Annotated in this window: 33 protein-coding genes and 1 pseudogene; 18 read left to right on the top strand and 16 right to left on the bottom strand. The window is 46.5% G+C overall.

Features of this window, described 5'->3' with window-relative positions; genetic code table 11:
• Positions 1–417 precede the first annotated feature (417 nt).
• The 3 genes from QME03_RS10550 to QME03_RS10560 all read left to right on the top strand — a co-directional run bounded on the left by QME03_RS10550 (position 418) and on the right by QME03_RS10560 (position 6,138).
• Positions 418–2,046 carry a beta-N-acetylhexosaminidase gene (locus QME03_RS10550; protein ID WP_025815820.1) on the top strand — a complete coding sequence of 543 codons (1,629 nt, stop codon included), beginning with the start codon at positions 418–420 and terminating at the stop codon, positions 2,044–2,046.
• Between the two features lie 135 nt (positions 2,047–2,181).
• A complete protein-coding gene (locus QME03_RS10555; protein ID WP_281724324.1) occupies positions 2,182–4,242 on the top strand; it encodes a glycoside hydrolase family 20 protein in 2,061 nt (686 codons plus the stop codon).
• A 276-nt stretch (positions 4,243–4,518) separates the two neighbouring features.
• The gene (locus tag QME03_RS10560; RefSeq protein ID WP_281724325.1) at positions 4,519–6,138 is read left to right on the top strand and encodes a sialidase family protein; all 1,620 of its coding nucleotides are present in this window, start codon (positions 4,519–4,521) and stop codon (positions 6,136–6,138) included.
• A 167-nt stretch (positions 6,139–6,305) separates the two neighbouring features.
• Here the strand turns inward: QME03_RS10560 and QME03_RS10565 are convergent, their stop codons facing one another.
• The 5 genes from QME03_RS10565 to QME03_RS10585 form a co-directional block, all read right to left on the bottom strand.
• Complete coding sequence (locus QME03_RS10565; protein WP_281724326.1) at positions 6,306–7,397, bottom strand: ABC transporter permease; 1,092 nt, start codon at positions 7,395–7,397, stop codon at positions 6,306–6,308.
• Between the two features lie 218 nt (positions 7,398–7,615).
• A complete protein-coding gene (locus QME03_RS10570) occupies positions 7,616–8,719 on the bottom strand; it encodes an ABC transporter permease (protein ID WP_084614361.1) in 1,104 nt (367 codons plus the stop codon).
• On the bottom strand, positions 8,716–10,197 hold the full coding sequence (locus QME03_RS10575) for an ATP-binding cassette domain-containing protein (RefSeq protein ID WP_281724327.1): 1,482 nt from the start codon (positions 10,195–10,197) through the stop codon (positions 8,716–8,718). The genes QME03_RS10570 and QME03_RS10575 overlap by 4 nt, the downstream gene beginning before the upstream one ends.
• Complete coding sequence (locus tag QME03_RS10580) at positions 10,194–11,087, bottom strand: HlyD family secretion protein (RefSeq protein ID WP_281724328.1); 894 nt, start codon at positions 11,085–11,087, stop codon at positions 10,194–10,196. Before QME03_RS10580 ends, QME03_RS10575 begins: the two co-directional genes overlap by 4 nt.
• Positions 11,088–11,323: 236 nt before the next feature.
• Complete coding sequence (locus QME03_RS10585; protein WP_281724329.1) at positions 11,324–12,628, bottom strand: TolC family protein; 1,305 nt, start codon at positions 12,626–12,628, stop codon at positions 11,324–11,326.
• Between the two features lie 164 nt (positions 12,629–12,792).
• Here QME03_RS10585 and QME03_RS10590 point away from each other — a divergent pair, with 164 nt between their 5' ends.
• The 5 genes and pseudogenes from QME03_RS10590 to QME03_RS10610 all read left to right on the top strand — a co-directional run bounded on the left by QME03_RS10590 (position 12,793) and on the right by QME03_RS10610 (position 17,147).
• Positions 12,793–13,692, top strand: a complete 900-nt coding sequence (locus QME03_RS10590; protein ID WP_281724330.1) for a helix-turn-helix domain-containing protein — start codon at positions 12,793–12,795, stop codon at positions 13,690–13,692.
• 141 nt (positions 13,693–13,833) lie between these two features.
• Positions 13,834–14,151, top strand: a pseudogene (locus QME03_RS10595) (type II toxin-antitoxin system RelE/ParE family toxin).
• 6 nt (positions 14,152–14,157) lie between these two features.
• Positions 14,158–14,469 (top strand): HigA family addiction module antitoxin, encoded by a 312-nt coding sequence (locus QME03_RS10600; RefSeq protein ID WP_110370222.1) that lies wholly within the window; start codon positions 14,158–14,160, stop codon positions 14,467–14,469.
• A 261-nt stretch (positions 14,470–14,730) separates the two neighbouring features.
• Entirely contained in the window at positions 14,731–16,044 is a 1,314-nt protein-coding gene (eno, locus tag QME03_RS10605; protein ID WP_281724331.1) for a phosphopyruvate hydratase, read from the top strand.
• A 476-nt stretch (positions 16,045–16,520) separates the two neighbouring features.
• Positions 16,521–17,147 (top strand): glutathione peroxidase, encoded by a 627-nt coding sequence (locus QME03_RS10610; protein ID WP_281724332.1) that lies wholly within the window; start codon positions 16,521–16,523, stop codon positions 17,145–17,147.
• A gap of 176 nt (positions 17,148–17,323) precedes the next feature.
• On the opposite strand, the gene hcp is transcribed toward QME03_RS10610, so the two are convergent.
• Entirely contained in the window at positions 17,324–18,976 is a 1,653-nt protein-coding gene (gene hcp, locus QME03_RS10615; RefSeq protein ID WP_281724333.1) for a hydroxylamine reductase, read from the bottom strand.
• 548 nt (positions 18,977–19,524) lie between these two features.
• On the opposite strand from hcp, the gene QME03_RS10620 reads away from it, so the two are divergent.
• Entirely contained in the window at positions 19,525–20,298 is a 774-nt protein-coding gene (locus QME03_RS10620) for a copper homeostasis protein CutC (RefSeq protein WP_281724334.1), read from the top strand.
• Positions 20,299–20,567: 269 nt separating this feature from the next.
• Positions 20,568–23,186 (top strand): transglutaminase-like domain-containing protein, encoded by a 2,619-nt coding sequence (locus QME03_RS10625; protein WP_281724335.1) that lies wholly within the window; start codon positions 20,568–20,570, stop codon positions 23,184–23,186.
• An 801-nt stretch (positions 23,187–23,987) separates the two neighbouring features.
• Here QME03_RS10625 and QME03_RS10630 read toward each other — a convergent pair.
• Positions 23,988–24,191 (bottom strand): hypothetical protein, encoded by a 204-nt coding sequence (locus tag QME03_RS10630; protein ID WP_281724336.1) that lies wholly within the window; start codon positions 24,189–24,191, stop codon positions 23,988–23,990.
• A 331-nt stretch (positions 24,192–24,522) separates the two neighbouring features.
• Between QME03_RS10630 and QME03_RS10635 the strand changes: the two genes are divergently transcribed.
• The 7 genes from QME03_RS10635 (at position 24,523) to QME03_RS10665 (ending at position 33,617) form a co-directional block, all read left to right on the top strand.
• Complete coding sequence (locus QME03_RS10635) at positions 24,523–26,544, top strand: hybrid sensor histidine kinase/response regulator transcription factor (protein ID WP_281724337.1); 2,022 nt, start codon at positions 24,523–24,525, stop codon at positions 26,542–26,544.
• Positions 26,545–27,042: 498 nt separating this feature from the next.
• Positions 27,043–27,747: a nucleoside-specific channel-forming Tsx family protein gene (locus QME03_RS10640; RefSeq protein WP_273147417.1), complete on the top strand. Its 705-nt coding sequence runs from the start codon at positions 27,043–27,045 to the stop codon at positions 27,745–27,747.
• A 235-nt stretch (positions 27,748–27,982) separates the two neighbouring features.
• Positions 27,983–29,281, top strand: coding sequence for an NCS2 family permease (locus tag QME03_RS10645; protein WP_281724338.1), 1,299 nt, complete (start codon positions 27,983–27,985; stop codon positions 29,279–29,281).
• Positions 29,268–30,197 (top strand): endonuclease/exonuclease/phosphatase family protein, encoded by a 930-nt coding sequence (locus QME03_RS10650; protein ID WP_281724339.1) that lies wholly within the window; start codon positions 29,268–29,270, stop codon positions 30,195–30,197. Before QME03_RS10645 ends, QME03_RS10650 begins: the two co-directional genes overlap by 14 nt.
• Before the next feature lie 431 nt (positions 30,198–30,628).
• Positions 30,629–31,966, top strand: a complete 1,338-nt coding sequence (gdhA, locus tag QME03_RS10655) for an NADP-specific glutamate dehydrogenase (RefSeq protein WP_281724340.1) — start codon at positions 30,629–30,631, stop codon at positions 31,964–31,966.
• Positions 31,967–32,112: 146 nt separating this feature from the next.
• Complete coding sequence (locus QME03_RS10660; protein ID WP_281724370.1) at positions 32,113–32,766, top strand: septal ring lytic transglycosylase RlpA family protein; 654 nt, start codon at positions 32,113–32,115, stop codon at positions 32,764–32,766.
• A gap of 263 nt (positions 32,767–33,029) precedes the next feature.
• Complete coding sequence (locus QME03_RS10665; protein WP_281724341.1) at positions 33,030–33,617, top strand: DUF4240 domain-containing protein; 588 nt, start codon at positions 33,030–33,032, stop codon at positions 33,615–33,617.
• A 626-nt stretch (positions 33,618–34,243) separates the two neighbouring features.
• Here the strand turns inward: QME03_RS10665 and QME03_RS10670 are convergent.
• From QME03_RS10670 to QME03_RS10680, 3 genes are read right to left on the bottom strand one after another with little or no spacing between them, the layout of a single operon-like run.
• Entirely contained in the window at positions 34,244–35,413 is a 1,170-nt protein-coding gene (locus QME03_RS10670) for a TlpA family protein disulfide reductase (RefSeq protein WP_281724342.1), read from the bottom strand.
• A gap of 4 nt (positions 35,414–35,417) precedes the next feature.
• Positions 35,418–36,818 carry a RagB/SusD family nutrient uptake outer membrane protein gene (locus QME03_RS10675; RefSeq protein WP_281724343.1) on the bottom strand — a complete coding sequence of 467 codons (1,401 nt, stop codon included), beginning with the start codon at positions 36,816–36,818 and terminating at the stop codon, positions 35,418–35,420.
• A 57-nt stretch (positions 36,819–36,875) separates the two neighbouring features.
• The gene (locus QME03_RS10680; protein ID WP_281724344.1) at positions 36,876–40,184 is read right to left on the bottom strand and encodes a SusC/RagA family TonB-linked outer membrane protein; all 3,309 of its coding nucleotides are present in this window, start codon (positions 40,182–40,184) and stop codon (positions 36,876–36,878) included.
• 1,664 nt (positions 40,185–41,848) lie between these two features.
• Between QME03_RS10680 and QME03_RS10685 the strand changes: the two genes are divergently transcribed.
• On the top strand, positions 41,849–43,180 hold the full coding sequence (locus QME03_RS10685) for a DUF6630 family protein (protein ID WP_281724345.1): 1,332 nt from the start codon (positions 41,849–41,851) through the stop codon (positions 43,178–43,180).
• A 20-nt stretch (positions 43,181–43,200) separates the two neighbouring features.
• On the opposite strand, the gene QME03_RS10690 is transcribed toward QME03_RS10685, so the two are convergent.
• The 6 genes from QME03_RS10690 to QME03_RS10715 all read right to left on the bottom strand — a co-directional run bounded on the left by QME03_RS10690 (position 43,201) and on the right by QME03_RS10715 (position 57,042).
• The gene (locus tag QME03_RS10690; protein ID WP_281724346.1) at positions 43,201–44,553 is read right to left on the bottom strand and encodes an MATE family efflux transporter; all 1,353 of its coding nucleotides are present in this window, start codon (positions 44,551–44,553) and stop codon (positions 43,201–43,203) included.
• Between the two features lie 635 nt (positions 44,554–45,188).
• On the bottom strand, positions 45,189–46,022 hold the full coding sequence (locus QME03_RS10695; RefSeq protein WP_281724347.1) for a glycine zipper domain-containing protein: 834 nt from the start codon (positions 46,020–46,022) through the stop codon (positions 45,189–45,191).
• Positions 46,023–46,409: 387 nt separating this feature from the next.
• Complete coding sequence (locus QME03_RS10700) at positions 46,410–48,236, bottom strand: RagB/SusD family nutrient uptake outer membrane protein (protein WP_273147439.1); 1,827 nt, start codon at positions 48,234–48,236, stop codon at positions 46,410–46,412.
• A gap of 20 nt (positions 48,237–48,256) precedes the next feature.
• Positions 48,257–51,541: a SusC/RagA family TonB-linked outer membrane protein gene (locus tag QME03_RS10705; protein ID WP_281724348.1), complete on the bottom strand. Its 3,285-nt coding sequence runs from the start codon at positions 51,539–51,541 to the stop codon at positions 48,257–48,259.
• Between the two features lie 435 nt (positions 51,542–51,976).
• Positions 51,977–53,668: a RagB/SusD family nutrient uptake outer membrane protein gene (locus QME03_RS10710; RefSeq protein ID WP_281724349.1), complete on the bottom strand. Its 1,692-nt coding sequence runs from the start codon at positions 53,666–53,668 to the stop codon at positions 51,977–51,979.
• A 29-nt stretch (positions 53,669–53,697) separates the two neighbouring features.
• Positions 53,698–57,042 carry a SusC/RagA family TonB-linked outer membrane protein gene (locus QME03_RS10715; RefSeq protein ID WP_281724350.1) on the bottom strand — a complete coding sequence of 1,115 codons (3,345 nt, stop codon included), beginning with the start codon at positions 57,040–57,042 and terminating at the stop codon, positions 53,698–53,700.
• Positions 57,043–57,671: the final 629 nt, after the last annotated feature.

Raw genomic sequence — 57,671 nt, forward strand, 5'->3', positions numbered from 1 at the left:
AGTAAGTAGTAAAGTAGTAAGGAGTAAAGTAGTAAGTAGTAAAGTAGTAAGGAGTAAAGTAGTAAGTAGTAAAGTAGTAAGGAGTTGTTTTTAAGGAGTTAAGAAGTTATGGAGTTATGGAGTTAAGCCTTATGCGTTGTTGCAGAGGGGCGAACTTTCTCGTAAACTCACTAACTCTTCAACTCATCAACTTATAAACTGAGAAACTTATCAACTCATAAACTCAATAACTCTCCACTTCATAAACTCAATAACTTACCAACTCATCAACTTATAAGCTCAATAACTTACCAACTTACCAACTCATAAACTCATAAACTCATCAACTCAATAACTTACCAACTCATAAACTCATAAACTCAATAACTTACCAACTCATCAACTTATAAACTCAATAACTCATAAACTAAAATAGGAATGAAACATCTTCTATTAGCTGCGGCCTTAAGCTTTTCGATGCTAAGCGCCCATGCAGCAGATGCCAACTACAATGTAGTGCCACTGCCCAAGAGTGTTGTGATGGTCAAAGGTCAGCCTTTTAACCTCACAAGTGCAACAACCATCGTGTACGAAGGTACTAACCCCGAGATGAAACGCAACGCACGCTTCCTCTCTGAGTACATCCAGCAGTCAACTGGTATTAAAACCACCCTGCTAGATAAACGCGACAAGAAGGCTGCAGCCATTGTTTTGGTTATCAATCCCAAAGTGCAGGGCGACGAAGCTTATCGCCTTACTGTTAACAACAAGCAGGTAACCATCGCCGCTAGCACTCCTGCTGGCGTGTTCTATGGCATTCAAACCCTGCGTAAGTCGTTGCCCGTGCAAACCAATGGCGCCGACATCACTCTGCCTGCAGTAGATATTGCCGATGCTCCACGCTTTGGCTATCGTGGTATGATGCTCGATTGCGGTCGCCATTTCTTCCCCGTTAGCTTCGTTAAGAAGTTCATCGACATCTTGGCTATGCACAATATGAACGTGTTCCACTGGCATCTAACCGAAGACCAAGGATGGCGTTTGGAGATTAAGAGCCATCCCGAACTCACAGCTAAATCGTCAATGCGCTCGGGAACGGTAATTGGTCATAACGCTACTGTGGATGATAGCATCCCTCATGGTGGCTTCTACACCCAACAAGAGGCTCGCGACATCGTGGAATATGCTCGTCAACGCCATATCACCGTTATCCCCGAAATAGATATGCCCGGTCACACGCTGGCTGCTTTGGCTGCTTATCCCGAACTGGGTTGTACGGGTGGTCCCTACGAAGTGGGCCATCGCTGGGGCGTTTATAAGGATGTTTTGTGCCTTGGTAAAGAGAGCACATACAAGTTTGTGCAAGATGTTATCGACGAAGTGGTTGACATCTTCCCCGCTAAATACTTCCATATCGGTGGCGACGAGTCGCCAACGGTGATGTGGGAAAAATGTCCTAATTGCTTGCAAAAGGCTAAAGACGAAAACACCGACATCAAACACCTGCAACAATACTTCACCAACAGAATTGAGAAGTATCTTAACAGCAAGGGTAAGAGCATTATTGGATGGGACGAAATTCTCGAAGGCAAAATCAATCAAAGCGCCACAATCATGAGCTGGCGTGGTGTTGAACCTGGTCTTAAGGCCGCTAAGCAGGGACACGATGTGATTATGACTCCTAGCTCGCATGTTTATTTCGACCATTATCAAGCTAAAGAAACTAAGCACGAACCCGATGCAATCGGCGGATGTTCGCCTGTTGAGAAGGTTTACTCTTACGAACCATTGCCCGAAACACTCGATGCTGAGGCTAAAAACCGCATCAAGGGTGTGCAAGCTAACCTCTGGACTGAGTACATTCCTTTCACCACACAAGCCGAATACATGGTGCTGCCACGTATGGCCGCATTGGCTGAGGTGCAATGGACGCCTGCCGGACAGAAAAATTTCGACAACTTTAGCAAGCGCGCACTGCGCCTGAGCGACCTATACGACCGCTATGGCTATGTGTATGCTCGCCACTTGTGGAAAGAAAAGGCCATTCCCACATCGGCCCTTTGGTAAAATACATCGCAACGGCAGTTGTCTCTCTGCTCTCCTAACCTGGGAGCAGTGAGATAACTGCCGCTTTTCTTTATCTTATTTATTTAGCCTTGCATGTTAAGGCCCATCCCGTATCTTCTTAATAGTATCCCACACATGCACAAAACATTCTTCGCCTTGCTGCTCATGATGGCATCGCTCTGTTTCACACAGGCACAGGCGCAAACCGTTATCCCGCAACCCAAGGAGATAACCATGGGTAAAGGCTTCTTCACCATTAAGCCCAACACGCCTGTTGAACTGAACTTCGAGGGCGAAGAGGCACGCCAAATGAAGGCCTACATACGCCAAACCTTGGGCTTGAAGGTGTTTAAAGGAAAGTTCATCAGTAAAGTTCCGGCCATAAGCCTTAACTTGTTGCGGATAAAAGAGCCGTCTTGCTACGGTAGAACGTTCCCCGAATATTATACCCTAGACGTAACGCCCGAACGAATAACCATCATGTCGCATACCACAACAGGTCTGTTTTATGCCTTGCAAACCCTTCGGCAGCTTATGGTAGACGGCAACAAGGTGGCTTGCGCCAAGGTAAGCGACGAACCAAGATTTGCTTATCGCGGCATGATGCTCGACTGCTCGCGCCATTTTTTCACACCACAGTTTATCAAAAAGCAAATTGATGCCTTGGCCTACTTCAAGCTTAACCGCTTTCATTGGCACTTAACCGATGGCGGTGGATGGCGTCTGGAGGTGAAGAAATACCCCAAACTGATTGAAGAAACGGCTTATCGAACACAAAACGACTGGACTAAATGGTGGCGCGAACACGACCGGCGTTACTGCCATGCCAGCGATTCGGGCGCGTATGGTGGATATTACACACAAGACGAAGTGCGCGACATCGTGGCTTATGCAGCTAAACAGCACATCACCGTTATTCCTGAGATTGAAATGCCTGGCCATAGCAACGAGGTGTTCGCGGCTTATCCCAACCTCACTTGTGAGGGAAAGGCCTATACCAGTCCCGACTTCTGCCCTGGTAACGATAGCGTTTTCACCTTTCTCGAAGGGGTTCTCACCGAGGTGATGCAGCTCTTCCCCTCTAAATATATCCATATTGGGGGCGATGAGGCATGGCAAGAGAAATGGAAATCGTGCCCCAAATGCCAAAAACGAATGAAGGATGAGGGACTGAAAGATACGCATGAACTACAAGCTTACTTCATCATGCGCATCGAAAAGTTTCTTAATGCACACGGTAGAAAGTTGCTTGGATGGGACGAAATAATGCAAGGACAACTGGCTCCTAATGCTGCTGTGATGTCGTGGACGGGCGAAGAGGCTGGCTTGAAGGCCGCAAAGGCGGGGCATCATGTTGTGATGACACCTGGCGCTTATTGCTATCTCGACATGTATCAGGATGTTCCTTTCACCCAACCGAAGGCAATGGGCGGATATGTTCCACTCGAAAAGGTGTATTCTTACGAACCTATCGCCAACAAAGAGGCGGCTACCATGCTCGAAAAATATGTTGATGGCGTGCAAGGTAACCTCTGGACCGAGGAAGTACCCACTCCCGAACATGCCGAATACATGCTTTATCCACGTATGCTGGCTATTGCCGAGGTGGGATGGACACGCAATCGACCAACTTACGATAACTTCCGAAACCGCACTATTCATGCTCTAGAACGCATGAAGACGATGGGTTATAACTTCTTTGACCTGCGTAACGAACGCGGACGACGAAAAGAATCGCTTTCGCCAGTTAAACATCTGGCTCTTGGCAAGCCTGTTACCTATCGCGCTAAATACACGGAGAAGTATCGCGCAACTGGTGATGGCGCTCTAACCGACGGACAACGTGGCGACTGGGTGTTTAAAGGAGACCGCTGGCAAGGCTTTATTGGTGGCGAATGTATGGATGTGGTGATTGACCTTGGGGCTGAAACTGAACTCCACGAGGTGTCGGCCGACTTCCTGCAATCTATGGGTGTGGACATTGCTTTCCCTGATAGCGTTGAACTATTAGTGTCTAACGATGCTCAAAACTTCACTTCATTGAGTCGCCGAGATGTTCCTCAACACGATAAACGCGAATATTTCATCGAACCCTTCACTTGGAAAGGCAACGTAAAGGCTCGCTATGTACGCCTTAAAGCCAAACAAGGAGCCGAAGGCGGATGGGTGTTCTGCGATGAAGTGAAAGTATGGTAAGAGCTTTTAAAGGTGAAAAGGCTTTTAAAGGTGAGAAGGTGGAAAGGTGAAAGAGTGAAAATGGCTTTTAAAAGTGAAATGATGGAAAGGTGAAAGGCTGATAGAATGAAAAGGGGAAAGAGTGACAATGGCTTACTTAAACGATGCATTTGGCTTAACTCCTTACTCCATATCTCCTTACTCCATAACTTCTTACTCCATATCTCCTTACTCCTTACTCCTTACTCCATATCTCCTTACTCCACAACTCTTCAAAATAAATTCAAACAACATATTATGCGACTATTTTTCATTGCCGTATTATCGGCCATTTCGCTTGCGATGCAAGCTCGTGACACGCTTTTTGTGCAACAGCCGCAGTATCCCATACTCATCGAACGCCACGACAATATACTGATGTTAATGCGTATCGACGCCAAAGAGACGGGAACACTCAATGCCCTAACATTGGATTTGGGCAGCGCACCACGCGAACAAATTAAATCTTTGAAGCTATATTACGGAGGCACCGATGCTCGCCAAGACTATGGCAAACGGCGTATGATGCCCGTGGAATATATCACCAACTTCACACCAGGCCGTACAATGGAGGCCATCCCTTCGTATTCGGTGAAGCAAGACGAGGTGCAACCCACGCAAACCACTGTTACGCTGCGTAGCAAACAAAAGCTTTTCCCTGGATACAACTTTTTTTGGGTGAGTATCGAGATGCAACCCACAGCTGCCTTGCACACCACATTCAACATCGCCTTGCGCGAAGCTCTCGGCGATAACAATCCACTGACGGTTGAAAACGTGGGTCAACCCACTCCGCTTCGCCGTATGGGTATCGGTGTTAGGCATGCTGGAGACGATGGCGTATCGGCTTATCGCATCCCAGGATTGGTTACTACCAATCGCGGAACATTGCTCGGCGTGTACGATGTGCGGCATAATAGCAGCGTAGACTTGCAAGAATATGTCGATGTTGGGCTTAGCCGCAGCACGGATGGTGGTCGTTCGTGGGAGCCGATGCGTCTTCCCATGGCCTTTGGCGAGACTGGCGGACTGCCCAAAGCACAAAATGGTGTGGGCGACCCCAGTATTCTGGTAGACACGAAGACCAATACCGTGTGGATTGTTGCTGCTTGGACACATGGCATGGGTAACCAAAGGGCATGGTGGAGCTCGCAACCTGGCATGGATTACGACCATACCGCACAACTCATGCTCGTTAAAAGCGAAGACGATGGTCAAACTTGGTCGGAACCCATCAACATCACTTCGCAAGTGAAAAAGCCCGAATGGTATTTCCTCTTGCAAGGACCTGGCCGTGGTATCACCATGACCGACGGCACATTGGTTTTCCCCATACAGTTTATTAAGGCCAATCGCGAACCCTCGGCTGGCATTATGTACAGCAAAGACCGTGGTAAAACATGGTACATCAACCAGCCCGCACGAGACAATACCACCGAGGCGCAAGTGGTTGAAGTGGAAAAAGGCGTGCTGATGTTGAACATGCGCGACAACCGCGGAGGAAGTCGTGCCGTGTGTACAACACGCGACCTTGGCGCCACTTGGACCGAACATCCCTCTTCGCGCAGTGCTCTTATCGAACCCGTTTGTATGGCTAGTATCATTAGTGTTAAGGCTAAAGACAATGTTTTGAAACGCGACATCTTGCTTTTCTCTAATCCCAATTCTACCAAGCACCGCAACAACATCACCATTAAGATGAGTCTTGATGGCGGAAAAACGTGGTTGCCCGAACATCAAGTGTTGCTCGATGAAGGTTTTGGTTGGGGTTACTCGTGCCTAACGATGATAGACAAGGAAACCATTGGCATTCTCTACGAAAGTAGTGTGGCCCAAATGACCTTCCAACGCATTCCGTTGAAAGACTTGATGAAGTAACACGCGTGTGCTTTAACATGGTTAAATAAAAAGACTATGGCCGAGAACCCCCATTTGGTTCTCGGCCGTTTTGTGTTCTATCGTCCCCTTTTTTCAATATCTACCTACAAAAACTATTGTGTCAACGCTCTAATGCAAAACAAAAATCGGGTAAACGCCCTTTAAGTCTAGTTGTTTTTTCTATAACTCCACACTGCCCATGTACCCATAATCGTTGCCATCGATGTGAGAAAGGCGAGTTGGGGGAGGATGCCACTTATTGTTGTGCCACGAATAAACACCGAACGGGCTGCGTCGATATAGTGGCGCACGGGCACTATCCACGTAAGTGTTTGTGCCCAAGTGGGCATGCTGTGCACAGGTGTAAACAATCCGCTTAGCAATAACATGCAAACCATGATGCCCCACATCATGAGCATGGCTTGTTGCATATTGTCGCTGTAGTTGCTAACAATGAGTCCGATGCTACTAAAGATGATGGTGAGCAGAACCATTAGCAGGTAAAGCAGGGCGATGTTGCCAACTGGCACAATGCCATAAAACGCCCATGCCAGCAGCAAACACATGGTGTAGACCACCAAACCAATGCACCAATAGGGCAATAGCTTGGCTGTGATAAACTGCATTTTGCCCACGGGCGTTACGTTTATCTGCTCGATGGTGCCCGCTTCTTTCTCGGCAACGATGTTAAGAGCTGGCAAAAAACCGCAAACCATAATCATTATCATGGCCATAAGGGCAGGAATCATATTTACTTTGTAGCTCTCGTGGCGATTGTATAGGGTGGTTGTGGTGATGGTTGGCTGGTGGCGCGAGGGTGGGGGGAGGTTATTGAGGTTTGTACTCGTTACGATGTTAGCTAGATAAGCGCTGCCCAATCCGCCCTTCGTGCCGTTGGTGGCATTGGCTGCGATAAACACTTGCAGATTTTTACCCAGTGTTTGTTCTCGTTCAAAGTGTGGGGGTATAACCATCACCACATCTGTTTGCCCCTTTTCCACGCTTTTTATTGCTTCGGCATACGATGATGTCATGCCGTTGAAGTGGAAATAAGAGGAGTGTTCAACTTTATTTATGATTTGGCGCGACAGTGTTGAGTGGTCGTTGTCTACGATGGTTACTGTTACGTTGCGCACTTCTAAATTGGTTATCCAGGGTGTTATGCCCATAATCATAAGTGGAAATAACACCACCAACCGCATAACAAAGCCGTTGCGACGTATCTGTATCCATTCTTTTTGTAGGAGAGATTTGAACATATTAAAGGATTTAGTGGCCTCACCCCCCCGACCCCTCTCCAAGAGGAGAAGGGAGTGAAATGCCTTGTTTGGGCGTGTTTGTTATGTTTGTTAGTCCTTGTAATTGCCTTACATACTTTATTGTTTTCCCTTGTTGTTGCCTTACATATTACTTCCCTCTCCCCTTGGAGAGGGGCTGGGGTGAGGCTTTTCCCCCTTGGAGAGGGGCGCGGTTGAGGCTATTCTAACCTAATTTTAAACTTCTTCAATGCAATGCACAGTGCCAATGTTGCAATTGAGATGAGCACAACCATTTCTTTTATCACCATATCTAGCCCCACGCCCATAATCATAAGTTTGCGAATGGCGGCGATGAACCAGCGGGCGGGGATGATACAAGACAGCCATTGCAACACCTGTGGCATACTTTCTATGGGGTAGATGATGCCCGAGAGCAACATGGTGGGCATTAACATCATCATACCCGATGCCAATAAGGCCTCTATTTGGGTGGTGGCAAGCACGCTGATGAGCAAACCTAGGCTCAATGCTAAGAACACATAGAGCAGGCAAAGCGTGAAGATGGCAGAAAGATTGCCCGACAGCGGTACGCCTAAAACGAAATTGGCAATGCAGAGAATGAGACTTAGAATAATCACCGACAACATTAAGTAGGGCACGGCCTTGGCTATGAGCACCAGCAAGGGGCGCATTGGCGACACGAGTAGCACCTCCATTGTGCCACGTTCTTTCTCACGAACGATGCTCACGGCCGTCATCATGGTGCAGATTATCAGCAACAGAATGCCCATGATGCCTGGCACAAAGTAGTAAGCACTTTTCATTTGGGGGTTATACAGCAGTCGGATGTTTGTTGTTGGCCTTGTTTCTACCCCTGCTTTGTGCTGTTGTTGCAGTGTTTGTGCAATGATTTGCGAGGCATAAGCGGTTTGTAGATGCGACATGTTGGGGTCTACTCCGTCGGTTATTATTTGTATTCGCGCCCCTCCATCATAGCGATGGCGGTCGAACCCAGGCGCAAACACCAGCGCTAGGTCGGCTTGCTGGTTGCGAATAAGTTGCGTGGCAGCCTCTACGGTGGGAGCGTTGTGGGTGTGAGTGAAATACTCTGAGGCATCAAGCCGTTGGAAAATCTGTTGTGCTTCGTTGTTCCAGGGTGTGGTTACAGCCACAAGGCGCACGTTTCGCACATCGGTTGAAATGGCAAAACCAAAGAGCAACATCAATACTAGTGGCATGCCAAAGAGTATGAGCATGGTGCGACGGTCGCGTAAGATGTGGCGTATCTCTTTGTTTACGAACGAAAAGAAAATTTTCATCATTCACTCCTTTCTGCATTACGGGCAAGGAGGGTAAACACCTCGCCCAAATTCTCTTTTGCGTATTGTCGTTTTAGTGCCTCGGGTGTGTCTAATGCACGTATCTTTCCATCCACCATGATAGACAAGCGGTGGCAATATTCGGCCTCGTCCATATAGTGTGTGGTAACAAAAATGGTTATTCCGCTCTGTGCAGCCTCGTAAATAAGCTGCCAAAACTGATGTCGTGTGTTGATGTCTACACCGCCTGTGGGTTCGTCTAAGAACACCACTTCGGGCCGATGCAATATGCTTACCATGAAAGCTAGCTTTTGTTTAAAGCCTAGGGGGAGCGTTTTAACCAGTCGGTTGGCCTCGTTTTGCAACGTGAGTTTGTTTAGTAGTCGTTGGGTTTCGTGTTTAATGTCGGCTGGTTTCATGCCATAGATGCCGCCAAAGAGTCGGATATTCTCGGTAAGAGTGAGGTCTTCGTAAAGCGAAAAACGCTGACTCATGTAGCCTATGCGCCGCTTGATGGCTTCGTGTTGCGTGCTAACATCAAAACCGGCCACGGTGGCTTGTCCGCTTGAAGGCATACTAAGGCCCGAGAGAATGCGCATTGCCGTGGTTTTGCCTGCACCATTGGCACCTAGAAAACCAAATATCTCGCCCCGTTGCACATCGAACGAAATATCGTCTACGGCATTAAACGTGCCGAAGGTCTTTACCAAATGGCTCACATGGATAATGGTTTCGTTCTTGCAGGCATGGTTGTTGGCGCTTGGATGGTTGTTGGATGGTTGTGGTTGGCACTCCTTATTAATATAGAAGGGGTGCATCTCGTTGGGCGTTTGCGGTGCATGGGGCGTGGTAAGTGCCGATGGAAGGGGTGGAGAGGTGATGTCGTCGCAGCGGTTTATCTCCTCTTGATAGGGCGTAGAAACAAGGATGGTGATGCCTTGTTGTTTCAATCGGGCAAGCATATCCCAAAACTCGGTGCGCGAAACGGGGTCGACACCTGTGGTTGGTTCGTCTAATAGCAGCACGCTGGGTTGGTGGATAAGTGCGCAACTAAGGGCTAGTTTTTGTTTCATGCCACCTGATAGTGCACCGGCTCGCCTGTTCTTAAAGCGTTCAATTTGTCCGTAGATGTCTTTAATGATGGGATAGCCTTCCTCAATGGTTGTACCAAAGAGTGTGGCGAAGAAGCGTAAGTTCTCTTCAACGGTAAGATCGGGGTATAGACTAAAGCGTCCTGGCATGTAACCCACGCGCTGCCGAATGTGTTTCAGTCCACTTACTACGTCGAAACCATCTACCGATGCCGTGCCACTAGAAGGCAAAATCAAGGTGGCCAAGATGCGAAACATCGAGGTCTTGCCTGTTCCGTCAGGGCCAATAAGTCCGTGCAGCGACCCTTTGGCCACGCTAAACGAGAAATCCCTCAGGGCTTGTATCTCGCCATAGCTTTTGCAGATGTTGTTTACTTCGATGGCGTTCATAACTTCATTTCTCCATACATGCCAATCTTGATGTAGCCATTGTTTTTCACACTCACCTTTACGGCGTACACTTGGTCGGCCCTTTCGTCGTTGGTAAGAATACTTTTGGGGGTAAATTCAGCCTTTGGCGAAATCCATGTAACAAGACCTTGGTAAGTGTGTTGGGTGTTGTTGCCATAATCGGCAAATACCTTTACACGCTGTCCCACGCGCACTTTGGCCAGCTGTGTGGAGGTAATGTAGGCGCAGAGGGTCATGTTTCGCGTGTCGGCCACCTTGAAAAGCGGTCGGCCAATGGTTGCAAACTCACCCTGTTCGGCATATTTCTCTAGCACAGTTCCTGTTATTGGTGATTTGATGCGACATTTTTCCAGTTGGTCCAACACCTCATAACGCTGAATATCGGCAGCACTCATCTGACTGTTTAGGCTTCGAGTGCTGTTTTGCAACAGCGACAATTGCCCCTGTAGTTGTTTTTGCAGCACGGCCACAGCATTCTGTGCATCGTCAAGTTGTTTGCTAGTGGCAGCGCCATCTTTAAGTAAAGCCTCGGTTCGGCGTTGTTCTATAAGGGCCTTATTAATTTGTTGTTGCAGAGCAGCAATTTGTGCTTGCACGTTGGGACGTTGGTTGGCAAGCACCTCCTTGCTGACTCCCATCTGCTTAGCCTTTAGTTGTAGTTGTACAGTGTCGATGAGTCCCACTTGCTGTCCGACCTTAACGGCTGTTCCCTCGGTGAGGTTTAGCACCATCAGTCTGCCCGTTCCTTCGGCCGAAACGGTTACTTCTGTTGCTTCAAAGATGCCCGTGGCATCGTATTCTTTTTCGTTTCCGCCGCAAGCAGCGATAAATACTGCGAGTGCGGCAAGAGTTATTGATTGATGTTTCATATTATTTGTGTTGTTTCTGGCCTCACTACCGTTCCTAACTGACCTCACAACACCCCCTAACCGGCCTCACCCCCAGCCCCTCTCCAAGGGGAGAGGGGAGTGAAATGCCTTGTTGGGGCGTGGTTGTTATGTTTGTTAGTCCTTGTAATTGCCTTAAATACTGTTTTATTTTCCCTTGTTGTTGCCTTACATATTACTCCCCTCTCCCCTTGGAGAGGGGTTGGGGGTGAGGCCGGTTAGGGCGTGGCTTGTTTTGGGATTGTGGGTTCTCCCTTTACATACTTCAAGTTATAAATCCCTTGTAACATCTCCACTTCGTGGGTAGAGCGATTTATTTTTGCGTTGTTTTCGCGCGTTATCTCCTGCAACAAGCTATTGGTGTCGATAATGCCGTTAGCAAGTTTGGCTTCGGCAGCCCGTCTCACATTCTGTCTAAGCACCACAATCTCGTTATCAGAATTTAGAATTTGGCGCTTGCTTTCAATGGCAGCTTGCTGTTTTATCGTTTCTAGCCGATTGTTGAACAAAAATAATTCGCGAGCGTTTTCAATCTCGGCCAGTGATACTTTTAAGCGTTGCATGTTGTTGCGATGTGTGTATAGATTGCCAATGCTCCACGCAAGACGAACGCCAGCAATGGCATTGAACGATGGCGACCTACTGTTCATATCCTTAAACATGTCGAAACCAGGATAACCATAATAGGCTTGCCCGAAAATACTCAATGTGGGAAGCAGCGAACTATGCAATGCGCGTTGCTGCGAAGCCACAAGGCGCAGTTGCAGGTCGATGACTTTAAGCTCAGGCCGAACATCTTCTGCAGTCTCTTGAATATCTGTTGATGTTGGTTTTTCAATGCTGTCGATGCGGTCAACGTTGCAAAACAAAGCCAACATCTGGCAAAGCGCCTGTCGTGCGTGTTGCAGTTCGCTGGTGGTTTGCATGGCCGTTAGTCTTTCGGCTCTCAGTTGGTCAACATCGCTTTGCAAGGCTACGCCTTGTTTTTGCAGTGCAGCAAGTTTGTTTTCATTGCTTAGCAACAGCGTTTGTAGGTCGGTGTTAAGTTGCAAACGCTCGTCGATGAGCAAGATACCAAAATACAAGTCGTTCACTCTTTGGCGCACTTGATAGAGCGAAACATCTGTTTGGGCCTCGTTGGCTTGCTGTTGTAGCAATGCCACTTGCCTTTGTGCGCCAATCCTTCCGCCATCCCACAGCATTTGGTTTACATCAACGCCCACGCGGTATTGTTCTTTAGCAAGTCCGCGCAGGTCTCGACCCATAGCAGTTAGCATGCCGTTAAGTTCACTGGGAAGCTCTGCCACGCGGTTTTGTATTGTGGCTTGGGCTGTTGCTTGCACCTGTGGCAACCATCCTTTCTTCAGGTTGGCGATGGTAAAGGCTGTGGATTGCGCATACAGGGCGCGCCGTTTGATGAGAGGAAAATTGTGTTGTGCTTGCCGTTGGCAAGTTTCAAGCGACACTTGGGCAAGGCAAGCGGTGGCACACAGCAAGGCGATGGATAATAATGTATATTTCATCTTATCTGCGGTTTACTTTTCTTGGTACAAAGTTAGGTGGTTTTAGTAGCGTTGTTGTTATCTTTTACGGCCCAGAAATGTTCTTTTAGTATCTTTATTTTGTGTAGATTTATATTACATTTAGGGTTTAATGATTATCTTTGCGGTGTGTAAAAGCATTTAATATGGAACAGAAAAATATCGAGACACTAACGCTAAAGGAGATAAAAAACCGACTAGAAGGGCAGGTTGCAGCCACTGATATGCCCATGATGGAAAACGGGTTTGCGATGCTTTATGGTGGAAAACGCCAGTTTGGTAAGGCTGCTGTTCCTCATTGTCCTTATCGTTTACCGGGCATTCGCATAGGTCTTTTTATTAAAGGCGAAGCGCAAATAACGCTCAATCTCATCCCTAGGCATCTTAGTGGCAACACCTTAACCTTCTTTTGCGATGGAGCAATATTGCAGATAGATGGTATAAGCAACGATAGCGACGTGCGTGGCGTGCTTGTTGAGCCATGGTTGATGAACGAACTGTTTCCGCAGGGCGTGCCAGCAATGTTTAACGGACAGGTGAAAGATGCACTGATGCCCGTAGACGATAGTACGTTTGCAAAAATTCAGCATCTGTACGAAGCATTGGCACTGGTGCTTCGCGATAAACCCGTATCTCGTTCGGCAGCCTTGTCCATCATTTCGGCCCTGTGTTGTGTGTATAGCGAGTATTATGTTCGTGTGTCAGAGCATCCTGCCGAAGCTCCTTCTAGACAGCGATTGCTGTTTGATGCCTTTATTGCCTTAGTGAATGAGCATGCCAAAAGTGAGCATAATTTGGCTTTTTATGCCGACAAACTATGCTTGTCGCAACGCTATCTAAGTAGGGTGGTGTGGCAAACCAGTGGTGTATATGCCAAGGAATGGATAGACCGCGCTGTGATAACCGAGGCCAAAGTGATGTTGCGACATGGGCAAATGGCTGTTGCGGCCATCTCGGATGCCTTAAACTTTCCTAATCCTAGCTTCTTTAATAAGTACTTTAAACGGCAAACGGGACAAACACCCTTGGCATTTAGGAATGGATAGCATGTGTGTTTTTGGTATGTATAACAGAGAGTGAATGGAACAGATATTGGAACAGAAATAGTTGTAATGCCTGCAAAAAGTGTTCGCATAAGTTGCGAAGGTTGATTATTCTGGATATCTTTGCAAAAAGAAACAGCAAAGATGGAAATAACCTTTGAGCAAGAATATTTGAGGGAGCTGTTTTATTTGGGTAAAACTCATGATTAGAAACATCGTTTTCAACCGCAAGTTATACGGAAGTATATTAATGTGTTGAACCTGATGAGCTCGCTTAATAGTACAGAGGACATGTATCGCTTTACCTCTTTGCATTATGAAAAGTTGGTAGGTGACAAGGTCGGGCGTGAGTCTGTGCGAGTTAATGACCAATATCGTATTGAATTTCGCTCGGAAATTAAATCCGGAGAGCGGATTGTTACCGTTTGCAACATATTGGAATTGTCAAACCATTATAAATAAAATGATATGTCTAGTTTAGGTTATGGCTTTTATGCCACACATCCTGGTGAAGTGCTTAAAGACGAATTGGAGGCAAGGGGCATATCCCAGCGTAAGTTCGCCGAAAGTATCGGCATGGCTTATTCGGTTCTAAACGAACTATTGAATGGGCGTAGGCCGTTGAGTACCACTTCTGCCCTTATGTTTGAAGCGGCTTTGGACATTCCTGCCGAGCCCTTAATGGAATTACAGATGAAGTACAACATGCAGGTTGCACGAAAGGATACTACGTTGGCAACCCGTTTGAAGAAGATAACAAAAGCGGTGGCTAGGTCTTAACGTTGTTGGTACAATGCTGTTTGTAGTGCTACTACAAGGTGACTTGTACTGTCTTCTTGTGGTGCTGTTGTTCGGTGCTTAAAGACAGTTGCCAACGCTTGTTTCACTTCATCTATTTCAGCTAGCCTTTACGCTGCAATAAGTTAACTTATCCCAACAGAGCGTATTTATTTGTTTTTCATCTGTTTTTTCAGGGATATTTATTAACTTTGCAAGAGTTTAATACGGACATTTTTTTATTTAATTAAATAAGAACAAATTATGGTAATTGAAAAAGTTCATGCGAGAGAAATCCTCGACTCAAGAGGTAACCCTACCGTAGAGGTGGAAGTGACATTGTGTAATGGCGTGGTAGGCCGCGCAAGTGTACCTTCTGGCGCATCTACTGGCGAAAACGAAGCCCTCGAATTGCGCGACGGCGACAAGTCTCGCTACTTGGGTAAGGGTGTTCTCAAAGCCGTAGAGAACGTAAACAACGTTATTGCTCCCGCCCTTAAAGGCATGTCGGTTTGCCAACAACGCAAAATCGACTATAAGATGCTCGAACTAGACGGTACTCCCACAAAGAGCAAACTGGGTGCTAACGCTATCCTTGGCGTTTCGTTGGCCGTTGCTCAAACAGCCGCTAAGGCCTTTGGCATGCCCCTTTACCGCTACATTGGCGGAACCAACACTTATGTTCTGCCCGTTCCTATGATGAATATCATCAACGGTGGTGCCCACTCTGATGCTCCTATCGCATTCCAAGAGTTTATGATTCGCCCCGTTGGCGCTTCTAACGAGCGCGAAGCTGTACGCATGGGTGCTGAAGTGTTCCACGCTTTGGCTAAGAATTTGAAGGCTCGCGGATTGTCTACTGCTGTTGGAGACGAGGGCGGTTTCGCTCCTAAGTTCGACGGTATCGAAGACGCTTTGGACACCATCATGAAATCTATTAAAGACGCTGGCTACGAACCTGGCAAGGATGTTAAGATTGCTATGGACTGTGCTGCTTCTGAATTTGCTGTACAAGAGAATGGCGAATGGTACTACGACTATCGTCAACTCAAGAATGGCATGCCCAAAGATCCTAACGGTAAGAAGCTCACTGCTGCCGAACAAATCAAGTATCTCGAAGAACTCATCACCAAATATCCTATCGACTCTATCGAAGATGGTTTGGACGAGAACGACTGGGACAACTGGGTTAAGCTCACAGAGGCTATCGGTGACCGCTGCCAGTTGGTTGGCGACGACCTCTTTGTTACCAATGTGAAGTTCTTGGAGAAGGGTATTAAGATGGGTGCTGCTAACTCTATCCTTATCAAGGTTAACCAAATTGGTTCGCTTACCGAAACACTTGAGGCTATCGAAATGGCTCATCGCGCTGGTTACACCACTGTTACCTCGCATCGTTCGGGCGAAACAGAGGATACTACTATTGCTGACATCGCCGTTGCTACCAACTCTGGACAGATTAAGACTGGTTCGTTGAGCCGCACCGACCGTATGGCTAAGTACAACCAACTTATCCGTATCGAGGAACAATTGTGCTGCTCTGCTCGCTATGGTTACGAAAGACTGAAGAAGCAATAAGCAGATAAAAGGGATATGCTTGCCAAATAACGGGCCATAGACGCCTAATGGCTTCGCGCCAACGAGATTTGGAAGCGTAACTAATAAGATGGGGCGGCCTGTATGGGTCGCCCCTGTTTTTTATTTAACCTCATTTCCAGCCCTACCAGCCTCACATCCGCCCCTTCCGGCCTCACCCCCAGCCCCTCTCCAAGGGGAGAGGGGAGTAATATGTAAGGTTACAACAAGGGGAAAAAGGCCTCACCCCCAACCCCTCTCCAAGGGGAGAGGGGAGTGGTATGTAATGCAACAACAAGGCAAACAATAAAGAATGTAAGGCTATTACAAGAACAAACAAGCGTAACAACCATGTCCCAACAAGGCATTTCACTCCCCTCTCCCCTTGGAGAGGGGTTGGGGGGTGAGGCCGGTTGGGAGTTGTAGTGAGGCCGATAGGGGAGTGGTGTGAACCTGTTTATTTACTCATTAAAGATTTTATGTACTCAAAACTCTATTTTCTCAGAACCTTAACCCTTGCTCTTTTCGCACTCTTTGCCTTCTCGGGCATGGCGCAAAAGGATGTTTATGGGTTTAAGGTAAAAGACGAAAACGGCCGAATGGTGTCGTTATCAAAGTATCGTGGTAAGGTGTTGCTCATAGTTAACACGGCCACGCATTGTGGGCTAACGCCTCAATACAAACCCTTGCAAGCGCTTTACGAGAAATATCGCGATAAAGGACTGGTGGTTTTAGGCTTTCCTTGCAACCAATTTAAGGGGCAAGCACCTGGTACGAACAAAGAGATTCGTCAATTTTGCGAGGCCAATTACGGCATCACCTTTCCACAATTTGCCAAGATTGATGTGAATGGCAAGAACGCCATTCCGCTTTATCGTTACCTCAAACGCCAGCAACCATTCTTTGGTTACTTGATGAGCGACTCCACACAGCGCGCTGAGTTCGAACGTTTGCCAAAGGATGTGCCCATAAATGTGGAGTACGACATTCAATGGAACTTCACTAAATTTATCGTAGACCGCGAAGGGAAGGTGGTGAAACGCATCGAACCCAAAGACGCGATGGAGTATTTGGAAGAAGAAGTGGCGAAAGTTGTAGGGAAATAAGGATAAAAAACGAGGGACGGTTGGGCTGACTATCCTTGGATAAGGCCTGCGCAAACCTGCTTAATTCCCCCTATATTTCCTACAAGCTAGTGCTTTTGTAAACAGAAATCTGGCCAATCAGTTCTGCTAGGCAGGACCAATTGGCCAGATTTTATCGTTTAAGGATGTTTTATGTCTTATCCAATCATTCGTTTCAGGTCGTCTTCAACGGTGGTGATGCCACCAAGTCCAAACTGTTCTACCAGCACTTTCAGCACGCCAGGCGAAACAAAGGCGGGCAGAGTGGGGCCGATGTGGATGTTCTTAACGCCCAACGAGAGCAGGGCGAGCAAAACGATAACTGCTTTTTGCTCGTACCAAGCAATGTTGAAGGCAAGTGGCAGGTCGTTGATGTCGGCCGCGCCAAATATCTCTTTCAGCTTCAAAGCCACCACAGCCCATGTGTACGAGTCGTTGCATTGACCAGCATCGAGCACGCGGGGGATGCCATTGATGTCGCCGAGGTTAAGTTTGTTGTACTTAAACTTAGCACAACCCGAAGTGAGGATAACCACATCGTGGGGCAATTGCTGGGCAAACTCCGTGTAATAGTCGCGACTGCGCATGCGTCCATCGCATCCGCCCATCACCACAAACTTGCGAATGGCACCACTTTTCACGGCATCTACAATCTTATCGGCCAGTGCAAACACCTGATTGTGGGCAAAACCGCCAACAATCTCACCCGTTTCAATCTCCGTTGGAGCCTCGCAGGTCTTGGCAATGGCAATTACTTCCGAGAAGTCTTTATGTCCATTGGCATCTGCCTCGATGTGTTTCCAACCGGGGAAACCCGTAGAGTTCATCGTAAACACGCGGTCTTTGTAGTTGGCATTGGCCGAGGGTGGAACGATACAGTTGGTGGTAAACACGATAGGACCATTAAATGTGCTGAACTCTTCTTTCTGTTTCCACCACGCATTGCCGTAGTTTCCAACCAGATGCTTATACTTTTTCAGTTCGGGATAATAGTGAGCGGGCAGCATTTCGCCGTGGGTGTACACGTCAACGCCCGTTCCTTCGGTTTGTTTCAGCAGCTCTTCGATGTCGTGCAAGTCGTGTCCCGAAATCAAGATACCAGGGTTTTTGCCCACGCCAATGTTCACTTTGGTTATTTCGGGATGACCATAGGTGGTGGAATTGGCTTTATCTAGCAGCGCCATAGCCGTTACGCCCCACTTGCCAGTGTCGAGAACACAGTTTAGAAGCTGGTCCATTGGTGCATCAGGATTAGCGATAAGGGCCAGTGCATCGCCCATAAAGTCGGTTATGGTGGTGTCGGTATAACCCAATCTGCCTGCATGTTCGTAGTAAGCGGCCATACCTTTGAGGCCCAGAACAATTAGTTCTTTCAGCGAGCGCAGGTCTTCGTTCTCGTTGCGCAGCACACTTTCCTTACGGCTTTGTGCCTCGTAGTCGGCCTTTTCGCCGCCCCACACAATCTCGTGGTAATTAGGTAGCTCCACATTATGCTCCTTAGCGATGGCCAACAATTGCTTTTTCAGTGCGATACCCTTATCAACGCGGTTAAGGATGCTAGCATCATCGAAGTTGGCATTGGTGATACAAGCGAACAATGCGTCTACAAAATAGGAGTCAACGCCTGCAACACTCTGTGCGCCAGTCTTGCGAATGGCACGGTCGATGGTGGCAACGCCACGCACAACGCCAAGAAGAAGGTCTTGATAATTGGATGTTGAAGCCTCTTTGCCGCATACACCCTTAATGGTACAGCCCGTACCTTTAGCTGTTTCCTGACATTGGAAACAAAACATTTTATTCTCTATCATGCTGTTTTTGTATATTATTGCTTTGATTTTCGCCTGCAAAATTAATCGGTAAAGCAACGAGCAAAGGGTAACAAATGTGTCCGAAGCGTGGTTAATGTAAGTTAAATTCTCTTTCGATTACCCTCGATAAACTTTGCCTACCTACCAAAATGCTATGTATTGAGCATATCTCGCGCGCGTATATAATTAAGGAGTGGAGGGTGTTGTAGTAGCTAATTTCAGCTCGGTTTGCGCTTGTTGCGCCCTCAAGTGCAATGCAAAGCTGTGTGTACTGTTGTTTGGGGCTTGATAATGGTCGTAGTTTAATTTACATTAAATATCAAAAAAATGCAACAACATTGGTAGTAATTTTGTATCTTTGCCATGAGCGATGCGTAATAAACAAGTTGTGTCGTTAATGGAGGTGACAGAGAGTGCACCTTTAAGCATGGCTGATTAGGCGCACGGCGCTCTAAAGCCTGCCCATAATGGGTAAAAGGGGTGCCCCATTTGGTGTAACATCCCCCCATAGAAGCAGCAATATCTTAAACCAATGACATGAATATTGTATGGACGAAACTGGTAACAACTTTGAATTTGAAATATGCGCAAACAGTGTGGAAAGCTGTTTGGCGGCCCAAGAGGGAGGAGCCAACCGCGTAGAGCTATGCGCTGGCATCCCAGAAGGAGGCACAACGCCGTCATATGGCGACATTGTAATGGCTCGCCGATTGCTTTCCAAAACCAAGCTGCATGTTATCATTAGGCCGAGAGGCGGAGATTTCACCTATTCGGACCTTGAAATGGACATCATGGAAGCCGACATCGAAGCTTGTAAAAAGGCTGGTGTAGACGGAGTGGTGTTTGGATGTCTAACTCCAGAGGGCGACATCGATATCGAAAAAAACGCTAGATTGATGGCTCGCGTGGGCAACATGGCGGCTACTTTCCATCGTGCGTTCGACAGATGTCGTAATCCGCTCGACGCATTAGAGCAAATTGCTAAACTGGGATTTAGCAGGGTGCTTACTTCAGGCCAACAAAAAACAGCCGAAAAGGGTATCCCCTTGCTCTATAAACTGCATAAAAAGGCTGGCGATAGCATAGCCATTATGGCCGGATGCGGTGTAAACGAACGCAATATCTTTAAAATTCACAGCCAAACAAATGTAACTCAGTTCCACTTCTCGGCGCGCGAATCGGTGCAATCGCCTTGCGCATACATGGGCGGAAGCGTGAAAATGGGCGGACACGACACCGATGAAAGCTATCGCGAGGTTACAACGGCGCGCCGAGTGAGCCACACCATCATGGAGCTGCGCAATGGCAAATATCCCTCGTAACCTAGATACGCACATATGGGATGTTACAAAAGTAGTTATAAAAACGAGTTAACGCCGCTGCAGAGCGTTGTTTAAAAAATACATTTTTTCCTTCTTTAGTGCGCTCGGCTCTCGCCCTAGCCAACGTGTTTGCTGACATGTGGTGGGCGAGAGTGCGAGACACATGGGCGGAAAGGCCCAATGACCGCGCTGTCGAGGAAGCAAAACGCTCGGCATGGCTAACAAACCATAACCAATTTATCTTCCATCAACAAAAAAACTACCTCAAAATGAGAAAGCTATTGCTATCCCTTCTCTTTGTCTTGGCTGCGTTCAACGCCGCTAGGGCTGGCTATTACCATTTCATCTCAGATGATAAATATCGCGCACAGGTGCACAACGACTTCAATAAGAAGATGCAACTGGTGGGGAAAAACTTTTTTAAGGTAACTCAGACCACACCCACGATGGCCGAACAAGAGGCATTGGAATTTCTTTACGCCTACATGCCTTTGGCCGATGTTACTGACTACACCACCGATTTCTATCTCAGCAACGTGAAGTCGGCCTTCAAGGCGCGCGAAGAAATGCCATGGGGAAAGGCTGTTCCCGAACTTCTTTTCCGCCATTTTGTACTTCCTATTCGTGTAAACAACGAAAACCTAGACAACACTAGGGCTGTGCTTTACGACGAATTGAAGAAGAGAATAGAGGGAATGAGCATGACAGAGGCTGTGCTTGAACTTAATCACTGGTGCCATGAGCACGTTACTTACCAGCCTTCTAATGCGCGTACGCTGGCTCCGCTTGCTTGTCTTAAAACAGCTATTGGGCGTTGTGGCGAAGAAAGCACGTTCGCCGTGGCCGTATTGCGAACAATGGGTATCCCTGCAAGACAGGTTTACACCCCTAGATGGGCGCATACCGACGACAACCATGCATGGGTTGAGGCTTGGGCTGATGGCAAATGGCATTTCTTAGGGGCTTGCGAACCCGAACCTGTGCTCAACTTGGGATGGTTTAACCTGCCTGCTTCGCGTGCTATGCTGATGCATACCAAGGCCTTTGGCAACTATCGCGGCCCTGAAGAGGTGATGCTTCGCACTAGCAACTACACCGAAATTAACCTCATTGGCAATTATGCACCCACTGCTCGCATCGACTTTATGGTGGTTGACGCTGCTGGAAAGGCTGTGGATAAAGCTCAAGTGGAGTTTAAAATTTATAACTATGCCGAATATTATACGGCTGTTAACAAGTTTACCGATAACCGCGGACGAACTTTTCTTACCGCTGGCGTGGGCGATATGATGGTGTGGGCATCTAAAAATGGGGCTTACGGCTTTGCTAAGGCTTCGTTTGGAAAAGACAAAAACGTTACTATCCGACTGATCCACAATGCCAAAACAATGGCTAAGAGCATGGTTGGCGCACTCGATTCGGTGAATATTGTGCCTCCCGTTGAAAGCGCTAAACTGCCCGAAGTGACCCCTCAGCAGGCTCAAGCTAATAAAGCCCGACTGGTGAAAGAGGATAGTATAAGGCATGCTTACGAAGCAACATTCTATAAACCCACAGGCGACGGACTGGCCGAAAAGTATTATAAACTGGCGCGTGGCAACTGGAAAACCATTCAGCAGTTTGTAAATAACCATCCCGATAAGCAAGAAAGGGTGCTGGCATTGCTCGAAACACTGCCAGTAAAAGACCTTCACGATATACCTTTGGAAATATTGGAAGACCATTTTGGCGCACAAAGCAATCAGCTTTCGCCACGTGTGGAAGACGAAATGATTATTGCGCCATATAAACAAGCTTTTCAAGTGGCTTTCAATCAATCGCTTGCCGACAGCATGAGGGCTAACCCCACAGTGCTGGTTAACTGGGTTAAGCGTAACATTAGGCTCAATCCCGACACCAAAGCCTTGCGCATTGCGCAAACGCCGATGGGGGTTTGGCGCTCGCGACTCACTGATACTCGTTCGCGCGACATCTTCTTTGTGAGTATGGCACGAAGCTTGGGCATCGAGTCGCGTAAGGATGCCATTACGGGTAAGGTGCAATATAAACGCGATGGCGCATGGGTGGATGTTGATTTTGATAATGCTAGTCAGCAAACTGCGCCCACGGGTGTGCTTAAACTCACCTATCAGCCTGCCTCGTTGCTGCCCGCCGACCCCAAATATTACAGCCATTTCTCGCTTAGCAAGATAGTAGACGGACGTGCTCAACTGCTTAACTTCGACGAGGGCGACGGTAATGACAACGAGGGTACTACCTGGGCAAACACCTTTAAAAATGGATATAGCTTGGATGCTGGCACTTATCTCTTGGTTACGGGGACACGTTTGGCCAATGGAGGAGTGCTGGCCACACAACGTTTCTTTAACATCGCTCCTGGCAAAACCACCGAAGTGGCGCTCAAAATGCGCCGTCCCTCGGGCCAACTCAATGTGCTGGGCAATTTTGATAGCGAGTCGCGTTTCCTCAAAGATGGACAGGAGGTGAGCATTCTCTCACAAACGGGTCGAGGATATTACACGCTTGCGCTGCTGGGTATTGGCGAAGAACCAACTAACCATGCATTGCGCGACTTGGCTAAGGCGCGTGCAACGCTCGATGAATGGGGGCGTCCCTTCGTGTTGCTCTTCCCCAACGAGGCCGATTTGCAACGCTTCAAGAAAGAGAACTTTGGCACTCTGCCCGCCAACATCATTCTGGGTGTCGACACCGATGGTAAGATTAAGCAGCAAGTGGCTAATGCCATGAAACTGGCTAACCCCTCGCAAATGCCTGTATTTATTGTGGCCGACACCTTTAATCGCGTGGTGTTCTGCTCGCAAGGCTACACCATCGGCATGGGCGAACAACTTGAAAAGGTGGCCAAGATGCTCGAAACGGGTAAGTAAATACATGCTTTAAACGCTAAAGTGGCTGCGAATGCTGGCTCGATGTTGCACTTGTGATGTGGAATTCGATAACAGCAAATGGTCTTTAGGCTCGCTAAGGGCTTTGCTGCACCAATCGTGGCGCTGGTAGGCGGTGTTCTGCTACAGAGATAATAGGGAAAGGATGAGTAAGTGGCTTGCACTTACTCATCCTTTTTCTTTTGTTTCGGCTTGCTTTTTTACTCAACTTGGTGGTTAAGGCTCGTACCTTTTATGCTGGTTTGTAGGCTAGTTGTGTGTGGTGTTTATTGGCATAGCTGGTTAAATCTTCAAAACAACCGAATGGCTATGCGCTCGCCAGTAAAACGCCGAATAACAGCAAAGGCTGTATTAGGGGCTTAACCCATTTATGCAGCATTAAGTAAAGCTGTCTGTTTATTGCAAAATGTAAAGATTTAAGACGGGGAAACCCCTCAAAAAGGGCCCTTGTTATTCACCAATCGCTCGAACGATGCGAAATATTCAATTCTCGCGAGGGTTTGTTTTCGCGATAAGAAGAAGGTGTTGCGCATGTATATAAATTTGTTCGGTAAGGAATAAACATGTAAACAATTGAGATTTGCACGCGTTTAGCACCAAAAAGCAAGGTAAAAACCATGAAAACGCATTGCAAACTCGTGCAAAACGCATGGCTAAATGCACCAAAACGCAAGGCTAAATGCAGCAAAACACAAGGCTAAAACCACCAAAACACACACAAAAGTGCAGCAAAACGTAGTGCGAAATGCATAAAGTTGCATATTGCAAAGTGGACTGAAATTCTTAATTTGATGCAAAACTCGGGCTTTGGCGGAGAGAAACAAACCAAAAACGCTGTGTTTTTGGTGCTAAAAACAGAATTTTGGTGGCAGAAAAATTACGGTTCTGGCATAAAATAGAAAGCTGAAATGGTGCAAAACGCAGTTTTGGAGAGAAAAAAGGCGTAAAAATAAATTCTAAAAAGTAGAAAATTGGGGCTAAAACCATATTTTTAGGCTTTATTTTTTGCTAGATTGGATGGCTAAAAATAAGCTGTTTGTAAAACATTTCTAATGCGAATTGTTCTGTAATCTTCTTGCGGTATGTGCGTATTTTGTTTGTACGGTCTATCTTTTATTTCGTGTATTCTCAAGATGCAGTGTGTAACGTTTTTAAAGAACAGTGAAAACCATCTGTTAAGCCGTAAAGTTAAGCGCCAGTTTAGGTTTAAAAACATATCATAAAGTTGAACAAGGTTGGTAAATATTTCTTATATTTGCAAAGCGCATTGACAATGAGCAAGAGATACTAGTCCTAATTAACGAAAACGAATGTACCTATGACTGATAACCGTTTGTCAACTTTTTGTGCCTTGCAAGGCATTGTTATGCCGAGTTTGGGCATAGCAAAAGCCGTGTTTGGCTTGTGCGTTGTGGCCACATTGTTGCTAGGGTCGTGCACCGCAAAACCTTATTCTGAACACTTGCACGGCCTATATGGCAGTAGGCCAATGGTAGTGTGCGCCGATGGCCATAGCACATACCAGCACATTAAACAAGTAGCCACGATTTTACCCCTCACAAAATATATCGCAACACTGATGCATCCGCTGCAACAAGGACTGCCACAAACAAGTTTGGCAACGGCAGAACACTACCCCGACTGCAGCGGTGTGGCTGGCATTGGACAAAATGAGCATCAGAATAAAGACCGATTGGTGGTGGGTGTATTTGCCATTTTGATGGCCTTGTTGCTGCTGGCGCTGGGTGTTGAGGCGATGATGGTGAAGCGAGAAAAACGCAGAAACCGCGAGCTGCTAAAGAAAATGAACCTGATGAACGAACATTTTTACAGCAACGTCACGCATCAAGTGCGCTCAGCAATCACGCTGATATTGGGTTTAAGTAAGGAACTGGGCACCAGTGAGGATTTGCCTTTAGAGGCACAACGCAAAGCGCAAAACATTGAAAAGCAGGGAGAAGGCTTGTACACACTTATCAGTCAGTTGCTGGATGTGGCCAGAGCGAAATCGGCCGATATTAATCCTGGTTGGACCAACAGCGACCTAATGGCGCATCTTGACATGGTGGTTGAAAGTTATCGCCAATATGCCGAAGGGCGAAACGTAAACCTGCAGTTTGTTGGCGAAGGGAAAATACAAACCGACTTTGTGCCCGAATATATTAATAAGGTGATGAACAACCTGCTGTTCTACGCCTTTAAATTCACACCTCATTATGGTTCGATAACGGTAAAGATGGTGCGCAAAGGCTCTTCGGCGGTTATTATTATCAGCGATACAGGGCCTGGGGTGGCACCAGAGATTGTTCCGCACATCTTTGAACCCTTCTCAAGGATGGGCGGAGTGGGACCGCAGGTTGGACCAGGTATTGGTTTGGCCTTTGTGAAGTACATCGTTGAGGCACTGGGAGGCGACATTACTTTAGAAAGCGAGTTGCAAAAGGGTTGCATCGTAACGATTAAACTGCCCATAAAAAACGAGTGCAAATCTACTACCTTGGGCGCAGAAATGGTGAATACACCCTTGTTGCCCGCAGAAACCGAACCACTCGACGACGACAATACGCCCTGTAACGACGAACAACGCGTGCTGGTGGTGGAAGATAACGCCGACCTGGCCGCATTTATCGGTTCGCTGTTTGCTAATCACTACGCCGTTTATTATGCCTGCAATGGCACCGAAGCCATGACAAAGGCGATGGAACTGGTTCCCGATATCATTATTACCGACCGACTGATGCCAGACATTGATGGACTGGAGGTGTGCAGACAAGTGCGTCAAAGCAATGTGCTAAATCATATTCCCATTGTGGTGGTTACGGGAAAAGTAAACGAGAAAGAGCGCTTGGAGGGCATTAAAGCGGGTGCTGATGCCTATCTGACGAAACCTTTCAACAGCGAAGAACTGATAACAAGAGTGGAAATGCTGTTGGAACGCCACCAGCATTTGCGTAAAAAATATGCCGAAGAAAACAATGCGCCTGCTGAAGAGGATAACCATCGCAATGAAGCCGAACAGCAATTTGTGGATAAGGTTACTTCGTCGGCACATTTCTTATTGGGCAAACGAACGCTCGACGTGAACGCTCTGGCAGATAGTTTGAACATGAGCGTTAGGCAATTCCATCGAAAATTGGTGGCCGTGACAGGTAACACGCCAGGCGCTTTTATCCTAAACTTGAAGATGGAAAAGGCTAAATGGTTGCTCGATAACGAGTTCGAACTAACAATCGAAGACATATCCGACCGCTGTGGCTTTGAACATTCGTCTAGTTTCTACCACGCTTTTAAAAAAGCCTTTGGCTTAACACCTGCCGAATATAGAAAAGGAGGGATGTGAGAAAAGGGAAGCAGAAGCAAAGATAATGACAGAGCGCTTAACGGAGCGTTGCCTAAAAGTGCTTTGCTAAAAGCAAAGTATGTATGTGTAATAAAAAAAAAGCTAAGCAGCGTCTGCACGAAGACTCGGTTATATCTGCACGAGAGAGCAACGGTTACAGCCAAACGCGTCTCACTTGTCTCTGCTAAACGTTTCGTGTTCAAGCCTTTCTCTTGTAAAGAATGGCGTGATAAGCATGCAAATTGGAGTTTGCTGACAAAAGAAGGTGCAGAATTGATGCGCTTTTTAGTTCAGCTTTTTAGCGTCAAGCCGTTTAAATGCTGTGTTTTAGGGCAAACAAATCCCTAGAACACCTTACACACGTCTCCTTTTTTTTGCATTTTCATCATGATTATTCCATCAATTCTCACTAACTTTGCATTTGCTTGCAAACCAATGACAGAGCGAGTGCCGTTGAAGTTGTGCAGGCTAACTAACGAAACCAAATTAAAAAATAGAATGAAAAAGCTTTTCGCTTTGGCCATTGCTATCGTGGCCGGCCTGTCTGTACAGGCACAGAATGTGCAGTTGCATTATGATTTTGGACATCTGAACGACAACCTCTCCGCAAGACCTAAGTTGACCTCTACGGTGGAGATGTTTAAACCCGACAAATGGGGTAACACTTTCTTCTTTGTCGACATGGACTATGCAGACAATGGCGTGGCCTCCGCATATTGGGAAATATCGCGCGAATTGAAATTCTGGCAAGCACCTGTGGCTATTCATGTGGAGTATAATGGCGGATTGGCCAAAGGTGTGGGCTCGTATAACGACGCTTATCTTGCAGGTGTGACTTATAGCTGGAACGATAAAGACTTTAATTCGGGCTTCACATTCACACCAATGTATAAGTATTTGGCCAAACAAGACAAAAAACACTCGTGGCAACTAACCGCCACATGGTATATGAACTTCTGCAATCGCTTGCTCACCTTTAATGGATTTGCCGATTTCTGGGGCGACCGCCGTTTTACAGACGGACAAAATATAGCCATTTTCCTTACCGAACCACAGTTCTGGGTTAATCTTAACCGCATTAAAGGCGTTAGCGACGACTTTAAACTGAGCGTGGGAACAGAATGGGAAATAAGCAATAACTTCGTTAATCAAAACCATCGCTGGTATTGCTTGCCTACGTTGGCTGCGAAGTGGACGTTTTAATAACATAAACGGGCTTGCCCTTAACCCCTCTCCAAGGAAAAAAAGCCTCACCCCCAACCCCTCTCCAAAGGGAGAGGGGAGTAATATGCTATGTAGTTACTAAGTTGATAAGCGAAAAATGCAATGCTATTGCAAGGCATATCACTCCCCTCTCCCTTTGGAGAGGGGTTGGGGGTGAGGCTTTTTTCTTTGGAGAGAGGTTGAAGGTGAGCTCAACTCACAATAATTTTACACAATGTCTTTCTATTCTTTATTGGGCTTCGACCCAAAGAAACAATCGCGCCGCACAGAAATAATGGCTGGCGTAACCACATTTCTCACCATGAGTTACATCCTTGCCGTGAACCCCGACATACTAAGTGCGGCGGGAATGGACAAGGGTGCGGTGTTTACAGCCACCGCTTTGGCCTCGGCCTTGGGAACTTTGTTTATCGCTTTCTTGGCAAAACTGCCCTTTGCACAGGCCCCAGGTATGGGAATCAACGCTTTCTTCGCCTTTACGCTGGTAAAAGGCATGGGCTATTCGTGGGAAGCAGCCTTGGCAGCAGTGTTTGTTGAAGGTATTATCTTTATTATATTAACAGCGCTGAACATACGCGAGCAAATTGTTAAGTGCATTCCTAAGAACCTGCGATTTGCTATTTCGGGCGGTCTTGGCTTGTTTATCGCCTTTATCGGACTGAAGAATGCAGGCATTATTGTGGCCAACGATGCCACTTATGTGGCCTTGGGCGCATTCACCCCAACCGCCGTGTTGGCCTGCGTGGGCATCATTTTGAGTGGTGCCCTGCTGGTGTTGAAGGTTCGTGGTGCACTATTTTATAGCATCTTGATATGCACCGTTGTGGGCATACCAATGGGCATAACCCAAATACCCGAAGCCTTTGTACCCGTTTCGATGCCACAAAGTCTGGCGCCAACATTCCTTAAGCTGGATTTTGCTGCCTTACTCAATATGGATATGATGCTAACGGTGTTTGTGTTGGTATTTATCGACATCTTCAATACCCTGGGAACGCTTATCGGAACGGCAGCAAAAACCGACATGATGGACGAAAATGGTAATGTGAAGAATATCCAAAAGGCCATGATGGCCGATGCCATCGCCACCTCAACAGGTGCTTTGCTGGGCACTTCTACCGTAACAACATACGTAGAAAGTGCAGCAGGTGTGGCCGAAGGAGGGCGAACTGGCCTCACAGCCTTCACCACAGCCATGTTCTTTGTGGTGGCGTTGTTTATGGCTCCGCTGTTTCTTATCATCCCTTCGGCTGCAACAACAGGCGCATTGGTGCTTGTGGGCGTGTTTATGCTCGAGTCGATAAAGAAGATAGACTTGCAAGATATCTCTGAAGCTTTGCCTTGTTTTATCACCGTTTTAACGATGGTGCTTACTTATAGCATTGCCGAGGGTATGGCTCTGGGCTTGATTAGCTATACACTGGTGAAGATTTTGAGTGGCAATTACAAAGATGTGAACATCACACTCTTCATCGTTAGTTCGTTGCTCGTGTTGCGCTATGTGTTCCAATAAAGCTCGTATTGTGCTGCTTGGGGCTTTGCTGTGCATGGCCTTTGCAGCCTTTGGGCAAGAACTGGTGCTGGGTAGCTATAATATAAGGTATCGAAACGATGGCGATGAGTCGAAAGGACATCTCTGGAAGAAGCGTTGCCAGGTGATTTGCGACCAAATTCATTATGAACTTCCCGACGCCTTTGGCGCGCAAGAGGTGCTCAAAGAGCAATTAGACGACCTGTTGCGAGGCTTGCCCGACTATGGTTATGTGGGCGTTGGGCGCGATGATGGGCACGAAGCTGGCGAATTTGCCCCAATCTTTTATCAACGCGAACGTTTGGTTTTGCTAAGTGATGGATACTTTTGGCTGTCGCCCAATCGCACAAAACCATCGCTGGGATGGGACGCAGCATGTATTCGCATTTGCACATGGGCGAAGTTTAAGGTGCGCAAAACAGGAAAAGTGTTCCTTTTCTTCAACCTTCATACCGACCATGTGGGTGTTAAAGCACGCTACGAGTCGGCTAAGCTGGTGATGAGAGCCATCGACGAGTTGGGAGGAAACGATAGTCCAGTGGTGTTAACGGGCGACTTTAATGTTGACCAAACCGACGAAACCTACGCCATTTTCACCGCAAACGGCCAACTAAAAGATGCCTACACCGTGGCAAAATATCGTTTTGCAGAGAACGGAACGTTTAATAGCTTTAATCCAACGCTGAAAACAACCAGTAGGATAGACCATATTTTTGTGTCGCCTAGCTTTACTGTGACTCGATATGGCGTTCTTCCGAATTTCTATTGGACGGAAGAAGAATACACAAAAAGCGAGAAAGGGCATGATGCTCCGCAGCAAATCAATTTTAAACCGCACAGAATACGCACGGCATCCGACCACTATCCTGTGTTTGTGAAGGTGAAACTTAAACCATAGTTTACACGTAAAAGCCTCATCCGCTAAACCTCTTCTCTTTAGAGAGAAATAACGGATGAGGCCTTTTTATATCTTTTGCCTGTAATTACCGCTTGTTGTAGTTAAGACAAAGGCAAATACACGACCAAAGAGATTAGAAATAGACCCAAAATATTTCAAAAGAAAAAGCGAACTTTTGAAGAAAATGAAGATTATCTTTTTGGACAAAATTAGGTCGCACCAGCTAGTAAATGTAAGATGAAAGGCGTAAAAGCGAACAAAAGGGAAGCAAACCTATATCGCGCCTTGTCACTTGAAACAGCAAGCCTATAACAACCCCCAAAAAAATATTGCCCTTTTATTTGGTGCGTATGTAAATAAGTTCTATATTTGCACCATCCATTTGACAAATACTAAGTTTACTAACCCAACCATAAAAAAAGATTACAACCATGGAAGTGGAGAAAATCATGCAAGAACTGGAGCGCAAGCATCCAGGAGAGTCTGAGTTCCTTCAGGCCGTAAAAGAAGTGCTTGTTTCAATAAAGGACGTGTATAACCAACATCCTGAGTTTGAAAAAGCTAAGATAATCGAGCGGATGGTAGAGCCCGAGCGCGTTATTACCTTCCGTGTTCCTTGGACCGACGATAAGGGCGAGGTACACGTGAATATTGGTTATCGCGTGCAATTTAATGGTGCTATTGGCCCATACAAAGGCGGATTGCGTTTCCATCCCTCAGTAAACCTCTCTATCTTGAAGTTCTTGGGCTTCGAGCAAACGTTTAAAAACGCACTCACCACGTTGCCTATGGGTGGCGGTAAAGGTGGTAGCGACTTCTCACCCCGTGGCCGTAGCGAGGCTGAAATCATGCGTTTCTGCCAAGCTTTCATGACCGAATTGTATCGCCATATTGGCCCGAACGAAGACGTTCCCGCAGGTGATATCGGCGTTGGTGGTCGCGAAATCGGTTATCTCTTTGGCATGTATCGCAAGCTTACGCATCAATTTGAAGGCGTGCTTACTGGTAAAGGTCTTGAATGGGGTGGCTCAATCTTCCGTCCTGAAGCAACTGGTTACGGCGCACTTTACTTCGTTAACCAAATGTTAGAAACCAAAGGCATCGATATTAAGGGCAAGACAGTGGCATTAAGTGGCTTCGGAAACGTTGCTTGGGGAGCTGCTAAAAAGGCTACCGAACTGGGTGCTAAGGTTATTACCCTTAGTGGTCCTGATGGTTATATCCTCGATCCTAATGGTATTAGCGGCGAAAAAATCGAATACATGCTCGAACTTCGCAATAGCGGTAACGACGTTTGCGCTCCCTATGCAGACAAGTTCCCAGGCTCAACTTTCTTCGCTGGCAAGAAACCTTGGGAAACAAAGGCCGATATCTACTTGCCTTGCGCAACCCAAAACGAACTCAATGGCGAAGACGCCGACAAAATTTTGGCTCACAAACCCGTTTGCGTTGCTGAAGTTTCTAACATGGGTTGTACTGCTGAAGCTGCTGAAAAGTTTGTGGCTACACAAACACTCTTCGCTCCTGGTAAGGCAGTTAACGCTGGTGGCGTAGCTACTTCTGGATTGGAAATGACGCAAAACTCTCTCCGTCTAGGATGGACTGGTAAGGAAGTTGACGAACGTCTGCACCACATTATGTCTTCAATACACGAACAGTGTGTGAAGTATGGTACAGAAGCTAACGGCTATATCGACTACGTGAAGGGCGCTAACATCGCTGGATTTATGAAGGTGGCTCACGCTATGATGGCGCAGGGCATCGCATAAAAACGTAAAATAAAGAAGAATTAGAGCGTTGCGCACCCGCAACTCTAAGGCAGAAGGATCTGCAATCCGTGCCTAAGCGATGCATCGGGGTGCTTACGACCTCAATAATCATAAACTCAAACAACGTGACGCAATTAAGATACGTATTGTTTGTTGCACTTATCATTGTGGGCTTTATCTCTTTGCATGCACAGCAGAGAGGTAAAGCCACTTTTTATTCGCTCCGAGCAACGGGCGCAAGAACAAGTAGTGGAGAAAGATTGCACCATGATAGTCTTACGTGTGCGCATCGAACACATCCTTTTGGTACACTGCTCAAGGTGAAAAACCTAAGTAATGGCCGTGAAGTGGTGGTGCGTGTAAACGACCGCGGACCGTTTGGACGAGGACGTGTCGTTGACCTTTCGTGGGGAGCTGCTAAGGCTTTAGACATGCTTTCTAAAGGAGTGGTGGCTGTAGAAGTAACGCCATTAAACAAACATGCTGTGTATGCTAAGGATAATAACCATGTTTCAGACAGCGAAACCGACCATCATGCTAAAAAGAAGTCGACTAAAGCTAAGGCGAAAACCAAAGGAAAACACAAAGATAAGCATGCTAAAGGCCATGGGAAAAAGAAGTCTTTGAGCAAAAGCAAACACAAAACTAAGGGAGCAAAGCTCAAAAAGGGTGATAAAAAACACCATGCCACTAAGACAAAAAGCATTGATAAGAAGAGGAAACATGTAAAAACAAAGTCGCATAACGACAAACATAAAACCACAAAATGGAAGAAAGGAAAGAAAAAAACTAAGCACTGATCAACCCTAGAGGCCATCGAGAGAATGCATATTGTGCTCTATTAGCATTTGTTCAATCGTCTTATCACGTAAGTGTGAGCGCTATTAGTATTTGTGCACTCGCCTTATCACGTAAGTGTAAGCGCTTCTTGGTATTCAAATGAGCACCTTTTAACCTAGTTGTTAAACGATTTCGCTTGTGGCGAGCTGCATCTAGGTGCAATGTCTTAACATCAGTGTGGAGCACTTAATTCTTTTCGTACCTTTAAATAAAACTTTATATTATGGACAAACAAAGAAAACAGGAACTTGCCGAACTGAAACCAACGGCAGAAATGATGAACGAAGATCAGTTCTGGGCCATCGTTCAGAAAGCAGTAGACGAAGCTGGCGACGAAGAAGACGAGTATCTCGAAGTTGTGATGCACGAACTAAGCAAGCTGTCGCTTAAAGAAATGGTGGGATTTAGACTTCGCACCGATAAGCTTCTTTATGATAGCTACACTTCTGAAATGTGGTGTGCCGGCTATTTGATGAATGGCGGATGTTCAGACGATGGCTTCGAGTATTTTCGTTTGTGGGTGATATCGCGCGGACGTAAAGTGTACGAAGCTGCTCTTGCTAATCCCGACAACCTCATTGACTATATTGCAGAAGATTCAGATATGGACTTTTTTGAGTTCGAATTGTTCTGGTACGCGGCTATTGATGCTTTCGAAGAGGCTACAGACGCCGACTTATACGATTATATTGACGATGATAACTTTACTACAAGGGAAGGAAATTATCCCAATTTCGAGTTTAATTGGGATGAAGAAGACCCTGAGTCGATGAAGAAATTGTGTCCGCGCTTGTTCGAACGGTTCGATTAACGCGCTTTTTGTGCACAAAACGTTTTGGGCTTGGGTGGATAATGGCTCGTAGAATATGCCTTCCGCTCAAGCCTTTTGTTGCCCTATCCGTATACGCCAATTGGTTATTATACGTCTTACCCCCTATTTTAATCCTAAAAGGTTATTGTCCCACTTATCAAATATCATGAGAAGGTGTTACTTGTTTCTTGTTCATCATTGGCTTGTTTGCTGGTGTTTTGCCAGTCTTATGCTCTGGATGTAGGCTGCTACTCTTACAAATATCCTATATCAAAGGGCTTCATGCACCCAAAACTGTGGGTGTAGGTATTAACCCTCCATTCGGTAGGTACGCCGCTTATCACCTATTTTTATTTTGTTTTCATTGCTTCCTGTCCATCTTTCGTTTACTTGTCGGTATCTTGCCTGTCATATTTCTTTGGTTTAGTGTAAGTTGCCTTCAAGAATAATATAGACAATGTGCTTAATAAAACACAAAATCAAACCAGCTTAACGATTGATTGGGGTTAAATCTGTACCCCATTAATAAGCCAATGCAGGTGGTAGAAAAAAAAATAAGCAGGCTAATCATTATGTATTGATTAGCCTGCTTACCCATTTTTCACTCATGATAGGTGAGAGAGCAGTTATTTAGTTACCGCCTTTTTCACCGTTTCGAATATTCTATTGCCGCGCAAGTTTTTGGCAATAATTGTTCCGTCGGGGGCAACAAGCAGAATTTGTGGTATGCCCACGATAGAATAGTCGTCCATAATCTTCTTTCGGTCGTTGCCTTTAAGTAGAAGGTGGTCCCAAATAGCCCCATCGTCCTTGATAGCTTTCAGCCATTCAGCCCGCTTAAAGTCGGTCGACACGCCCAGGATAGTGAAATTTTTATCCTTAAAAGCCTTATAGGTTTTCAGTAACACGGGTGTTTCTTTTCTGCACCAGGTGCAAGAAGAGCTCCAGAAATCCACCAAAACATACTTTCCTTTAAAGTTAGCCAGACTCACAGGTTTGCCCATTTTGTCTTCTCCCACAATAGCCGGAGCCATCTGTCCAGCAACGGTTAGCGCGGCAGCGTCAAGTTTTTCGGTGGCCAATTTATAATACCAAGTTTGTCTTGCTTCAGCGTTAGCACCCTCAACAGCCTGTCTGGCCCAGGTCAATTCGTCTTTATTGGTGATGTTAGCGTGTTGCAGTCTGTAGGTATAATAGAGATAAAGGCCAAAGGGAGTGCCTTGTTGTCGTTCAATCTCTTTGTTCAACCACTTTCGTTGGTTTTCATAAGCTCGGTCGTATATATCGCCAGTGCTTTCTTTCAAACGTTGCATCTCGCGTTGGTCGTTGCGGTCGCGTGCTGCATAAAACAGTTGGTCTAGCGAATCCAGTCTTTGTTTGTCGCCAGCACTGTCTTTTTGGTGTTTAAAAGTTACGTATAGGTTATTCAATTCCACGTTAGGATTGTTCACCATCAATTGTCCCTTGTTGTTTTTTGCGATGGTTAATTGGTTTTCTCCATTGGCCATAAACAGGTACGAACCTTGTTCGAAGCAAGCCTCCATGTCGTTAAGGTCGAATGTTGGCGAGATAAAGAACAGGCGCGAAGTGAGCGTGTCGTTGTGAAAAGTAAACTTTCCGTCGGTTACTTCAATTGAGTCGAGTGGTTGCACATAGCCATAATGTTCGTCTTGCACAATAAACAAGTACAGTTTTTTGATGCTCTTGTCGGCCACAAGAGCGTTGGCACTAATGCCAACGGCAGCTGCATGAAGCATGAAGCCCAGCATAAGTGCGAGCAATGATAGTCGTTTCATATTGTTATCTTTCGTTTTGTGTCATACTGTTAGCGTTAAACCGCATTACTTTTTGTGGTATGGGCAGCACGTATTTGGGGTCGTTAGGCATTAAAACCCATGTTTCGTTTGCACCAACATGTTTTACGGTGGTGGCAAAACGTGGGTCTAAGTTCAGCCTTTTCAGGTCGATGAGTCGTGTAAAACCATTAAACGCCAGTTCGCGTCGTCTTTCGGCCAGCACAAAGTTCAGCACGCTGTCTTTATCTGTCAATACAACGTGAGTGTTTGTGTGTATGCGATGGTCGCGAAGTTTGTTAATCAGTGCCATGGCACGTTGCGCATTGCCCACTCTTGCTTCGCATTCGGCAGCGATAAGAAACATCTCTGGCGTGCTAATGGCAGTGTTTGCACGCACAAAAGGCGCCCAAATAGCATGTGTTAGTTGTGTGCCACGATATTTATCGGGCATGAAAAGTGCCATGCGCATGTCGTTGCCTGGATACATATTTAGCAAGGTGTCCGAGGGGAACACCTTCGAACTAACACCGAATATATAAGGCGCATACTTGATAAAGATGCTTTCGGGGTTGGCATCGGCATCAGGAACATTGGTGCGTCCAATCATTCCGTTGGGTTTTACCACTGCATATTGGGTTAAATTTAGCAGTGTGTCGTGTCGGGCAATCACCTCGTTGGCAGCCTTTAGAGCATCGACGTAGTTACCCATGTACAGCAAAGTTCGGGCCAAAAGACCGCGTGCTGCATCTTTCGAGGCATGAAAAGCATTGGTGCTAATCTCTGCAGGTAGTGCTTTTTCGGCTTCGTTTAGGTCGGCCAATATCTGTTGGTACACACTTTTCACGCTAGCGCGAGTAAGATTTGTTTGCGAAATGTCGGCATCTAGCAGCAGTGGCACGCCAGGGTCGTTATCGGCTGTGGCTTCGTTATAATGTTTGGCATAACCATTAACGAGATACAGGTAATCCAAAGCACGATTAACGAGGGCCTCTCCGCGTATGGCATTCTTCTCTTCGTTTGTTCCTTCTGTGGCTTTCATCACCTCGCGCACCACCACATTGTTGGTAAATATGCGCGAATAAGCCGAGAACCAAAACGTATCGTCTTCGCCATCGCCAAACACCTCCTTATCAAAGGTGTAAAGACGTTTGAGGTAGGGCGTGATAGTATTCAGTCCAGGCGTGGCCGTATTCACGGCCGAGTCGGGCAGATAGCAGTCGTCTGTGAGGTAAACGGGATAGGTTTCGCCGATTTTTTGGATGTTAGAATGGCTCAACATACTTCTATAGTCGGATGCCGTTTCGGGTATTCGTTCGCCTTTGGGCTTGATGTCGAGATACGAGTCGCAGGCGCTAAGCGTTGTTGCCAGTGCTAATGTGGCCAGTATGTTATATGTTGCTTTCATTTTTGTTTTACGTTTTGGGGGATTATAAATAAAACCTTCGTTGTGCGTTGCCCAGAATTAGAATGTGGCCGACACGCCAAGGGTCCATGTTGCGGGCGAAGGTATGGCGCGCATTCCCCATCCGTAGCCCGTTGTTCCCAGTGCTTCGGGGTCAATGTTGTAGTTGTTGGCCGTCCATCTAAACAGGTTTTGGGCTTGCAGGGTGAAGGCCAGTTGCGACAGATGGCATCTAGAAACAAGCTGTTGTGGCACGCGATAGGTGAGCGACACATGTCTCAGTTTGGCATAATCGGCCTTAAACACGTGCTTGTCTGCAGCATGCCAGGGGTGCACCATTGTTGTTAGGTCTAGTGCATAGCCTGTAAATGCTGGTGTGGCATCGGGGTTTCGTTCGTCTCCGGGTTGTCTCCAGATGTTGTTCATCTCTTTGTTGGGGTTGAGATGTGTGGGTTCCGACAGGTAGGGTGCGGCCTCTGTGCGCAGCACATTGCCACCATAGAACATGAACATGAACGAGAGTTCAAAGTTTTTATACGCAATGGTGTTGCTCAACGACCCGCTGTAAGTGGGATGTCTAGTACCCGAATAGGTCAGATCGGCTAGGTTGCTCACCTGTGCATCTGTTCTGTTTCCTCCGTCAACATAGTAACGGGGTGTGCCGTCTGTGCCCGACAGTCCAGCATAGCGATAGCTAAAGATGGCGCCAAGGGGATGACCTTTCACGGCTGCAAAGCCACTTGTGTACGACAGAACGTTGGGGTTGGAGTCTTCCACATCGTCTAAGGTGTTTTTGTTATAACCAAAGTTCACGCCTGTGGTCCATCTTAGGTGGCGTGTTTGCAGGTTTACGCTGTTCAATGTAAGTTCCACACCCCTGTTTGTCATGTTGCCATAGTTCAGTGTTAGCTGTCTAAAGCCAAGGGTTGGGTCGGCATCGCGTTGTGCAAGCAGGTCGGTAGAGTGTTTACGATACACTTCTATGCTGCCCGATAGGCGATTGTCTAGCAAAGCAAAGTCAATACCAAGGTTGGCAGTGGCTGTTTTCTCCCAACGCAGCGTGTAGTTGGGCGGGTTTTTAATCTCTGCTCCAAAGTCTTTGCTCCATGGGTTATACTGAGCGGCTTTAATTGTGACAAACGGACCAGCACCTCGTGGCACGTTTCCACCGATACCGTAAGTAAGGCGCAATGTAAGGTTGTTGAGCCACGACAATTTGCCTGCTATAAAGCGTTCTTTAGACAAGTGCCATGCGCCACCCACCGACCACAAGGGGCGGTATTGATAACGTGGGTCGGTACCAAAGAGGTTGGATTGGTCTATACGTATGCTTGCTGTGAGGTTGTATTTGCTATCGAAGGCGTAAGCAGCATTGGCATAAAACGATACATATCGGTTTTCTATCTCATTAATCCAGTTTGAACCAGTACTCGACCAGTTGAAGTTACCAGCCAACGACTCTGTTCCTTTTAGGTTAACCAGTGTTGTGGGGTTAACGGGTTTGTAGGCAAGTGTGCTTTCATCAAAACCCATATAATAGATAGAGGTGTTGGTGCTTCTTGTTCTTCGTCTTTCTCCACCGGCAAGAGCGGTGATATTGTGGAGTCCAAATTCGCGGTTAAAGTTTAGTTGTGCGCGTAAGGTGTAGGCGTCGGCATCGCCACGACTTTCGGCATACTGTGCACCTTCGGGCACATTGAGTGTAAGGCGTTTTGTGGTTTGGTTGTATTGGGCTGCATCGTTAATCATGTTGCGCACATAATACGAACGTTCGCTGTAGGTCTCGGTGGTTTTGTCCGACGAGTTTTCGGTTTGAAAACGCACATCGAAATTCAGCCCTTTCATCAGTTTCACGTTCAGTCCCAACATCAGTCGGTAATATTTTTCGTTGCTTTTATAGCGTTCTTCGCTGCGGTTTGTTATCGGGCTATAGTGTTCGTCTTTCAATCCTATTTCTATAAGTCGTGCCATTTCCCATTCCGACTTATAGGTTGGCACGTTGAGTGGGTTCCCGTTTTCGTCTTTCAGCATGGTGTACGAGGGCTGGTTTCTGTACATATTAGCGTAGGAACCCATGCCTCGGTCGCTGTTGGTGTTGTTAAAGTTCATGGTTAAGGCCGCTTCGGCATTGAGCCAACTGGTTAGTTTGATGTTGTCTCTGATGGTGGCACCGAAGCGTTCTGTTTGGTTATATCGGGCATTATAGCGGTTGCCAGCATAATTAAGGCTAAACACATAACGGTTGACGTCGTTGCCACCGCTCAAACTAAGGTTGTGCTGATGTTCCACGCCAGTTTGTGTATAGAAGTCTTCCAGTTGTTTGCGGTTGTCTAATTGGCGATATTTAGCCAGCGCGTTGTTAAGTCCTTGGTCGTCAATCAGGCCATCGCGATGTTTGTAAAGCAATTCCGACACGGGGTCGAGATAATAGTTTGGCGGAATCATGCCCAATGTAGCCGAGTTAAACTTAAAACCATACAGGCGCAAGTCTATCAGTTCGTTGCTGTTCATGAGATTTAAGTAGCTCATGTCGGGTTTTGGCGTAAATTTCACGCTGGCGTCATATCTCACTGTGGTTTTGGCATTGTCTTTGGCGTCGATGGTGCTAATAACGATAACGCCGTTGGCGGCACGAGCACCATAAATTGATGCTGCTGCGGCATCTTTAAGCACGGTGATAGACTTGATGGTGGCGGGGTTGATGCTGTTGATGTCGCCTTCGAAGGGCAATCCGTCAACCACAAACAGCGGACTGTAAGCGTTGGCGCCACCGCTAAGCGTGGCCATACCGCGGATATAGAGGTTGCCATTTTGTTGCATCATGCCTGGAACCATGCCTTCGAGTCGGGCCATGATGCTTGTTTGCAATTTACCCTTAAGCTTATCGGGCGTAACAACATTGAACGAACCCGTTGTGCGTTCGCGCGAGATGGTTTGATAACCCGTAACCACCACGTCTTTAAGGGCCTGTTCGCCCACGGTCATGGTAACAAGGAAGTTGGTGCGTTGGCCAATATTGATGCTTTGTGTGGCCATGCCCACGTAGCTAAAGGTTAGTTGTGTGGCATTGGCAGGTGCGCTTACATTAAATTTGCCGTTGGCATCGGTGATAGCCAGTGGCGTAGAGCCAAGGGCCGACACGCTAACGCCCATCAGGGGTTCGCCATTTTCGTCGACAACCGTACCGCGCAAGTGGCGTTTGTCGTTGTCGGGCATTGCTGTGCGCGGTGGGTTTTGAGCGTTGGGGTTGTTAGCAAACGCTGCAAGTGGCGTCACGGCCAGCAGCGTAAGAGCTAAGAAGCAGGGTGCAAAGTGTCGCCCAAAGATGGTGGGCACAGCCTTATGCACGGTGTTAGGGGTATGCATCATAACCTTAGGTAATTGTTTTGGGGTTTGTAGATATACGGTTTGGCCATTACGGCCATCGTGTAAATGTGCAGCGAGATGCGTTAGTGCAGCGTCGCGGTTTAAGCCGATGGGCTAGTGCTGCTTAAACGTGGGCAAATAGCACCCTTTTGACCAGCGGTGTAAATGTTGGGCTATGTTTTAGCGTTGTTTTTTAATCGTCGCTCATCCATGTCTTTTTGCCTTCATTCGGTCTCTTTTGCTTGCTTTTTAGCAAGAGGGTAAGCCTTGCTTCCTTCAAGAAATAAGCAAATGCATGCCCATATAAAACCTAAAAAACCATGAAAGACGATTTTTAGAACCAGCCTTATAAAATACCTATTCTTTTTTCTGCCTGTAAAGTTAATGTTTTTTTTTGTGCATGTAGCAACTTTTTTGCATTTATTTTGTCATTTTTTGTTTGTGGTGTACTCGCTTCTGGGGCGATACTTATATGTTGTTTGTGCCTATAGGGTGTGCGTTTTCTTGCAAAGGTATTGATTACCCTTTGCTATTGGACTATGAAGTGGCGTGCCTGTGCTGGGCTAAGTTTAGATGTATATCTTGTTTTGTAAAAATATCGAACCTTATTTTAACACGAAAACTGGCCTCGCTGCTCACCAATTCACTATGCGCTCGTATTTTTGGCTGTATTTCTTGAGTTTTGTAAAGCTCTGATTAATATGTTGTTATACGTTAGGAGACGAAAAATAAGGGCCAAAACACACCATTTAGGCGCATTTTTTATCCATTTACATTGTGCAAAGACCTCCATTGCACAAATGTTTTGCTATATGCAATTTTGCATTTGATTATTGTTGTTTATGCGTTTTTACCTTAAAAAGTTGTGGTTTGAGGTCCAATTTAGTGCTAAAAGTAGGTTTTAGCATGGTAAAATGCACGAGTTAGCAGTGCTAACTCATAGAGATAGCAAAGTAATCTCTATGAGATAGCACGGCAATCTCTATGAGATAGCGAGGCAAAACGATGGATTTTATGGCCTGATGTGCATAATTATTCTAGCCGTTTGTTGTTAAATAGGGGCTAAATTGCGACAAAAGGAGGAGCGAAAAATATTGCCCAACCACACTTTTAGAAAGGCAATATATATATAAATAGCAAAAAGGAGGGCGAAAAACTCGAGACCTCGCATCCGAAAAACGTCGAGTAAAGGGGTAAAACCATGCTATTGGGCATTTTTTACGCGCTAGAATGGTAAGCAGAAAAGGTGCTGATTGTAAAATAAAACTAAACGTTTAACAATTCTGTTTAACCATAAAGAGGGGGCTGTTTTATGCTAGTTGCAGCGTTTAGCATTAGCAGGCGTGCAACGATGTTTGCAGTGCGGCATCCTGCTAACAAGGGGTGTGCAGTATTTTTTTGCTTTATCAACAACTATTATGCACTTTCAAAGGGCTGGATACCGAATTTTCTGTGTAATTTTGTTGCACGCAAGTGATGCATTGGGCAAACTTTAGTAATGGTGCGAGCCGTGAAAACAACGAAAACAAGGACTTTGCCAACAAGGCTTGCCAATAGCTTTGCACAAAAAAGCGAGCAAGCTTGTGGGTCGTGACCACCAAGCATAAGCAAGAAACCTATTTTTTTAAACCCCAAAACCACTAATAACATCCTAAAAGAGCATTAAAATGGTGAATAAAGAATTGAACAAAATAAAAGTAGACCGCGCAAAAAAGTGGTTTGCTAAGGTTCCTAATGCCGAGAATATCGACTTAGAAACGCAAATAAAAATATGCAACAAGGTGGCTTGGCGCGTTGGTGTTTTGGCGTTCTCGCTCATTGCGCTAGAGTTTGTTTTGCTTGCTCTTTTCAATGATGGTGCGTTGCTCTACCAATTGACCGACGAAATTAACGAACTGGCTCAACATACAAGAACGAGAGCAGAGCGAAGAGGCACTGCATTGTTGGCCGTGTTATGGCTTAGTCCTCTATTTGTGCTGCCTGTTGTGGTGACTTTTAAGATGCGAAATAAATGGATATTTGCCGAGGCCAACAAGTATTTGGCTCTTAACCCGCAGAGAAAGGGTGGCATGAACACAGGCAATGGTAAAACGCAAGTGGCTGGTTCGAGTTCAGAAAATGAGCATTACGCAGGGTGGAGAATGCAACTTGAGAACGAAAAAGCCCGTAGTTTTGGTAAGGATGATTTGCAACAGATGTTGAAGCTGGTGAATACGAAAGAGCGTTTTGAATGCTGCCTAATGCCACAAACGCCTGTGCCCATGCATCAGAGACGCGCTTGCAGCTTGTTAAAAGTATGCGCCGACACCGGGAAATGCACTTTTAGACTAGAGATAAACGTGATGGATGTGGCGCAAAACAAGGTTGCTGTGACTTTTGGGAAAGGCGCTTTCAGCTACGAAGCAACGTTGGCACTGCTCACAGAGCTGGTGGAAGAGGGGCGCATGCCTTGTCTTTTTGATTGGGAAGTGCTTGAAGATCACCGTATAGGTAACCCCCAAGGTGTTGATGCATATCGGGCAATGCTGAGGCTAATGCCCAATAGCGGACAGCTAATGGCTGCTATGAACAACTGTTTGATCTCGCCACAACAGTATTTTAATAACCATCAAGACCGTTACGAAGAAAGAGGCTTCGAGGAAGAGGAAGACGAAAACACCATTATATGGTTTGCAATGGTGGACGAGATGATTGAGGGACAAACGGCTGTGGAACTGGATTGGAAAACAGATAGAGAAGAGTTTGCGGAACAAATGCAAGAACTGGCGAGCGAAACAAACCTGGAGTTGAAGGCCGAATGGCTGGACGAAGCAGGCGAAGTGCCTGCTTGGTGCAGAACGCTAGACGAGAAATGGGCCGAACACGACTATTGTGTGGGATGTATTGACATAAACAGCGATAGCTATGTGCTCTTTGTGTCGCAACGTGATAACTTGGAAATGCTGGAAGCTTTGTCTTTAAAAGTAGACCAACGCATAATGAGGGCATGCCGATTGTAGGGCCAAGGCCATCCGAAAGGCTATGTAAGGGTTAATCTTTTTTTGCTCCACACGGCCAAAACGACAAGTGTTAGCGCCTCTGAAAGGGGTACGGCAAGCCACAAACCATTAACACCAATGATGTGGGGGAGTGCAATGAAAATGGGAATAACCAACACAAAACCGCGAAGAAACATAAAAGCAATGGCCTCGGTGGCACGCTCTACGCTCTGGTAAAAACCAATAATAACCACGTTGAGCGAGAAAAACACAAAGCTGGTGGCAAACAACGGGAAACCTTCGACACAAATATCGAAGGCACGTGTGCCAGAAGTGAGAAACATTGAAATAAGTGGACGGAAGGCCAACATGCCCAAAAGGCTGATGGCCACACCGCTGATGGCCGTGAGCACAAGCGATAAACGAAGCGTGCGACGCACACGTTGGTGAGCCGCCTGACCATGATTGTAGCTGATAATGGGCAACTGCGACTGGGCAATGGAATTGCCAAACATAAATACCAAAGGGAAAAGATAACAGGCCACACTGAAAGCAGCAACGCCATCTTCGCGAAGAAACGACATAAACATAAAGTTGCCCACTATCATGAGTACAGAAATGGCCATTTCGGCAATGAAAGTGGGGAAGCCAAGTTTCATCATATACCCTAGGTTTCGCATGGTTAGGCGAAGACTGGTGCGGGAGAACTTTGGCTTATATAGGCGTAGGGTGTTGGGGAAATATAGCAGATAGGCCAGGCCCATTATGGCGCCAACTGCTTCGGAAATGGTTGTGGCCGAGGCTGCTCCCATCAAACCAAGGTTTAAAGGGAAAACAAATAGCCAGTCGAGAAAAATGTTTAACATGGCTGGAATAATACTTACGTACATGGCATACTTGGGCGAACCATCTAAACGAATGATGAAACCGCCTACGTGTACCAACACCGTGAGGGCTGGAATAGGACTGATGTAGGTGAGATATTCAACAACGAGGGGTTCGAGCATTTGCGAACCACCAAAGAGATAACACAATTGTGGGGCAAAAACGGCAATGAGCACGCCCACGAAGGCCATCACAACAAAGGGCACAGTGAGGGCTTGGGTGGCATTGATGTTGGCTGCCTTGTTGTTGCCGCGCGATAGATGAACGGCTGCCACCACACTTACACCGGTGGCAAACATGAGCGATACGCCTAGGCCAATAAGGAAAATGGGAGCGGCAATGTTTACAGCTGCCAAAGCATTGCTGCCAATGCCCTGCCCAACAAATATGCCGTCGGCAAGGGTGAGCATGGCATTGAACACCAAACCGAGAAGCGTGGGAATGAAAAGCTTAATAAATAGGTGGGGTATATGCATCCGACCAAAGTCGATGTGGTCTCTGTTATCCATGTTGTTGGGGTGTGAGGGGATGATGATGGGGCTTATTGCATGCAACACTAACGATGCAAATAGCCCGAAAGGGAAGAAACAGTGCACGGTAATGCTGGGCGTGCAGAGAGGCCATTGAACGAAAACCCTGCTCCATTAGCGATATGTGGTTGGTAAGAAGGCCCCAAAGTGAGTGCAAAGTTAGTGTTTTTCGGCGAAAAACACAAAAAGGAAACCGAACACTCTTAGTCGTCTCGACAAGAAGTGCCCGGTTGTTCGTTTCCTCTTTTTTGTACCTAATATGCTATTAAACTATGCAAATAAATAAACTTCCATATGGGCAAACCCGCATTGCACGGATGCTAGGCGAGCGATTGCCTCGCTATGGTATGGCGCCACCTTACCAGCTCTGGAGGTAGGTTATGGGATTGCCCCCACTAGGGCTATAACTCTTGCGCCATTTCAAGGCCTTTGACGCGCCATGATACATGAGTTGTCTTAGACCTTTCTCTGTTGTATAATTATCTCTCTCTTTAAATTTTGAGGCAACTTCACAATTGCCTTTTTACAACTTGACTTTTTAAACAATCTCTAATCCTGAAAAACTTTTGCCTTTAAAAGTAACTTTACCTATTGTTCATATACTATACCATGAATTATTTATCAGTGGGAATGTTGAAAAACATTGGCTCAGACACGGGGATGTTGTTTCCCGACACGGCAGCCACACGAAAGATGGCTTTGCCTGGTTTGAGCTTTTTGCTGGCCTTTACCAGTGCAGTGTAGCGTATTGCTTTACCTGGTTCGAGCTGTTCAACATGTATTGTGGGCGAGATGCCCAAGTGTTTGTTGCCAGTTTCTTCGATAACGATGGGTTGAACATCGCGTAAGGTTCGGTTGGAGTTGTTCCAAACTTCGAAGATAACCTTGCAAAGTTCGTCGCGATTGATGGTGCGGTCTTGATTGGCATCAACAAATCGGGCGTTTTTTATTTCGAGGGGTAGGGCGCCATTTGTGGTAAATGGTTGCTGCACCATGTCGTTATTAGTAGATGGTTGCTGTGCACTATAATTGCCATTGTAGTCGTTTCCGTTGAAATCGAAAATCCTATCATCGGCCCCATTGCTGTAGTTGATTACACCATCTTGTACAGCTGGCTGGTAATACTGCCCTTGCTCGTTATAGTAATCGTAGTTGTATTGGCTTCGTTCTCTGCGTTCGCGCTCAATGCGCTTGCGTCTTTTTTCTATGCCTTTTATCACTTTCTTGTCGGCTTGCTCACCAATAGTGGCGCCAACAACGCTTCCAACTCCCATACCAACAATCTGTCCGATGTCCGAACCGCGTGGTCCGCCGGTGATTCCGCCAATGGCGCTTCCTAAAATCGAACCTAAAGTGGCGCCTGTGTATGCACCTGTGCTGGCGTAAGAACCGCATCCAACGAGTATCGCTATCGCGGTTATGGCTGTTATAAGTTTTATTTTAACCATCGCCTTGTTGTTGTAGAGTTAAAAACTTGCGATGAGGTGGTTGGCATCTGTGCCTATTTTCAACGCATTTGACTTTCTTTCTGATGCAAAGTTAGTAAGATTGCACGATCTGGAAAGGGGGAATTTCCCCAAAGAAGAATAGGGATTACCCTAAACAAAGTGAAGGGTTGGCGGGAAAGGAGATATTAAAAGGTGGGCGGATAGAAGGGTATTGGTTGTATGTTGTTGTAAAACAGTGTTTTAAGAGGTGTTTGTTGGGGTAATGAAATTTGGGCGAGACGTGCGTTGTTACGGCCCGTTTATAGCGTAGAAATTAAATCGTGCCTAACAAAAATCCCCCATCTCGATGGTGCGAGATGGGGGAAACATGGATAAAGGTTTTAGCGATTATTCCCAACCAGCGTTTTGTTTTACGCTATAACCAGCGTTACGATAGAGCGTAAGTTGGTCGATGGGGATGGGATAGAGATAATCTCTTTCTTTATAAGTGCGCATAAAGCCTTCTTTAACGATGGGTTTGATGTATCCTTCATTTTCGTCGGCCACATACTTACCCGTTGGGTCGAGTTGCACAAGGTTCATTTTGCCAAGCTTTTCAAGCGTTAGAGCATTCTCGGGTTTTGCGGGTGGGTAGGTTCGGTTGTACCAAGCCACGTAGGCACTCTTATTAATATAAGCGCCCATGTTGAGTTTGGGGTTCAGAACCATGTCTGCATAGTTGAGCTTTTTCCAACGGCGAAGGTCGTTAAAGCGAAGTCCTTCGTACACTAACTCGGTGCGACGCTCGCGGCGTATTTCCCAAAGAATGGGCGAAACATCAGCATCGCGTTGGCTGTCTTTCACCTCGCCAGCTGCAACGTGTAGCGCATCGCCAACCAATTGCACAGTAGGCATGTTGGTGCTGGGACGTTTACGCAGAGCGTTGATGGTGCGATCGAAGTCGGATTGGGTAAGGGTGTACTTGCCCAGCGAGGCCAATTCGGCAGCAGCTTCGATGTAGTTCATCATCACTTCGTTGAGTTTCATCACAGGCGCATCGGTAATGTTGGTGTAGCTTTTACCGCCAGCAAGGTTGAGAAGCGAGGGGTTGACAAAGCGATTAGCGAAATAACCCGATGTTGCATATACGGCAGCAACTGAAGGAAGACGAAGACCAGTGGTGTCGATGGTGGCATAAAGGCGTGGGTCGCGTTTGGTTATTTCCTTCTTAAAGTCTTTGTCGCCCAGGTACATGGTGTTACCACCATCTTGATTGATGGGCAAACCATTTTGTGTGAGGTAGCTTTCGATGAGCGATTTCGACGGACTAGACTTCTCGGGTTCGGTGTTCATGAAGGTCATCAAGCTGTGTGTAACCACTCCAGCCACATACGAACGGTAGAGAATAACCTCAGGATTGCCAGCTAGGTCTACCGAAGTGGTGAGGTCTTTGTAGTTGTTGCACAACTTATAGCGGCCAGATTTCAGTACGTAGTCGGCAGCATCTTTAGCCGCTTGCAGATATTTAGCAGCCGCTTCAGCGTTTTGTGGACTGTGATATTTTTGCCATGTGCCTTCAAAGAGGAAGATACGCGAGGCATAAGCATAAACAAGGTCGCGCGTAATATTCAATCCTTGTTCGCCATCGCTTATGCGAACATTTTCCATTGCGTACTTCATGTCAGACAATACGCTGTCCATCACTTCCAAGCGAGGGCTGAATGCGCGGTAAAGCATAGCTTTATCTGTAGGATCGATTGGCTCTTGATAATAAGGAACATCACCAAAATTAGAAACAAGTTTCGCATATTCCACAGCGCGGAGGAAGCGGTTAACGCCAATCCAATGACGTTTAGCCTCGTCGAGTATAGTAGAACGCGAAAGTTTGCTAAGATAAGTATTTAGTGTTCTTACATTTTCGAAGTTCCATTGCGTTGCTGCAGTGGTAGCGGTAGGCACGTTTTTGGTGAAGAAAGTAGCCACTTCTTGGGCATTATCGTCGTTCCAGTCGGCTATATCAGTTTCGGCAAACCAGTCAGAACGTCCCCATCCTGAGTTGAAACCTTTGAAGAAAGAGGGGTAAACGTTGTACATGGAGTACTTAATAACGTCTTCCGAGTTCCATGTCTCCTCATTATCTCCTCGTAGGCGGTCGAACGGTTCGCGTGTAAGGAAGTCGTTGCACGATACCAAAGGTAGGGTCAATAGTGCGAGACCCAATATCTTATGTTTCATTTTTTATTTTGTTAAAGGGTTTAGAATGTGGCTTGGAGGCCGAATGAGATGGTACGTGTGAAGGGATAAGAGCGTCCGAACGACCAAGCTGCATTAGCTGCGCCACGCTTGTACTCTGTTGTTTCAGGGTCGATGGGCAAGTGCAGGTTGTCGATTTCAAATAGATTTTCGGCGCTTACATACACACGGAAAGATTGCAACATGATTTTCTTCACGATGTCTTGTGGCAAGGTGTAGCCCAAGGTGATGTTCTTGCAACGCAAGTAAGCCATGTTGGCAAGGAAACGAGTTTGTTTCAGATAGTTCTGGTTGTTTTGTTTCCAGCTCATATCTGTGGGACGGGGATAGAAAGCGCCAGTGTTTGTAGGAGTCCAATAGTCGGTTTGGTGTGCATAGGCTGCATCCATGTAGCCAGAACCACCAGAGGGGATGCCCACAGCACCGCCAACCCAGAAGTCGCGCTTGCCTACACCTTGGAAGAATACGTTGAAATCGAAGCCTTTATAGGTTGCTCCGAGTGAGAAACTGTATTCGTAGTTGGGGAGATAGTTACCAATTACCTTTTGGTCGCCAGGGTTTTCCACTGTGTTGTTGCCGTAAGTAATTTCGCCATCACCGTTAAGGTCTTTGTATTTCACGTCTCCAGGACCGAATTTAAAGTCATCGTTCTCGTATTTATTTTGTTTAGCGATGCCTGCTTTTAGCTTACCGGTGTTGTCAAAGTCGTCTGCTTGGAAGAGTCTGTCGGTTTCGTAACCCCAGATTTCGCCGAGTCTTTTACCCTCATAGTTTCCGTTGATGCTACGAGTTTGACTGTTAAATTTGGTGATTACTTCTTTTACATGAGAGAAAGAAGCCGAAGCCGAGAGTCCTAAACCATTTTCGAATTGGTGTTGATAGTTGATACCAAGTTCGAAACCAGTACCAGTAAGCTCGCCAAAGTTAATCTTTGGAACAACAGCACCAAAGGTTGCGGGGAGTTGTTCGCCTGCGGTGTGCATACCCGAAGTAACGCGACGATACCAGTCGAAGGTTACATTGAGGTCGTTGTTGAAGAAGCTAGCATCGAAACCAAGGTCGAGTGTAGACACGCGTTCCCATGTTAGGGCGTCCGAATTAACAGTGGGTGAGTTAAGTGTGGCAACGTTTTTTCCATCGATTACCCAACCCGAGTTTTGTGGAGCCATGATAGAGAGGTAAGAATAGGCAGCAACATCTTGGTTACCGATGGTACCCCACGAACCACGAAGCTTCAAATTGGTGAGTGCAGGCTTAGCCCAGTCCATGAATTTTTCTTCACTTGCGCGCCATCCAGCAGAGAAAGAGGGGAAGAAAGCCCACTTCTTGCCTACAGGGAAGCGAGAAGAACCATCGTAACGCAGGTTGAATTCGAAGAGATAGCGTTGCAGGTAGTCGTAATTGATACGTCCGAAGACACCCGCTGCAGCGAAATCGTTGTGGTAGCTATAGAGGCTATTGAACGAGAATTGGTTTCCATAGGCCAAAGCAATCTCTGGATATTTCTCGTTATAAAGCTTTTGACGCTCTGAATAGTGCGAGAAGGCTTCGCGTGTTTCGGCGTCGAAACCAGCCATCAACTTGAAGTTGTGTTGCTTTTCGATGTCGAACATATAGGTGGCATAACCCTTGAAGATGTTTTGAAGGGTGTATTGGCTAGACTGTTCGGCCATGTTGTGCGCCAAACCATAGATGTTTGTGAAGTTTGAGAACGGCGCTGTGGCGAACATATCGTAAGCGTAGATAGTACCACCATTTATCTTACGCATGTCGTTGGTAAACGAGAATGTGTAGTCGAAGTTCACCGAGAGGTTCTTCATTGGTGTTATCTCTGTACCCAAGTTGGCGCGAACATAGGTTGTTGTGGTGTTCTCGCGGTTGCCATGTTGGATATCGGTAACGGCCGAACGGAAGGGTTTGCCTTGATAAGTGGTGTAAGGATACCAGCGAGGCCAACGCAAAAGGTAGAACCAAGCATCGTATTGACCCGACGTGAAGCGATAAGGCTCATCGTTCTTGGTGCGAGTGAAGAGTACGTTTGTGCGCACTTTCCACCAGTCGGTAACGTTAGTGGTGATGTTGCTATGCAGTGTATAGCGGTCGTATTTATCAGAATTATACTTCATCACACCGCTTTGTGTGAGATAACTTAGGCTGATGTTGTAAGTAGTTTTCTTGCTTCCGCCTGTTACCGACAAGTTATGGTTCTGCTGTGGCGTCCATTTGCGGGTGAATTCTTTAATGGGGTCGAACGAGCGATAGAAGTAAGTGCTACCGCCAACGATTTCAAAGTCGCGGCCTTGTTGCATCTCTCCTAGTTCTTCTTGCGACATGCCACCGTACTTGTTTTCCCAATCTTCGAGCTTGCCAATGAGTGCTTCGTCGATGGTATAGCCAATATTAGCCTTTTTAGACAGGCCTTTGCTCTTCATAATTTCGAAGATAAAGCGGGCATTGTCTGAGGCTTTCATCTGCTCGGCCATCTTTGTTGGTGTGCTCCAAGCAAAGTTGTTAGAGTAGCTTACGTTAATTTTATCGTTGTTTGAACCCTGTTTGGTGGTGATAAGGATAACACCCCATGCAGCGCGCGTACCGTAGATAGAGGCCGAAGCGGCGTCTTTAAGTACCGAAATGGTTTCGATATCGTCGGGGTTTACCAAATTAAGGTTGGGTACTTCCACGTTGTCTACGAGGATGAGTGGAGATGTACCGCCTTCAGCACTAAGCGAACCCACCGAGCCACGTAGTTTTACGGCGCTTTGTGTGCCAACACCACCCACGCGATTGGTGATGGTTAGACCAGGTGTGATACCTTGTAGAGCCTTTGCTACGTCGGTGATTGGACGGCTAGCGATGGCCTCTTTCACGTTTACGTTCGACACAGCGCCCGTGAGGTTCACTTTCTTTTGTGTGCCATAGCCCACAACAACCACTTCGCCTAGTTGACTGGCGTTCTCTGTAAGTGTGATGCGCATGTCGGCTTTAGCTGTCACTTGCATGGCGTTATAGCCCACGTAAGTGATGGTAAGTTTGTCTCCAGGACGAGCGTTGATGGTGAAGTGTCCGTTAATGTCGGTCACTGCTCCCACGCCTTTGCCTTCAATGGCTACAGAAGCGCCTGTGATAGGCTCGCCATTGGCGTCGGTAACGATACCCGAAAGGGTAGTTTGCTGTTGCACGGCGTTAGTGGCGCGTGGCGTTTGGGTGGCTGCAGCGTGTGCCTGTTGTAGGGCGAAGGTGCCTGACAGGGCTGCGAAAGCCGCGCTTAGATAATAGATTCTTCGCATTTTTAATAAATGATTTGTTGGTTATAGGCATGTTTTAATTGTTAGCTCACCTGGGCATTGCTGCCTTATTTGGTATGCTCTGCGCTTTCTTTTCTTGATTATTGGTGGCGTCTTTTATTGCTTTCGTTTGTACACGGCCATGATGCACCTTTTGAAAGCAAGTTCAATCAGCTTGGCAAAATCAGTCTGTTTGGGCACAGTTTACTCTTATAGCCTGCCTTTTTTCTGCTTTTTTGTTTTTGTATGTTGTTAATTAGTGATTTACTTTTACTCATGAGCAGGCAGGGTGCTTGCCTTTTTGGGGGCGAGTCCCTGCCTGTTCTCATTTAGTTTGTAGTGTTAGTGGCGGATTTGGGTTTTATTTCCGCCTGTTGTTCGTTGCTTTTAGCCATGTGCGACTGGCTTTTTGCCTAGTCGTTGCCTTTTTGTTCCCTATTACCAGCCTGGGTTTTGGGTTAGATTGCTGAGTGTTATCTGGCCCGTTGGTATGGGGTAGAAGTAGTATTTCTTATCGAAACGGCGTACTTGGTTGAGTGTGTTCGAACCAATCATATATCCATTGCTGTTTACATCCACTTCGGGGTTGGGCACATTGCTAATGTTAGCGCCAAGATAAACGTTAGGATGTTGTTCCGAGTCGATGAGATGCAGTTGATGCCAGCGTATCAAATCCCAATAACGAGTCCAGTTATCGAACATCAATTCACATCTGCGTGCGCGTCTTATTTCCCACAACAGGTTGCTAACGCCCATGTTATTGGCGGGGTCGGCAGCAGGTGCGAGTTGTATTCCTGGCAATCCGGCACGTATTTGCAGCTTGTTAATGCTGTTATCAAGGTCGGTTTGCGTGATTGTTCCTAGTTCGGCTTTAGCTTCGGCATAGTCTAAGTACACCACAGATAGCCAGAAAATGGGGCAATCGGTGTATTGACGGTTATTGTTATTGCGTTCTCCGATGGTTAGTTCAGTGGTGTTGTCGTATTTAGAAACAGCATAACCAGTGGTTGAAGTAAAGGCATGAGTTCCTGCACGTTGATAAGCATGACCTTTAAAAGCCAGCACGGGGTCGATGGTTTCAGCCAATCGTTTGTCGCGAACGGCCAGTTGTGCCTCTATTCCATATTGGTTATTGGCGTTTAAAGTGGCAGCATCGTTGGTTGCCAAGCTTGTTGTAGCCTTTGGTTTGCCATCGAGAAAGAGGTAAGCATCGAATGCATCTTTGGTCATACCGTTTGTTCCACTCGTGTTCATTGTGTAATTAATGGTGGAGTGGGTTAGCTTACCTTTCGAGTAAGGCTTGTAGAAAATCATCTCAGGGTTTTTACTCAAGTCGGTTGAGTTGTAGTTGCCTTTATAGCTAGCGTTAAGATGATAATCTTTAGTCATTAGTTTAGTGCAGGCATCGGCACATTCGTTCAAGAAACGTTGTGCTCTTGTAAGGTCAGGACCTTTGCCAGCGTTGTCTGCTACTGTTCTATATTTACAGTATGTGCCTTCGTATAAAGCCACGTCGGCTTTCATAGCCAGAGTCATATCGGCAGTAAATCTCTGCTTGTTTGTTTGCGTAATGTGTTCGGCCGCGTAGTTAAGGTCGTTTAGTACGCTATCCATCACCACGTCGCGATTTATTCTTGGACCGTATAGAATTTCCTCATCATCGGTGTTTACCACAGTGTTGATTAACGGCACATCACCATATTGGCGCACCAGCTGGTAGTAAGTCCAGGCTCTATTAAGCTTAGCGATGCCCTCATAGGTGGCTTTTGCGTCATAGCTTAGCGAAGATTTGGCCAGACCGGTGAGCACATAGTTGGCATGTCTCACGGTTTCGTAAGCAGATTTCCAGTCGGCCGACGAAGCAACAACATTGGTAAAAGTCCAGTTATTGTCGGTAAAGTCAACTTGGTCGTCGCTTAATGCCTTGAAATAAAACCATCCGTACGAACTTCCGTTACCATAACCTAGGTAGTTGTTTAAGAATGTATTGCACTGGTTATCCAGGTTATCTGTGTTGCTCCAATAAGCAGGAGTATTGGTGAAAGTATCGTCTGGGTGAATATCTAAGAAGCTATTGCAACTAGTAAGCGCACCCATCATCATGATACTGCATATCAATATCTTTTTCATATATATAATGCTTTAGATGATTTCTTGTTTTACAATGTTACTTGCATGCCGAATGAGAACGTGCGTGTTATAGGAGCGGTACGTCCCCAGCCTCCATAAGCAAGGCCTGCGCCTGTACTTATTTCAGGGTCTACTGGCAAATCGTTGCCTTTATGCAGCAAGAACAGGTTGCTTGCGCTAAAGTATATGCGCGCCTTTTGTATGTAGGCCTTGCGTGTTAGTTCGGCAGGAAGGGTGTAGCCCAGTGTCACGTTCTTCAATCTTAGATAAGACATATCGGTGAGATAGCGTGATTGTGGGTAATAGTTGTTTGTGCCGTTGTCTATTCCCGAGATGGTTCCTTTGGGGTCGTTGCCAGGGAAAAGTCGTGGGTACTTATTGTTTTGGTTTATTTCGTAGCCCGTAATGGTTTTGTAGTCGGCCGTAAAGTTCACCTTGTTATAGCTTGTTTGGTGTGCATATAGTGCAAGGTCGGCATCGCGCATCAAGGGGAAATTCATTGAAGAAACGGTCCAAGAGTCGCGTTTGCCCACGCCTTGGAAGAACAGGTCGAGGTCGATGCCCTTCCATGTACCACCAAGGTGGAAGCTATATTCGTAGCGTGGCAAAAAGTTTCCAATCACTTTCAGGTCGCCATGGTTGTTGGCAGTGCCTTTTCCGCCATCAATCACACCGCTACCGTCAACGTCTTTGTACTTCACGTCGCCTGGCCCGTAGTGGAATGAGCCTTGCTCCAGGCCCTTTTGGCTAGCAATACCAGCGGCATAGTTCCATGTTCCATCGGGGTTTTTACCGGTGAAATCGCTCTCTTCAAAATATCTATCGGTTTCAAAACCCCAGATGTCGCCATAGGTTTTGCCCGAATAGTTGGTGTTAAGTAGCATTGAGGGGTTGTCCCACTTCGTTACTTTGGTGCGCGAGTCGCTGAGGTTGAAGTTGGCGTAAACGTTAAAATCGCCAAAGCGGTGGTGCCAATCAACGGTAAATTCCCAACCACGGGTGCGCAATGTGCCTGCATTTGATACGGGTGCATCGGCTCCGAGCACTTGTGGAAGCACCTTTGAAGGTGCGAGCATATCGCGGTTTTCGCGTTGATACCAGTCAAAGCCCACCATCAATTCGTTGTTTAAGAAACCCAAGTCGATACCGATGTCGGTGGTGCGTATGCGTTCCCAAGTCAAACTGCTTGCCACGAGGTTAGGCATATTATACATGGTGAGCAAGTTAGCGTTTTCTTTGTTGTTGTCAACCCAATAAACCTTTTTCTCTTCCAGTTGGGTTATCAATTCTTCGAACATGTATTCGCCCACGGCTTCATTACCAATTTCGCCAAATGAGGCACGCAATTTACCGTTGCTTACCACGTCTTTTAAGTTTTTGAAGTAGGGTTCTTCGCTAAAACGATAGCCTAGCGACACCGAAGGGAAGAAAGCCCAGTGGGCATTGTGTGGAAATCTAGAAGAACCATCGTAGCGACCGTTAATCTCCAAGAGGTAGATATCGTTGTAATCGTAGTTAACACGTCCGAAGAAACCTGCCGAAGCGCGACGGTTATGCTTAGAGCCTAGGCTCTGTCCATCTTGTCGAGCCAGGTTTAATTCGGGCTGCGCTTGGTCTAAAAGCACGTTTCTCTGCCCCAAAAGATACGAATATTCTAGCTTTTCGGCATTGAAACCAGCCATTATTTTGAGGTTATGTTTTTGGGCAAACGATTTCTCGTAGTCCATATAAGCATTGAGTGTCCAAGTGTTTTCCTTCGAGTTGTCTTTCCACGTAGACGTTAAGTCTTTGCTCAAGATGTACGAAGGTTTGGCGCTACCCCAGTCAATGCCATAAACCGAGAACTTGCTTGAGTTGCTGTTTAGGTTCTGGATTGAGTAAGTGAAATCGGCGTTGAACGTCAAACCTTCGGCGATATTGGCTTTAAGGAAGGTGTTCATGCGAAGAAAGTCGGTAGCTGTTTGGCCCATGGCGGCCTGCTTTAGATGTGCGATGATACGAGGGTCGTATCCGTCGATGGTACCCGATGGCAAGAAGAACGACCCCCAGCGCCATAGGTATTGGTACACATTAGAGGCGGTTTCGGGGTAAGTGTAGTCGCGACGCGTATAGTTAAAGCGTGCGCCCACCTTCAGCCAGTCGTACAGACTTGTGGTTACGTTCACCGTTGCATTATATTTATTCAGTTTGTCGGGGCGCATTTTCATGATACCCTCTTTGTAGTCGTAGCCAAAAGAGAGATAGTAGGCACTCTTACCCGATGAGCCTTGAATAGACAAGATGTGGCTTTGCGAGGGTGAAGCGTTGTTGTAAAAAATCTTATTTACATCCCAGTCGGCATAATAATAAGGCTTAGTGCCAATCATGGTGTAGTCGCCCACATTGTTGTCGTCAACATATTTGCGCATTTCGCCGTAGTTAATTTTGCCACCATTTTGTTGTTTCCACTTCTCGGCGTAGGGCAAAAGCTTGTCGAAATACATACCAAATAGTTCCACTTCGTATTTGCCAGAGTTGGCTCTTCCTTCCAATGCGGCCTTCAACTGTGTGGGAACGTCTGGGTAATCGGGTATAAATGTAGCCTGATCCCAAGCAAAGTTGTTGCTATAAGTAATGGTGGTGCGTTCTGTTGGGCGTGCTCCCTTTGTTTGGATAAGTATAACACCAAAGGCAGCTCTTGTTCCATAAATGGAAGTTGAAGCTGCATCTTTCAGCACCGACACGCTTTCGATGTCTTGCGGATTAAGGAACGAAATATCGTCCATGGGTACACCATCAACCACAATGAGCGGGTTGCTTTTAGCATCGTTGCTCAATGTGCCTACGCCGCGTATGCGCATGGTGGGCTTAGCGTTGATGTCGCCATTGCTGCTAAGTACCGATAAGCCTGGTACAGCACCCTGTAATGCTTTTGCTACATCCTGTTGCGGACGGCCGGCCATTGTTTTTGTGAGGTCAACAGTGGTTACAGCGCCCGTTAGATTGGCTTTTTTCTGCGAGCCATATCCCACAACCACCACTTCAGAAAGTTGTCCAGCGTCTTCTTGCAATTCCACCTTCATTGACTCGGAAGCCGCGATGTTCACGGTTTTGTAGCCCACATAAGAGATGCTCAACTTAGCGCCAGGGCGCACGTTAAGAGTAAATCGCCCGTTGATGTCGGACACGGCGCCTACAGCTTTGCCCACCACGGTGATAGTTGCACCAGTGATTGGTTCGCCTTGGGTGTCGGTAATCACACCTGTGATGGTGTTCTGCTCTTGCAGTTCGGTCATTGTGGTCGCTCCATTGGAGTTTTCTGCCATGGCCGTCATCATGTTAGACGGGGCAGAAAGTGCAGCCAGCGTTGCAAGTAAACAATAAGTTTTTTTCATAAGGACATTATTAGGTGGCTCCTTTGTAAAACCTTTTGGCGTTGTAATCTCTTGTGTGAGAGTGTTTTACGCTATGGGTAAGGCTCGCTTTAGTTGCCATTGTTAACTTAAATTGTTTAGAGTCTGCAGCCATTTTTCATCTTTTTGGGCCGCGACATTATTTTAGGTTTACGCAAATTTACGAGTTTTTAATATACATAGACGTATTTTTGTGTTAAAAATAATTTATATCACAAGATTTAAGAGTTTAGCAATAAAAGGTTAATTGTTGTTTGTTTGCCATTTTTACACTATGTTTACGGGTTTAGTGTTTTGCAGAGTGTAAAAAGATAAGATTTTAAACAAAGTTTAGAATACGCTTATTAAATGTTTATTAGTGTGTCGGCTTAATGCTTGGCGTTGGTTTTTGCTATGCGTTTAGTGAAGCGTTTTATTTTTTCGGGTGGGTTGTTTCGTTAGCAAGTACAGAACATGCGTATATGTTTAAACACCGTTTTAGTGCCTGACGAGCGGTTTACAGGTGCTATAAGCAGTTTAATGGCGCACTATCCAACGTTTTTTGGCCATGCTGAGTGGCTAGCTGCTGCATTTAATCTCCTCGTAAATTCATGGGCGAAGAGTTATCCGTG

Source organism: Hoylesella shahii (assembly GCF_937990675.1).
GTDB lineage: Bacteria > Bacteroidota > Bacteroidia > Bacteroidales > Bacteroidaceae > Prevotella > Prevotella shahii.

What these genes read in the sequence shown, in the direction of transcription:
- QME03_RS10550 (WP_025815820.1), top strand. Translation starts at nt 418, where the DNA reads ATGAAACATCTTCTATTAGCTGCGGCCTTAAGCTTTTCGATGCTAAGC.
- QME03_RS10555 (WP_281724324.1), top strand. Translation starts at nt 2,182, where the DNA reads ATGCACAAAACATTCTTCGCCTTGCTGCTCATGATGGCATCGCTCTGT.
- QME03_RS10560 (WP_281724325.1), top strand. Translation starts at nt 4,519, where the DNA reads ATGCGACTATTTTTCATTGCCGTATTATCGGCCATTTCGCTTGCGATG.
- QME03_RS10565 (WP_281724326.1), bottom strand. Translation starts at nt 7,397, where the DNA reads ATGTTCAAATCTCTCCTACAAAAAGAATGGATACAGATACGTCGCAAC.
- QME03_RS10570 (WP_084614361.1), bottom strand. Translation starts at nt 8,719, where the DNA reads ATGATGAAAATTTTCTTTTCGTTCGTAAACAAAGAGATACGCCACATC.
- QME03_RS10575 (WP_281724327.1), bottom strand. Translation starts at nt 10,197, where the DNA reads ATGAACGCCATCGAAGTAAACAACATCTGCAAAAGCTATGGCGAGATA.
- QME03_RS10580 (WP_281724328.1), bottom strand. Translation starts at nt 11,087, where the DNA reads ATGAAACATCAATCAATAACTCTTGCCGCACTCGCAGTATTTATCGCT.
- QME03_RS10585 (WP_281724329.1), bottom strand. Translation starts at nt 12,628, where the DNA reads ATGAAATATACATTATTATCCATCGCCTTGCTGTGTGCCACCGCTTGC.
- QME03_RS10590 (WP_281724330.1), top strand. Translation starts at nt 12,793, where the DNA reads ATGGAACAGAAAAATATCGAGACACTAACGCTAAAGGAGATAAAAAAC.
- QME03_RS10600 (WP_110370222.1), top strand. Translation starts at nt 14,158, where the DNA reads ATGTCTAGTTTAGGTTATGGCTTTTATGCCACACATCCTGGTGAAGTG.
- eno (WP_281724331.1), top strand. Translation starts at nt 14,731, where the DNA reads ATGGTAATTGAAAAAGTTCATGCGAGAGAAATCCTCGACTCAAGAGGT.
- QME03_RS10610 (WP_281724332.1), top strand. Translation starts at nt 16,521, where the DNA reads ATGTACTCAAAACTCTATTTTCTCAGAACCTTAACCCTTGCTCTTTTC.
- hcp (WP_281724333.1), bottom strand. Translation starts at nt 18,976, where the DNA reads ATGATAGAGAATAAAATGTTTTGTTTCCAATGTCAGGAAACAGCTAAA.
- QME03_RS10620 (WP_281724334.1), top strand. Translation starts at nt 19,525, where the DNA reads ATGGACGAAACTGGTAACAACTTTGAATTTGAAATATGCGCAAACAGT.
- QME03_RS10625 (WP_281724335.1), top strand. Translation starts at nt 20,568, where the DNA reads ATGAGAAAGCTATTGCTATCCCTTCTCTTTGTCTTGGCTGCGTTCAAC.
- QME03_RS10630 (WP_281724336.1), bottom strand. Translation starts at nt 24,191, where the DNA reads ATGGTTTTAGCCCCAATTTTCTACTTTTTAGAATTTATTTTTACGCCT.
- QME03_RS10635 (WP_281724337.1), top strand. Translation starts at nt 24,523, where the DNA reads ATGACTGATAACCGTTTGTCAACTTTTTGTGCCTTGCAAGGCATTGTT.
- QME03_RS10640 (WP_273147417.1), top strand. Translation starts at nt 27,043, where the DNA reads ATGAAAAAGCTTTTCGCTTTGGCCATTGCTATCGTGGCCGGCCTGTCT.
- QME03_RS10645 (WP_281724338.1), top strand. Translation starts at nt 27,983, where the DNA reads ATGTCTTTCTATTCTTTATTGGGCTTCGACCCAAAGAAACAATCGCGC.
- QME03_RS10650 (WP_281724339.1), top strand. Translation starts at nt 29,268, where the DNA reads ATGTGTTCCAATAAAGCTCGTATTGTGCTGCTTGGGGCTTTGCTGTGC.
- gdhA (WP_281724340.1), top strand. Translation starts at nt 30,629, where the DNA reads ATGGAAGTGGAGAAAATCATGCAAGAACTGGAGCGCAAGCATCCAGGA.
- QME03_RS10665 (WP_281724341.1), top strand. Translation starts at nt 33,030, where the DNA reads ATGGACAAACAAAGAAAACAGGAACTTGCCGAACTGAAACCAACGGCA.
- QME03_RS10670 (WP_281724342.1), bottom strand. Translation starts at nt 35,413, where the DNA reads ATGAAACGACTATCATTGCTCGCACTTATGCTGGGCTTCATGCTTCAT.
- QME03_RS10675 (WP_281724343.1), bottom strand. Translation starts at nt 36,818, where the DNA reads ATGAAAGCAACATATAACATACTGGCCACATTAGCACTGGCAACAACG.
- QME03_RS10680 (WP_281724344.1), bottom strand. Translation starts at nt 40,184, where the DNA reads ATGATGCATACCCCTAACACCGTGCATAAGGCTGTGCCCACCATCTTT.
- QME03_RS10685 (WP_281724345.1), top strand. Translation starts at nt 41,849, where the DNA reads ATGGTGAATAAAGAATTGAACAAAATAAAAGTAGACCGCGCAAAAAAG.
- QME03_RS10690 (WP_281724346.1), bottom strand. Translation starts at nt 44,553, where the DNA reads ATGGATAACAGAGACCACATCGACTTTGGTCGGATGCATATACCCCAC.
- QME03_RS10695 (WP_281724347.1), bottom strand. Translation starts at nt 46,022, where the DNA reads ATGGTTAAAATAAAACTTATAACAGCCATAACCGCGATAGCGATACTC.
- QME03_RS10700 (WP_273147439.1), bottom strand. Translation starts at nt 48,236, where the DNA reads ATGAAACATAAGATATTGGGTCTCGCACTATTGACCCTACCTTTGGTA.
- QME03_RS10705 (WP_281724348.1), bottom strand. Translation starts at nt 51,541, where the DNA reads ATGCGAAGAATCTATTATCTAAGCGCGGCTTTCGCAGCCCTGTCAGGC.
- QME03_RS10710 (WP_281724349.1), bottom strand. Translation starts at nt 53,668, where the DNA reads ATGAAAAAGATATTGATATGCAGTATCATGATGATGGGTGCGCTTACT.
- QME03_RS10715 (WP_281724350.1), bottom strand. Translation starts at nt 57,042, where the DNA reads ATGAAAAAAACTTATTGTTTACTTGCAACGCTGGCTGCACTTTCTGCC.